General features: G+C 53.2%; 54 protein-coding genes, 1 other RNA gene and 2 riboswitches (1 of these 57 cut by a window edge). Of the genes, 8 read left to right on the top strand and 47 right to left on the bottom strand.

From position 1 onward, the window contains the following. Positions 1-34: 34 nt before the first annotated feature. The 13 genes from KNP71_RS16010 to KNP71_RS07860 all read right to left on the bottom strand — a co-directional run bounded on the left by KNP71_RS16010 (position 35) and on the right by KNP71_RS07860 (position 12,275). Entirely contained in the window at positions 35-412 is a 378-nt protein-coding gene (locus tag KNP71_RS16010) for an LVIVD repeat-containing protein (protein ID WP_353049141.1), read from the bottom strand. 10 nt (positions 413-422) lie between these two features. Continuing rightward, positions 423-1,418 (bottom strand): LVIVD repeat-containing protein, encoded by a 996-nt coding sequence (locus KNP71_RS07915; protein ID WP_353049140.1) that lies wholly within the window; start codon positions 1,416-1,418, stop codon positions 423-425. Positions 1,419-1,529: 111 nt separating this feature from the next. Beyond that, a riboswitch (SAM riboswitch) is annotated at positions 1,530-1,644 on the bottom strand. Positions 1,645-1,734: 90 nt separating this feature from the next. Beyond that, positions 1,735-2,109 carry a YciI family protein gene (locus KNP71_RS07910; RefSeq protein WP_058764076.1) on the bottom strand — a complete coding sequence of 125 codons (375 nt, stop codon included), beginning with the start codon at positions 2,107-2,109 and terminating at the stop codon, positions 1,735-1,737. 134 nt (positions 2,110-2,243) lie between these two features. Then, positions 2,244-3,641, bottom strand: coding sequence for a Fe-S cluster assembly protein SufB (gene sufB / locus KNP71_RS07905; protein ID WP_029595099.1), 1,398 nt, complete (start codon positions 3,639-3,641; stop codon positions 2,244-2,246). Between the two features lie 19 nt (positions 3,642-3,660). Continuing rightward, positions 3,661-4,095 carry a Fe-S cluster assembly sulfur transfer protein SufU gene (gene sufU, locus KNP71_RS07900; protein ID WP_024372279.1) on the bottom strand — a complete coding sequence of 145 codons (435 nt, stop codon included), beginning with the start codon at positions 4,093-4,095 and terminating at the stop codon, positions 3,661-3,663. Then, complete coding sequence (locus KNP71_RS07895; protein WP_029595097.1) at positions 4,085-5,305, bottom strand: cysteine desulfurase; 1,221 nt, start codon at positions 5,303-5,305, stop codon at positions 4,085-4,087. The genes sufU and KNP71_RS07895 overlap by 11 nt, the downstream gene beginning before the upstream one ends. A gap of 1 nt (position 5,306) precedes the next feature. Further along, entirely contained in the window at positions 5,307-6,575 is a 1,269-nt protein-coding gene (sufD, locus tag KNP71_RS07890) for a Fe-S cluster assembly protein SufD (protein WP_021065496.1), read from the bottom strand. A 12-nt stretch (positions 6,576-6,587) separates the two neighbouring features. Further along, positions 6,588-7,349, bottom strand: coding sequence for a Fe-S cluster assembly ATPase SufC (sufC, locus tag KNP71_RS07885; protein ID WP_087576453.1), 762 nt, complete (start codon positions 7,347-7,349; stop codon positions 6,588-6,590). Positions 7,350-7,521: 172 nt separating this feature from the next. Further along, complete coding sequence (locus KNP71_RS07880) at positions 7,522-8,736, bottom strand: MDR family MFS transporter (RefSeq protein ID WP_021065494.1); 1,215 nt, start codon at positions 8,734-8,736, stop codon at positions 7,522-7,524. Between the two features lie 101 nt (positions 8,737-8,837). After that, a complete protein-coding gene (locus KNP71_RS07875; RefSeq protein ID WP_029595094.1) occupies positions 8,838-9,671 on the bottom strand; it encodes a MetQ/NlpA family ABC transporter substrate-binding protein in 834 nt (277 codons plus the stop codon). Positions 9,672-9,701: 30 nt separating this feature from the next. Further along, the gene (locus tag KNP71_RS07870; RefSeq protein WP_021065492.1) at positions 9,702-10,364 is read right to left on the bottom strand and encodes a methionine ABC transporter permease; all 663 of its coding nucleotides are present in this window, start codon (positions 10,362-10,364) and stop codon (positions 9,702-9,704) included. After that, positions 10,354-11,382, bottom strand: a complete 1,029-nt coding sequence (locus KNP71_RS07865) for a methionine ABC transporter ATP-binding protein (protein ID WP_021065491.1) — start codon at positions 11,380-11,382, stop codon at positions 10,354-10,356. Before KNP71_RS07865 ends, KNP71_RS07870 begins: the two co-directional genes overlap by 11 nt. A gap of 77 nt (positions 11,383-11,459) precedes the next feature. Beyond that, positions 11,460-11,565, bottom strand: a riboswitch (SAM riboswitch). A gap of 452 nt (positions 11,566-12,017) precedes the next feature. Then, the gene (locus KNP71_RS07860) at positions 12,018-12,275 is read right to left on the bottom strand and encodes a thioredoxin family protein (RefSeq protein ID WP_021065490.1); all 258 of its coding nucleotides are present in this window, start codon (positions 12,273-12,275) and stop codon (positions 12,018-12,020) included. A 187-nt stretch (positions 12,276-12,462) separates the two neighbouring features. Here KNP71_RS07860 and KNP71_RS07855 point away from each other — a divergent pair, with 187 nt between their 5' ends. Continuing rightward, complete coding sequence (locus KNP71_RS07855; protein WP_029595091.1) at positions 12,463-13,515, top strand: PTS sugar transporter subunit IIC; 1,053 nt, start codon at positions 12,463-12,465, stop codon at positions 13,513-13,515. Between the two features lie 42 nt (positions 13,516-13,557). Here the strand turns inward: KNP71_RS07855 and gcvH are convergent, their stop codons facing one another. From gcvH to KNP71_RS07825, 6 genes are all read right to left on the bottom strand, one after another. After that, positions 13,558-13,941, bottom strand: a complete 384-nt coding sequence (gene gcvH, locus KNP71_RS07850; RefSeq protein WP_021065488.1) for a glycine cleavage system protein GcvH — start codon at positions 13,939-13,941, stop codon at positions 13,558-13,560. A 39-nt stretch (positions 13,942-13,980) separates the two neighbouring features. Then, positions 13,981-14,343 (bottom strand): arsenate reductase family protein, encoded by a 363-nt coding sequence (locus KNP71_RS07845; protein ID WP_058764079.1) that lies wholly within the window; start codon positions 14,341-14,343, stop codon positions 13,981-13,983. A gap of 45 nt (positions 14,344-14,388) precedes the next feature. Beyond that, positions 14,389-15,117 carry a hypothetical protein gene (locus KNP71_RS07840; protein ID WP_021065486.1) on the bottom strand — a complete coding sequence of 243 codons (729 nt, stop codon included), beginning with the start codon at positions 15,115-15,117 and terminating at the stop codon, positions 14,389-14,391. An 87-nt stretch (positions 15,118-15,204) separates the two neighbouring features. After that, positions 15,205-16,989 (bottom strand): acyl-CoA dehydrogenase family protein, encoded by a 1,785-nt coding sequence (locus KNP71_RS07835; RefSeq protein ID WP_029595088.1) that lies wholly within the window; start codon positions 16,987-16,989, stop codon positions 15,205-15,207. Positions 16,990-17,002: 13 nt separating this feature from the next. Further along, complete coding sequence (locus KNP71_RS07830; protein WP_021065484.1) at positions 17,003-18,175, bottom strand: acetyl-CoA C-acetyltransferase; 1,173 nt, start codon at positions 18,173-18,175, stop codon at positions 17,003-17,005. Positions 18,176-18,194: 19 nt separating this feature from the next. Continuing rightward, positions 18,195-20,606, bottom strand: a complete 2,412-nt coding sequence (locus KNP71_RS07825) for a 3-hydroxyacyl-CoA dehydrogenase/enoyl-CoA hydratase family protein (RefSeq protein WP_131472377.1) — start codon at positions 20,604-20,606, stop codon at positions 18,195-18,197. A gap of 215 nt (positions 20,607-20,821) precedes the next feature. On the opposite strand from KNP71_RS07825, the gene KNP71_RS07820 reads away from it, so the two are divergent. The 4 genes from KNP71_RS07820 (at position 20,822) to KNP71_RS07805 (ending at position 23,031) form a co-directional block, all read left to right on the top strand. Beyond that, on the top strand, positions 20,822-21,724 hold the full coding sequence (locus tag KNP71_RS07820; RefSeq protein WP_131472375.1) for an SDR family oxidoreductase: 903 nt from the start codon (positions 20,822-20,824) through the stop codon (positions 21,722-21,724). Between the two features lie 122 nt (positions 21,725-21,846). Continuing rightward, positions 21,847-22,401, top strand: a complete 555-nt coding sequence (locus tag KNP71_RS07815) for a YcxB family protein (protein ID WP_131472373.1) — start codon at positions 21,847-21,849, stop codon at positions 22,399-22,401. Between the two features lie 57 nt (positions 22,402-22,458). Next, complete coding sequence (locus KNP71_RS07810) at positions 22,459-22,731, top strand: hypothetical protein (protein ID WP_131472371.1); 273 nt, start codon at positions 22,459-22,461, stop codon at positions 22,729-22,731. Between the two features lie 78 nt (positions 22,732-22,809). After that, the gene (locus KNP71_RS07805) at positions 22,810-23,031 is read left to right on the top strand and encodes a YcxB family protein (protein WP_131472369.1); all 222 of its coding nucleotides are present in this window, start codon (positions 22,810-22,812) and stop codon (positions 23,029-23,031) included. A 15-nt stretch (positions 23,032-23,046) separates the two neighbouring features. Here the strand turns inward: KNP71_RS07805 and KNP71_RS07800 are convergent, their stop codons facing one another. From KNP71_RS07800 to secA2, 6 genes are all read right to left on the bottom strand, one after another. Continuing rightward, positions 23,047-23,964, bottom strand: coding sequence for a proline dehydrogenase family protein (locus KNP71_RS07800; RefSeq protein WP_021065479.1), 918 nt, complete (start codon positions 23,962-23,964; stop codon positions 23,047-23,049). 157 nt (positions 23,965-24,121) lie between these two features. Further along, positions 24,122-24,793, bottom strand: coding sequence for a PAQR family membrane homeostasis protein TrhA (gene trhA / locus KNP71_RS07795; RefSeq protein ID WP_131472366.1), 672 nt, complete (start codon positions 24,791-24,793; stop codon positions 24,122-24,124). Positions 24,794-24,888: 95 nt separating this feature from the next. Beyond that, on the bottom strand, positions 24,889-26,331 hold the full coding sequence (locus KNP71_RS07790; protein ID WP_021065477.1) for a carbon starvation CstA family protein: 1,443 nt from the start codon (positions 26,329-26,331) through the stop codon (positions 24,889-24,891). Positions 26,332-26,539: 208 nt separating this feature from the next. Then, positions 26,540-29,278 (bottom strand): bifunctional 2',3'-cyclic-nucleotide 2'-phosphodiesterase/3'-nucleotidase, encoded by a 2,739-nt coding sequence (locus tag KNP71_RS07785; RefSeq protein ID WP_131472364.1) that lies wholly within the window; start codon positions 29,276-29,278, stop codon positions 26,540-26,542. Between the two features lie 292 nt (positions 29,279-29,570). Continuing rightward, positions 29,571-30,392, bottom strand: a complete 822-nt coding sequence (locus KNP71_RS07780; RefSeq protein ID WP_021065475.1) for an SLAP domain-containing protein — start codon at positions 30,390-30,392, stop codon at positions 29,571-29,573. A 1-nt stretch (position 30,393) separates the two neighbouring features. After that, positions 30,394-32,763, bottom strand: coding sequence for an accessory Sec system translocase SecA2 (gene secA2, locus KNP71_RS07775; RefSeq protein ID WP_214830428.1), 2,370 nt, complete (start codon positions 32,761-32,763; stop codon positions 30,394-30,396). 237 nt (positions 32,764-33,000) lie between these two features. On the opposite strand from secA2, the gene KNP71_RS07770 reads away from it, so the two are divergent. Both KNP71_RS07770 and KNP71_RS07765 read left to right on the top strand, forming a co-directional pair. Then, complete coding sequence (locus tag KNP71_RS07770; protein WP_131472360.1) at positions 33,001-34,296, top strand: Y-family DNA polymerase; 1,296 nt, start codon at positions 33,001-33,003, stop codon at positions 34,294-34,296. Beyond that, on the top strand, positions 34,293-34,622 hold the full coding sequence (locus KNP71_RS07765) for a YolD-like family protein (protein ID WP_021065472.1): 330 nt from the start codon (positions 34,293-34,295) through the stop codon (positions 34,620-34,622). Before KNP71_RS07770 ends, KNP71_RS07765 begins: the two co-directional genes overlap by 4 nt. Here KNP71_RS07765 and KNP71_RS07760 read toward each other — a convergent pair. Both KNP71_RS07760 and KNP71_RS07755 read right to left on the bottom strand, forming a co-directional pair. Further along, a complete protein-coding gene (locus KNP71_RS07760) occupies positions 34,619-36,175 on the bottom strand; it encodes a SulP family inorganic anion transporter (RefSeq protein ID WP_029595074.1) in 1,557 nt (518 codons plus the stop codon). The two genes, KNP71_RS07765 and KNP71_RS07760, sit on opposite strands and share 4 nt — an antisense overlap. Before the next feature lie 132 nt (positions 36,176-36,307). Further along, complete coding sequence (locus KNP71_RS07755; protein WP_214756732.1) at positions 36,308-37,720, bottom strand: NAD-dependent epimerase/dehydratase family protein; 1,413 nt, start codon at positions 37,718-37,720, stop codon at positions 36,308-36,310. Positions 37,721-37,859: 139 nt separating this feature from the next. Here KNP71_RS07755 and KNP71_RS07750 point away from each other — a divergent pair, with 139 nt between their 5' ends. Then, positions 37,860-38,051: a hypothetical protein gene (locus tag KNP71_RS07750; protein ID WP_214712810.1), complete on the top strand. Its 192-nt coding sequence runs from the start codon at positions 37,860-37,862 to the stop codon at positions 38,049-38,051. Positions 38,052-38,099: 48 nt separating this feature from the next. On the opposite strand, the gene KNP71_RS07745 is transcribed toward KNP71_RS07750, so the two are convergent. From KNP71_RS07745 to KNP71_RS07650, 20 genes are all read right to left on the bottom strand, one after another. Next, positions 38,100-38,747, bottom strand: coding sequence for a hypothetical protein (locus tag KNP71_RS07745; protein WP_214756733.1), 648 nt, complete (start codon positions 38,745-38,747; stop codon positions 38,100-38,102). Positions 38,748-38,923: 176 nt separating this feature from the next. After that, a complete protein-coding gene (locus KNP71_RS07740) occupies positions 38,924-39,883 on the bottom strand; it encodes an HNH endonuclease signature motif containing protein (protein ID WP_029595069.1) in 960 nt (319 codons plus the stop codon). 71 nt (positions 39,884-39,954) lie between these two features. Continuing rightward, positions 39,955-40,563: a hypothetical protein gene (locus KNP71_RS07735; protein WP_214756734.1), complete on the bottom strand. Its 609-nt coding sequence runs from the start codon at positions 40,561-40,563 to the stop codon at positions 39,955-39,957. A gap of 189 nt (positions 40,564-40,752) precedes the next feature. Continuing rightward, positions 40,753-40,908 (bottom strand): hypothetical protein, encoded by a 156-nt coding sequence (locus KNP71_RS07730; protein ID WP_029595067.1) that lies wholly within the window; start codon positions 40,906-40,908, stop codon positions 40,753-40,755. Positions 40,909-41,035: 127 nt separating this feature from the next. Then, positions 41,036-41,391: a transfer-messenger RNA gene (ssrA, locus tag KNP71_RS07725) on the bottom strand. A gap of 49 nt (positions 41,392-41,440) precedes the next feature. Further along, a complete protein-coding gene (gene smpB, locus KNP71_RS07720) occupies positions 41,441-41,911 on the bottom strand; it encodes an SsrA-binding protein SmpB (RefSeq protein WP_029595066.1) in 471 nt (156 codons plus the stop codon). Positions 41,912-41,960: 49 nt separating this feature from the next. Next, positions 41,961-44,363 carry a ribonuclease R gene (gene rnr, locus KNP71_RS07715; RefSeq protein ID WP_214756736.1) on the bottom strand — a complete coding sequence of 801 codons (2,403 nt, stop codon included), beginning with the start codon at positions 44,361-44,363 and terminating at the stop codon, positions 41,961-41,963. A 16-nt stretch (positions 44,364-44,379) separates the two neighbouring features. Beyond that, entirely contained in the window at positions 44,380-45,120 is a 741-nt protein-coding gene (locus KNP71_RS07710; RefSeq protein WP_138859079.1) for an alpha/beta hydrolase, read from the bottom strand. A gap of 102 nt (positions 45,121-45,222) precedes the next feature. After that, the gene (secG, locus tag KNP71_RS07705) at positions 45,223-45,447 is read right to left on the bottom strand and encodes a preprotein translocase subunit SecG (protein WP_012726902.1); all 225 of its coding nucleotides are present in this window, start codon (positions 45,445-45,447) and stop codon (positions 45,223-45,225) included. 73 nt (positions 45,448-45,520) lie between these two features. Then, entirely contained in the window at positions 45,521-46,408 is an 888-nt protein-coding gene (locus tag KNP71_RS07700) for a YitT family protein (RefSeq protein ID WP_251132777.1), read from the bottom strand. Between the two features lie 55 nt (positions 46,409-46,463). After that, complete coding sequence (locus KNP71_RS07695; RefSeq protein ID WP_214830424.1) at positions 46,464-47,804, bottom strand: glycosyltransferase; 1,341 nt, start codon at positions 47,802-47,804, stop codon at positions 46,464-46,466. Beyond that, entirely contained in the window at positions 47,801-49,009 is a 1,209-nt protein-coding gene (locus KNP71_RS07690; protein ID WP_251132781.1) for a glycosyltransferase family 4 protein, read from the bottom strand. The genes KNP71_RS07695 and KNP71_RS07690 overlap by 4 nt, the downstream gene beginning before the upstream one ends. Before the next feature lie 21 nt (positions 49,010-49,030). Further along, positions 49,031-49,912, bottom strand: coding sequence for a UTP--glucose-1-phosphate uridylyltransferase GalU (gene galU / locus KNP71_RS07685; RefSeq protein WP_021065453.1), 882 nt, complete (start codon positions 49,910-49,912; stop codon positions 49,031-49,033). Between the two features lie 255 nt (positions 49,913-50,167). Continuing rightward, complete coding sequence (locus KNP71_RS07680) at positions 50,168-50,965, bottom strand: phosphotransferase enzyme family protein (protein ID WP_214830419.1); 798 nt, start codon at positions 50,963-50,965, stop codon at positions 50,168-50,170. Positions 50,966-51,347: 382 nt separating this feature from the next. Beyond that, on the bottom strand, positions 51,348-52,640 hold the full coding sequence (eno, locus tag KNP71_RS07675) for a phosphopyruvate hydratase (RefSeq protein WP_021065450.1): 1,293 nt from the start codon (positions 52,638-52,640) through the stop codon (positions 51,348-51,350). Between the two features lie 37 nt (positions 52,641-52,677). Beyond that, positions 52,678-54,216: a 2,3-bisphosphoglycerate-independent phosphoglycerate mutase gene (gene gpmI, locus KNP71_RS07670; protein ID WP_131472333.1), complete on the bottom strand. Its 1,539-nt coding sequence runs from the start codon at positions 54,214-54,216 to the stop codon at positions 52,678-52,680. After that, positions 54,217-54,969 (bottom strand): triose-phosphate isomerase, encoded by a 753-nt coding sequence (gene tpiA, locus KNP71_RS07665; RefSeq protein WP_021065448.1) that lies wholly within the window; start codon positions 54,967-54,969, stop codon positions 54,217-54,219. 18 nt (positions 54,970-54,987) lie between these two features. Next, entirely contained in the window at positions 54,988-56,172 is a 1,185-nt protein-coding gene (locus tag KNP71_RS07660) for a phosphoglycerate kinase (protein ID WP_131472331.1), read from the bottom strand. Between the two features lie 98 nt (positions 56,173-56,270). Further along, entirely contained in the window at positions 56,271-57,278 is a 1,008-nt protein-coding gene (gene gap, locus KNP71_RS07655) for a type I glyceraldehyde-3-phosphate dehydrogenase (RefSeq protein WP_021065446.1), read from the bottom strand. A gap of 59 nt (positions 57,279-57,337) precedes the next feature. Then, on the bottom strand, positions 57,338-57,671 hold the final stretch of the coding sequence (locus KNP71_RS07650; protein WP_021065445.1) for a sugar-binding transcriptional regulator. It continues 695 nt past the right edge of the window; the window shows 334 of its 1,029 coding nt (coding positions 696-1,029); its start codon lies beyond the right edge, outside the window; it ends in the stop codon at positions 57,338-57,340.

The raw sequence follows: 57,671 nt of genomic DNA, 5'->3' as shown, positions 1-57,671 counted from the left end.
GCGAAGTCGAGCTTCGCTGGTTGTCGAGATGGCATTACTTGTTGGTTTTTTGGAGCACTTTCAACCCTGTACCCATGTCAGACGCGAGCACATAGTTTTGATCGACGTACACGCCCCAGATATTCGCATCGGCCGGCACGTATTTTCCGATTTGTACCGGGTGACTTGGATTCGAAATATCAACAGTTCGAACCCCGCCCGCATAGTGAGACAAGTACAACGTGTTCCCATGTACTTTTGGATCGTGTACCGTTTTACCGAACGTCACTTGTTCAGCCGGATTCTCAGAGATGTCTTCTGTCAAATCCGTCTTGAATTCGCTCAATAGTTTTGGATTCGTTTTGTTTTTAATGTCGAAGATCCGTGTGTATCCGTAAGCTTGTTCGTAGCCTGATTTAACCGGTGCATACACTTCTCTTGTTTCAACGAGTACCGTGCCCGCCTTTTGCAAGTGCCGCCGAGTGCGCCGAGCCTTGTTGATCCGATGCGAACGCTGTGCGTCCTTCGTATGTCACGTTATCTGGGTCTGAAATATCCAAGATGATCGTTCCAAGATCCCAGAACGAGAGAAACGCTGTTTTCCCGTTCTCATCCGCATAGGCGCTATGATTGAAGACCGGTCTCTTCTTGCCATCTGGTGCGTTCCAGTTGTATCCGTCAAAGCTTTCATCGACTTCTGCTAATGAGCGTGGATCGAACTCATATAGCTTCTTCGGTTCCGCCGGGTTGGTGACATCGACGAGTTGGAAGTCCTTCTCTTTACCGTGTGAATAGTAGTCCGCGTAAGGGTTCGAGGCAAGGACCAATACCCGGTCCCCTTGTGTCGTCAAGTAAAGCTCATGTGTGCCTCTCGTTTTCTTCGTCACTTCATAGAAACCCAACTTCTTCGGCTCATACGGGTTCGTCACATCATAAATCAGGAATCCACCTTTAGAATTCGGATTTTTAGAGTCGAGTTGTTGTGCCGATACAACCGCCAAATCTCCTTTGAACGATTTTGTGTTCACCGTCTTCACGATTACTTTTTCCTGCCAAGTCCCAGGAATGTCTTGGTCGGCGAATACAGCGACTTCTTTCGGGTTGGATGGATCTTTCAAGTCAAACACGCGAACCCCGCCGTTTCCTCCACCGGCAGTATTTGTTCCTGTGTATGCGAACCCTTTATGGGCGTACACGTCGGCCGTACTATTTTTTACGCCTTCTCGGATTTCCTTTAATGATACTGCTGCCGTCTCATGTAGATACTTGACGTTCTTGCTTCCTTCCGTCACGGGAACCGAACTGATTTCATCCGAATTGCGCTCCCCTTTCTCAATGATGATGTCCCCAAGCTCGTCATGCGCATATGTAACCGGTAAAGCTGACGAGACCGTTAACCCTGTGACGAGCGCTGCACTTAATAAGAATTTTCCTTTCAAAATAAATTCCCCCTTATATTTTTTTGATAGAAACTCTGTTAGAGGCAGAATACAAAAAAATCCTTCTGAACTCATAAACGAGACAGAAGGATTCCTAAAAATTCCGATTTCCTCTCATCTCTCAGCGTTCGCTGTTAGATTTAGCACCGTTTCCGTACTGGCGATTCAGTACGGATGGTTGCCGGGCTTCATAGGGCTAATTCCCTCCACCTGCTCTTAATAAGAGTATTCATATCAAATTACTTTGTATTATGACGACGTTTCCATGGAATGTCAATATATTTTTCTGCATAATCTTTACAGGTGAAGTTTTCATTCACTCTCGCTCCCGATAATAGTGAACCGGCCGAATCTCGAGCCTCCACCCTAACGCTTCCGCTTCGGGCACTTGGGTCGTCGGATGGATGGAAGCGATTCTGACCGCGTCCTCCATATCCACCGCTTCAATCACGAACGCACTTCCCATGACTTCCTTCGATGCCGTAACAGGCCCATCCGTAATCGAAATCTCCTGTGACTCCCGCTTGAGTTGCTTCATGCTCGCTTCAAGCCCCATGTCCAACAACACTTGTTCACTTGCATATAGCTCCTGTAAGTATGGTTCACACGTCGCCATGATTTGATCGATTTCTAGGTCGGTCTTTTCGTTCATTTTGTCAGCGTTGAAATATCCCGTTACCAAGAACATCATGTGATCTTCTCCTCTCGAATCTACAGTCATGCATCATCTTATCCCATTCCCTATTCCCTGTTTACAGGCATTGCCTACACAAAAAGACGGTCGACATGAAATCATGTCAACCGTCTTTCCTCATCTATTCAGGATTATCCAATCGATCCTTCCATCTCAAACTTGATGAGACGGTTCATTTCGACGGCATATTCCATTGGCAATTCTTTCGTGAACGGCTCGATGAAGCCCATGACGATCATCTCAGTCGCTTCTTCTTCCGAGATTCCACGGCTCATGAGGTAGAAGAGTTGCTCTTCTGACACTTTAGAGACTTTCGCTTCGTGCTCGAGTGAGACTTGGTCGTTCAAGATCTCGTTGTACGGGATCGTGTCCGACGTCGACTCGTTATCCATGATGAGTGTGTCACATTCGATGTTCGAACGTGCACCTTTCGCTTTACGACCGAAGTGGACGATTCCGCGATACGAGACTTTTCCGCCTTGTTTCGAAATCGACTTCGAGACGATTGACGACGACGTGTTCGGTGCGAGGTGAATCATTTTCGCGCCCGCGTCTTGGTGCTGCCCTTTACCGCCGAGAGCGATTGAGAGCGTCATACCGCGTGAGCCTTCACCTTTCAAGATGACGGCCGGGTATTTCATCGTGAGTTTCGAACCGATGTTGCCATCGATCCATTCCATCGATCCACCCGCTTCACAGACAGCACGCTTCGTGACCAAGTTGTAGACGTTGTTCGCCCAGTTCTGGATCGTCGTATAGCGGCAATATGCGTCTTTGTTGACGAAAATCTCAACGACCGCTGAGTGGAGTGAGTTCGTCGTGTAGACCGGTGCTGTACATCCTTCGACGTAATGGACAGAAGCGCCCTCGTCGACGATGATGAGCGTCCGCTCGAACTGACCCATATTCTCCGAGTTGATGCGGAAGTAAGCTTGGAGCGGTTGCTCGAGCTTCACGCCTTTTGGTACGTAGATGAACGAGCCACCTGACCATACAGCCGAGTTGAGCGCCGAGAACTTGTTGTCCGTCGGCGGAATCAATTTTCCGAAGTACTCACGGAAGAGGTCTTCGTTTTCTTTGAGCGCCGTGTCTGTATCTTTGAAGATGACACCTTTCGCTTCAAAGTCTTCTTGCATGCTGTGATAGACAACCTCAGACTCATACTGAGCCGAGACGCCTGCCAAGTATTTTTGCTCCGCTTCTGGGATTCCGAGCTTGTCAAACGTACGTTTGATTTCTTCAGGAACCTCGTCCCACGAGTGCTCTGTCTTTTCAGACGGTTTGACATAATACGTGATCTCATCGAAATCGAGTGCCGTGAGATCGCCGCCCCATGTCGGCATCGGCATTTTGCGGAACTGTTCGAGTGATTTCAAGCGGAACTCGAGCATCCATGCCGGTTCTTCTTTCATGCGCGAGATCGTCTCTACGATTTCATTCGTCAAGCCGCGGCCTGAACGGAAAATCGAGATGTCTCGGTCATGGAAGCCATATTTATAATCGCCAATGTCAGGCATGTTTTTCGCCATATCGGTCTCCTCCTTCTACTTACGCTTCCTCGTCGACTCCCTTTTCAAGCGCTTTCCACGCGAGCGTGGCACACTTGATGCGAGCCGGAAACTTTGAGACGCCAGACAACGCTTCGATGTCGCCTAGGTCGAACGTGTCTGTATCATAGTCTTTTCCTTGGACCATCTCCGAGAAGATGGTGGCCAATTGGAGTGCCTCGTCAACAGACTTGCCCTTCACGATTTGAGTCATCATCGATGCCGACGCGAGACTGATTGAACAGCCTTCACCTTCGAACTTGGCATCTTTCACGATTCCGTCCTCGACTTGGAGTTGGAGTCGGAGTGAATCCCCGCATGTCGGGTTGTTCAAGTCGACCGTCACGCCATCTTCGATGACGCCACGGTTTCTTGGGTTTTTATAATGATCCATGATGACCTGTCGGTACAACATGTCGAGATTGTTAAAACTCATAATTGAAATACTCCTTCGTTTGACGTAGCCCTTCGATGAAGCGGTCGACCTCTTCTTTCGTATTGTACAAGTAGAAGCTCGCTCGGGCTGTCGATGATTGCTTCAGGAGACGCATGAGCGGCTGGGCACAGTGGTGGCCGGCCCGGACCGCGATGCCTTGCATATCCAAGACGGTCGCTAAGTCGTGGGCGTGCACGTCACCTAAATTGAACGTGACGAGTCCGACCCGTTCCTCTGGTCCGTAAATTTCAATGCCTTCAATCGTACGCATCTGTTCGATGGCGTACGTCGCGAGCGCCCGTTCGTGGGCTTCGACGTTCTCGAGACCGAGGTCTTCTAAAAAGTCGATGGCCGCTGCCAAACCGACGGCGCCGGCGATAATCGGCGTCCCTGCTTCGAACCGGTACGGGATGTCTTTCCATGTCGACTCATACAAGTCGACGTAATCGATCATCTCGCCACCGAATTCGACCGGTTCCATGTTTTTGAGCAACTGCTTCTTCCCGTATAAGACACCGATCCCGGTCGGACCGAGCATCTTATGGCCTGAGAAGGCGAGGAAGTCGCAATCGAGTGCTTGCACGTCAAGTTTCCGGTGCGGTGCGCTTTGCGCCGCATCGACGACCATGACCGCGCCTTTTTCATGGGCGAGCTTCGCCACATCGGCGATCGGGTTGATCGTGCCGAGCACGTTCGAGACGTGACTCATGGCGACGATTTTCGTCCGGTCCGACAAGACGGCACGGACCGCGTCGAGCGTGACCCGACCGTCCGGCGTCAATTCGACGTAACGGAGCGTGGCCCCTTTACGCTTGGCGAGCTGTTGCCATGGAATCAAGTTGGCGTGGTGCTCCATCGGTGTGAGGACGATCTCGTCCCCCGCGCCGACATTGGCGTCCCCGTAGCTTGACGCGACGAGGTTAATCGCCGTCGTCGTCCCGCGTGTGAAGATGATTTCTTCTGGGACGGCGGCGTTGATGAATGAACGGACGCGCTCCCGCGCCCCTTCATACGCATCCGTCGCGTGCGTCCCGAGCGTATGGACGCCCCGGTGCACGTTCGAGTGGATGCGGCGATAGTAATCCTCGATCGCCTCGATGACAGCAAGCGGTTTTTGGGAGCTCGCCGCGCTGTCGAGATAGACGAGCGGATGACCGTTGATTTCCTGATCTAAAATCGGGAACTGTTTACGAATCGAGGCATCAATCATCTTAACGTACTTTCCCTTCGATGACTTCACGGAGACGGTCTTTGACCGACTCGATCGCGAGTTGCTCGACGACCGGGTTCAAGAATCCGTGAATGATCAACCGTTCGGCTTCTTTACGTGACAGACCGCGGCTCATCAAGTAGTAGAGCTGTACGTCGTCGACGCGTCCGACCGAAGCGGCGTGACCTGCCATGACGTCGTCCTCATCGATGAGGAGAATCGGGTTCGCATCCCCACGTGCCTTTTCAGACAACATGAGCACACGTTCCGTTTGAACGCCGTTCGATTTCGAAGCGCCATGGTGAATCATCGATGTCCCGCTGAAGATGGCCGTGGCCGAATCTTTTTGGACACCGTGAATCAAAATGAACCCTTCTGAAGACTTCCCGAAATGGTCCGTCCGGATGTTGAAGTTTTGTTTCTGTGCGCCACGACCGATCGTGACCGCTTTCGTGTCTGAGAACGTGTTGTCTCCGACGAGGTGCGTTTTCGTCTCGACGACCGAGTTGCCGTCATTCATGTGACCGAGCGCCCATTCGAGGCGTGCGTTCTCATAGACGACACCGCGGCGGTTCATGAACGATAGAGCCGACTCAGCAAGCTGGTCGACGCCACCGAAGACGACTTTCGCGTTCGCGCCAGCGAACACTTCCGTCACGGCGTTGACCGTGTGCGGCTCGTTCGTGTTCGAGAGGAAGCTCTCGACGTACGTCAATTCACTGCCTTCGTCTGCGACGATGATCGTGTGGTGATAGAGCGCGCCGTTCGCTTGTTCCATCGTGAAGATGGCTTGGAGCGGGTCTTTCAACTGAACGTTCTTCGGTACGTATAAGAACGCACCGCCGTTCATGAGGGCAGCGTTCAACGCAGACAAACGTTCTTCGTCCACGCGGACACCTTCCGTCATGAAGTATTTCTCGACGAGGTCCGGATGTTGTTCCATCGCTTCGTTGATGCCCATGAAGAGGACACCTTCTGGCGTCGCAAGTTCGTTGTAGACGACATGACCGTTGCGTTCAACGAGCACGTTTGTACGGTGGTCTCCAAGAAGTGCTTCGATTTCAGGCGTCAAGCCGTCATGCTTCGTGAGCTCGACGTCTCCAGAGACGAAGTCCCATTTATCAATCTTGATCTTTTCAACTTTTGGCAAGGCGAGAGTCGGCGCAAGTTCTGCTGCTTCTTTGCGACGGTTGACCATCCATGAAGGTCCACCGAGCGCCTCTGCACGTGCCGCTACTGCTTGTGCATCCAATTCAAATTGTACGGTCATCGTACAGCCTCCTTACGCTTCTGTGTCTACTGTCATTCCAAGATCTTGCTTCACCCAGTCGTAACCTTCTGCTTCGAGTCGTTGTGCAAGCTCTTTGCCACCTGACATGACGATTTTTCCGTCCATCATGATGTGAACAAAGTCTGGCTCGATATAGTTGAGGAGACGTTGATAGTGCGTGATGATCAAGCAGCCGAACTCTTCGTTGCGCATTTCGTTGACGCCTTTCGCGACGACTTTGAGCGCATCGATGTCAAGACCTGAGTCAATCTCATCGAGGATGGCGATGTTCGGTTTGATCATCATCATCTGAAGAATCTCGTTACGTTTTTTCTCTCCGCCTGAGAAACCTTCGTTTAAATAGCGGTGTGCCATTGCTGAAGGGATTTCAAGGACGTCCATCTTCGCATCGAGTTCACGGATGAACTTCATGAGCGAGATTTCTTGGCCTTCTTCACGGCGCGAGTTGATTGCTGAACGCAAGAAATCGGCATTCGTGACACCACTGATTTCAGCAGGATACTGCATCGCGAGGAACATTCCGGCTTGCGCGCGCTCGTCGACTTCCATCTCGAGTACGTCTTCACCGTTCAAATCGACGCTTCCGCCTGTTACTTCATACAATGGATGACCCATAAGTGCCGATGCGAGTGTTGATTTACCCGTTCCGTTAGGACCCATGATGGCGTGAATTTCGCCACCTTTAATTTCAAGATTAAGACCTTTGACGATCTCTTTTCCTTCGATTGAGACGCGGAGGTCATCAATTTTCATGTGTGGTACGTTAGACATTCGGATACCCCTTCCGTTTTCTCGCCATTTTTGGCGTAGATTAGATATATTCTAATCTTAATCTAGGCAATTTTTTATTTCAAGCGACTCACCTTATTATTCATTCTCAATAAAACATAAATGTTGAGAATGAGAATATCGGGAAATCAAGACATTATCCAACTTTTTCCTCGGTTAACGCCAAACTTGCTTTCCGTTCTTTCAAGGCGCCGGTGAAGAAGAAGGCGCCACACGCCGTCAATACGGCCAAGCTTCCAAACACTGGCAACGCTGCATTGTCGAATCCATCAAGCAACACTCCTCCGATGACGGGGCCAATCGTCTGACCGAGCGCCGTCAACCCCATCGCCCCGAAATACGTCCCGCGCAGATGGGCCGGTGCCAATTCGTCCGTCAACACGTCCGTCATCGTGAACATGAGCACCTCGCCGACCGTGAAGATGACCATCGCGACGAATAAAATCCACGTCTCGGTCGCGAAGCCGATCAGGAGGAGTCCCGACGACAGCGTGGCGACACCGAAGAAGAGTGACTTGATCGGTGAGACCCGCATCCCGAATCGCATAATCGGATATTGGACGACAAGGACGGTGATCGCATTGACCGTCAATAGATAGGCGAACAAACGCGAGCCGTCACTGAATCCGTCATGGAAAGCGATGAACTGTGGCAACGTCGCATTGAACTGACTATAGCCGATGATGGCAAAAATCATCCCGATGATGACGAAGCGGAACGTCTTATCTTGTTGTAACACACGGAACGTCTCCGTCAAGCGCGGCCGGACTTTGACGCCGTCCCCTTCCTCGAACGGATACTTTCGGAACAGTGTCGAAATGACGAGTCCGTACATCACGTAAACGCCCGTCACGACGAAGAAGGCGCTCTTTGCGCCGGTGAGCGACAAAACGACCGCGAGCAATGGCCCAATCGCCGCCGCGATATTGATTAAAAAGTAGCGGACGTTATAGACGATGACGCGCTGGTCCGGCTGCGTCGTATCGCTGATGAGCGCGCGAGACGCCGGTTCGAGGAACGACCGCGACACACCCATGAGTACCGAAAATATGTAAAACCAAAATAATTCTGTCACGAGCGCGAAGCCGCTGAACGTCAAGGCGTTCAAGACGATGCCGATCAGCATCAACTGTTTGCGCCCGTACCGGTCAGACAGCGTTCCCCCGAAAAAGCTCATGAACAGACCCGATAGCGCCGAGATGGCGAACACCGTCCCGATGACACTCGCCGAGAAACCGAGCGTCGCGAGATAAATCGCAAAAAACGGCATAACAAAAAATGTCGACAGCCGGGCAAAAAATGTGCCAAACAAGACACCCAGCGTCAGCGGATGAATGTGTCGTATGTTCATCCGGATCCCCCCTTTTCCTACATATATGTAGTGTACTTCTATTGGTGAACCAAAACTACTCCAAATAAAAAAGGCCCGGGATAGCCCGGGCCTTGACGAAATTATTGTTTGACCGGTACGACCGCACCTTTGTACTCATCCAAGATCCACTGTTGTGTCTCTTCTGACGTGAGGACTTCAAGGAGTGCTTTGACGCGCTCATCATCTTCGTCGCCTTCACGTGTGACGATCAAGTTGACGTAAGGTGAATCTTCGCCTTCGAGAGCGATTGCGTCTTCGAGTGGGTTGAGGCCGGCATCAATCGCGTAGTTCGTGTTGATCAGGACCGCGTCCCCTTCACCGTTGTTGAACGCTTGCGGGAGAAGTGCCGCTTCGACGTCCGTCTTGAACTCCAAGTTTTTCGGGTTGTCGACGATGTCTGAAACCGTCGCGTCCGTTGTCTTGCCTTCCGCGAGTGTAAGCAAGCCTTCAGATTGAAGCATCGTGAGGATACGTCCGTGGTCAGCGACCGACGAGCTCATGATGATTTCCGCGCCTTCTGGAAGCTCATCGAGTGACGCGTAGTCTTTCGAGTACACACCGATCGGCTCGATGTGAACGCCGCCGGCTGAAGCGAATTTGTAGTCTTTGTTTTCAGCCATTTGCGACTCGAGGTACGGCTCGTGTTGGAAGTAGTTCGCGTCCAACTCCCCGTCTGCGAGCGTCTTGTTCGGGAGGACGTAGTCTTGGAACTTCTTGATTTCGAGCGTATAGCCCTTCTCTTCGTATTCGTCTTGGACGTGCTCTAAAATCTCAGCGTGCGGGACGTTTGATGCGCCGACGACGAGTGTCTTGTCATCGCCTGAACCTGATTCTGAATCCCCACCGCCGCAAGCCGCGAGAATCGTAAGTGCTGAAGCTGCCGTTAAACCGAGTACTGTTTTCCATGATTTCATTATAAAACCCCTCCAAATTTTCTATTTAGATTAAGCAGAACGCTTATCAATTACAGATACGAGTCGATCGCCGATGAACTGAATGACGAAGACGATGACCAAGATTAAGACGGTCGCGACGAACGTGACGTCACTTTGTGAACGCTGGAATCCTTCGAGGAACGCCAAGTTCCCGAGTCCTCCACCGCCGACGACCCCTGCCATCGCCGTGTAACCGACGATCGCGACGATCGTGACCGTGATGCCTGACACGATGGCCGGCAATGCTTCTGGGAACAACACTTTATAGACGATCTGCCATTTTGTCGCACCCATCGACTCAGCCGCCTCGATGACGCCGCGGTCGACTTCGCGAAGCGCGAGCTCGACCATCCGCGCATAGAACGGGGCCGCACCGATGATCAGTGCCGGCAGTGCTGCCGTTGACCCGAGCATCGTCCCGACGACGAGTAACGTGAACGGGATGAGCAAGATAATCAAAATGATGAACGGGATCGACCGGAAGATGTTGACGACCGCGCTGATGACCGTGTAAATCGGACGGTTCTTCATCATGAGCGGCTCGTTTGTGACATATAGGAGCATCCCGAGGGCGAGACCGATGACGAACGTCGCGGCTCCGGCGACGAGCGTCATATAGAGCGTCTCCCACGTCTGTTCTAACATGACTTGCCAATCTACATTAGGAAACATCGCTTTCTACCTCCACTTCCACTGCCTGTGATCGGATTGAGGCGATGGCCCGCTCGACTTCAGCCGGCTCTCCGATCAATTGGATGAATAATGTCCCGAGGGCACCGACTTGTGACTGCGTCACGTTTCCGCCGATGATGTTGAAGCCGATGTCATGCTGCTTCAACACTTCCGACAGAATCGGTTGTTCGGCCGTCTCGTTCAAGAATTTGAGCTTGACGATTTGACCGCTCGGATAACGAGCTTTCAAATGTTCGAACGTGAGCGACATGTCTTCGACCGCGCCGATCTGTTTGACGAACTCTTTCGTGATTGGCTGTTCCGGGTGTTGGAACACGTCGGCGACTTGCCCGGTCTCGACGACCTTTCCGGCCTCCATGACGGCGACACGGTGACAAATCTTTTGGATGACGTGCATCTCATGGGTGATGAGGACGATCGTCAACCCGAGTTTCTTGTTGATGCTGACGAGCAGTTCGAGAATCGAATCCGTCGTCTTCGGGTCGAGTGCGCTCGTCGCTTCATCGCAGAGGAGCACTTCTGGATTCGTAGCGAGCGCACGGGCTATCCCGACTCGCTGCTTTTGGCCGCCCGATAGTTGTGACGGATAGCTGTCTTCTCGTCCGGCGAGGCCGACGAGCTCGACGAGTTCTTGGACGCGGCGTTTGCGCTCGCTCGCCGGTACCCCGATGAGTTCGAGCGGGAAGCTGATATTCTCAGCGACTGTGCGCGACCATAACAAGTTGAAGTGTTGGAACACCATCGAGACGTTTTTACGTACCCCGCGTAGTTCCTTTGGTGTGAGCTTCGTCAGCTCGCTGCCGGCGACCACGATTTCACCGCTTGACGGTGCCTCGAGTCGGTTGAGCAAGCGGATGAGCGTCGACTTCCCCGCACCTGAATATCCGATTATTCCAAAAATTTCGCCGCTTTCGATTGTAAGCGACACATCATCGACCGCCTGGACCCGACCGTTTTTCGTGTCGAACCATTTGGCCACATTGCGTAATTGAATCAATCCATTTCCCTCCTGACAACAAAAAAAGTACGCACGTTTGAGCAAACGTGCGTACTTTATCGTACGGACAACGATTGCTCTCATCTTCCAAGGTTCTCACCTTGCTGGAATTAGCACCATTTCGGATTGCTCCGCGGTTGCTGGGCGTCATAGGGCCAGTCCCTCAGCCTCTCTTGATAAGAGTGGTTGCGTATTCGATTAGCCTTATCATAGCGACATATTATTTTCATGTCAAACTATTTTATGCGAAAAAATAAAAAAGGTGCCATCCGAGGATGACACAGAACGTAGCACCTTGAGTCACTGAAGGACAACCCATAGATGAACCTCTTTTGCCCGATCAGAGCATTCATCCTTATATGGGGGATTTTTACCCAACCATCACTCGGTCTTCGAACGGACCATGCAATTACGCGACCGGTGCCCCGACGCTTGATTTTTTTGGGGGACAATCGAAGGGAAGGTCCACCTGAAATCGCGTAAGCTCATGCAGCGGTTGTTCGAAAACGTCTTGATGACGGGAAAATCTCGTCCTATGTTGTGTTCAAGTAAGATGTTGTAATGAATATATCATTCGTGAACTTTCTGTGTCAACTGATTATTTAAAATTTTCAGATTATTCTAATCATCCTATCTCATTTAACGAAAGATAGGACGTGCTGGACGTTTTGAAACGCGTACAAACGATCGCGAACTTGGCCATTCTCCAGCTTCAATAGCGCCGGGACACTCATAACCTGATATGCCTCGAGCTCGTTCGGGATAAAGTTGGCATCGCGTTTTTCAATCTTCAATTCTGGGTCGACCGCCTCGACGACCGAGAGCATCCGCTCGGCCACGGCGCATGTACCGCACATTGGGGCGTATATATATAAGAATCCGTCTGTCATCATTTTGCTCACCTCTCTTCTAAGTATATGAATCCGGCCCAGTCGGTTCAAAAGTTGTGCTCAAATGGAAAATTCTGAACATTTCAACATTTCTTGTTGACGCTCAGCAGAAAGAGGCATAGTATGGTCATTAACTTTATCACTTTTGTACATAACAGCAAACCAGTAGAAAAGGACAGGTGAATCCCCAATGACGGAAGAGAAGCTTACCGGAAAACAATTTTTAATGAACGTCTTGAACGGCCTCAGTCTTGCCATTCTCATTGCCCTCATCCCGAGCGCTTTGCTCGGTGAATTAACGAAAGCCATCTTGCCGTATTTTCCGTCCTTGCAGTTCATCTTAGATGCGACGACGATTGCGATGCGCCTCTTACCGGTCATCATCGGTGTCGCCGTCGCCATGCAGTTCGGACGCTCGGCGCTCGAGGCCGGGACGATCGGCATCGCGACCCAGGTCGGAAGTGGCGCCATCCGCATCGAGGAAGGAGCGTTCCTCATGGCCGGAATCGGTGACGTCATCACGGCCGGTGTGACGGCCGCTCTCGCGACGTTCCTCGTCATGCAGTTGTCGCCACGCTTGAAGACATACACGGTGCTCGTCTTGCCGATGACGGTCATCGTCGTCGCTGGAGGTATCGGGGCGTTCCTGCTCACATACATCTCACAAATCACGACGTACGTCGGAACGATCATCATGACGATGACGGAACTGCAGCCAATCGTGATGGGCATGTTGATCGCGATGGCGTTCTCGCTCATCATCGTCTCACCAATCTCCACGGTCGGGATTGCCACAGCGATCAGCCTGTCTGGTGTCGCTGCAGGGGCCGCCAACCTTGGCGTCGTCGCTGCCGGCTTCGGTCTCGCCATCGCTGGCTGGCAGATGAACGCGACCGGAACGTCGATCGCCCACTTCCTCGGCTCACCGAAGATTCAAATGGCGAACTTCGTCCGTCGTCCGATCATGATGTTGCCGGTACTCGCCAATGCGGCCATCCTTGGAGCGCTCGCAGGTATCCTTCGGATTGAAGGCACGCCAATCAGTGCCGGATTCGGCGTCTCGGGTCTAATCGGTCCGGTCAACGCCTTGCATTTGATGCCGGGAGGATTCGCGCTCTGGAACGTCATGCTTGTCGTCGTCTTGTTCGGGCTCATCCCAATCGCACTCGGGATTCTGTTCTATCGTTTGTTCAACCGGACGTCGCTCATCGAGCCTGATCATTACCGTCTCGACTTCGATTAATCAAAAAGACCCGGCTTCTCGTAAAGAGAAACCGGGTTTTGTTTAGCCTTGAATCATCGCTTCGTATTCTTCGGCTGACATGAGCTTGTCGACGTCTGACGCGTCGTTCAACTCGACTTCGATCATCCAAGCGCCTTCGAACGGTGCTTCGTTGACGAGTTCTGGTGAATCGGCAAGTGATTCGTTCACTGCTGTGATTTTCCCAGAGATCGGTGCGTAAAGCTCTGATACGGTCTTGACCGATTCAACCGAACCGAATGGCTCATCGAGTAAGATCGTGCCACCGACTTCAGGAAGTTCGACAAAGACGATATCCCCTAGTTCGCTTTGTGCGAAATCCGTGATCCCGATGCGGGCGACGCTTCCGTTCACTTCCACCCATTCGTGCTCTTTTGAATAACGTAGATTGGCAGGTACTTTGCTCATCTTAACTTCCCCCTCAAATGAATTAGACTCACACGAGTATTATAGCACTTCGCCCCAAACGTCTGTAAACGACTTTTCTGAAAATCCGACAGTTGATTTTTGACCATCTGTCACGAGTGGGCGCTTTAAAAGCATACCATTGCTCGCAAGAAGCTCGAGTTGTTCGTCTTCTGATAGATTTGGTAGCTTGTCTTTAATGCCTTCGTTCCGATACACTTGTCCGCTCGTATTGAAGAATTTTTTAAGCGGGAGACCCGACTGTTTCCATAGTTCAGCCAACTCGTCTTTCGACGGCGTCGCCTCGACGATATGGATATATGTATAGTCGATGCCGTTCTCTTTCAACCACTTCTCTGCTTTTTTACACGTACTGCATGGCGGATAGCCATATAGTGTCACCATGTTCATCACCTCTCCTGTTACTGTAGCATATTCCGATTCGTCGGTTCATGTTTCAAGCAAGCGCACAATCTCTTGCTTGAGCGCCGGATTGACCGAGTGGTGCGCCTCGATGTGGCGGAGGATGGCTGCGGCCGCCTCGACCGATTTTCCGTAACCGGGTAACCACTCCTGTAGACGTGCGACGAGCTCCGGATGTGTCCCTTCGACCCGTCGCGTCGGGTTGAAGGGGTCGCTCGTCTCCCCGTACGCGATTAACACGTTGTTGACAGCCGCGACTTGAATGAGTTCGAAGCCAGCGAGCTGTTCACCGCGCCGTTCCCGGAGCAGTCCGACGTATAGGTTCGTCAGTGCCTCCTCGTAGCGATGTGCGGCGTCTGAAGGGCGTGTGACAAGCTTCGGCGTCGCAAACGTGTCGAGCGCCTCGTCACGTTGCCAGACGACACGCCCCGGTGTATAAGCGATTCCAGGCATCTCTACGATCTCGAACACGGCGAACTCGGCGTAAATGCCGTCCTCATACATGACCTTGTGCCCGTCTTTCGTGTTTTGGAACTGGTACGCCAACGGCTCGACCGCGAGCCAGTCCAAATTGTCGATGAAGCGGGCCTTATGCCCGTCCTCGACGATCAAAAAGAAATCGAGGTCCGAATAGTCGTCGAGCCGATCCATCTCAAGTCCAATTGAACCGAGCGCGAGGAGCATGAGCGTGCCCTCATGCTTGGCGACCGAGCGGCCGATTGCATCCATCCGTTCTAATAAGTCATCTCGTTTCATGCGTATCCCCTCCTTCGTCCATTGTATCGTCCGCAGACAGGAAAAAGAAAGGGCCGACCGCGTCCGGCCACCCTTTCTCTCGCTTGCTTATACGATGAACTTGTTCGCTTTGATGAGGCTCGCTGCGACTTCGCGCTTCGTGCCGATGACGTTGATCGGCTGATAGCGGCTGAACTTCTTCATCGCCGACAAGAGCATGCGCTGCTCGTCGCCCGATGCGGCCGCATACAAGACTTCTTTCGCCATGAGTTCGACTTGCTTGAACACTTGCTCGGCGAAGATTTCTGTATAGCGGACTTTCTGCTGGTTCTTCTCAGCGCCTGTACGGGCGATGGCTTTCTCCGTCCGCGCGATGGCCGCTTCAAGCGCATAGATGGCGCTGATGATGTCGGCAATCTTCGCGAGAATCTCTTGTTCGTTCTGGAGGGCCTGCTGATATTTCTGGACGGCCGTTCCGGCGATCATCAAGTTGATTTTCTTCATGTTCGACAGAAGCATCTTCTCACGTGCGAGCGGCGACCCGTCAAGCTCTTGTGGCATGTAGCTCATGAGCTCTTTCTGGAGCTTCTGTGCTTCGGCGAGAAGCGGCAAGTCGCCTTTCATCGCTTTCTTAAGGAGCGTGCTCGGTACGATCAAGCGGTTGATTTCGTTCGTTCCTTCGAAGATGCGGTTGATGCGTGAGTCACGGTACAAGTTCTCGACTTCATATTCAGTCATGAAGCCGTAGCCGCCGTGGATTTGAACCGCTTCGTCGACGACGTAGTCAAACGTCTCCGAGGCGAACACTTTGTTGAGTGAACATTCAATCGCGTATTCGGCGATGGCTTGGGCAACTTTCGAACCGTCGCGCATGTTGTCGTCGCCTAGCGCGTCGAGGCTGTCTTGGAACAGACCGCCCGTCCGGTAGACCGAGCTCTCCATCGCATAAATGTTCGCAGCCATCGTCGCAAGTTTCTCTTGGATGAGCGGGAACTGACTGATCGGTGTCTTGAACTGTTTGCGCTCGTTCGCGTACTGGACCGAAAGATCGAACGCACGTTTCGACGAACCGACCGCACCGACCGCAAGTTTGTAACGACCGACGTTCAAGATGTTGAAGGCGATGACGTGGCCTTTGCCGATTTCTCCGAGGAGGTTGTCGACTGGGACTTCGACGTCTTCTAAGATGAGCGTCCGTGTCGATGAGCCTTTGATGCCCATCTTCTGTTCTTCGGCGCCTGTCGAGACACCTTTGAATTCACGCTCGACGATGAAGGCGCTGAACTTGTCGCCGTCGATTTTCGCGTAGACGACGAACACGTTCGCGAAACCAGCGTTCGTGATCCATTGTTTCTCCCCGTTCAAGACGTAGTGTGTGCCGGCTTCGTTCAAGACGGCCGTCGCTTTCGCACCGAGCGCGTCCGAGCCTGAGCCTGGCTCTGTGAGCGCGTAGGCGGCAATCCATTCGCCAGTTGCGAGTTTCGGCAAGTACTTATGCTTTTGCTCTTCTGTCCCGAAGAAGACAATCGGGAGCGTCCCGATGCCGACGTGGGCGCCGTAGCTGAGGGCGAATGAACGCGCTTTGGCGAATCGCTCTGTGATGATCGATGACGAGATTTTATCGAGCTGATAACCGCCATACTCTTCTGGCACGTCCGCGCCGAGGAGGCCGAGCTCGCCCGCTTCTTTCAACAGTTCGACCGAGAGATCGAACTCGTGTTTCTCGATGCGTCCAAGGACAGGCATGACACGGTCGTCGACGAAGCTCGCCGTCGTGTCGCCAATCATTTTGTGCTCATCTGAGAAGTCTTCCGGTGTGAACAAACGATCCGCGTCGAGTGCGTCGATGACGAAGCTACCGCCTTTAATCAATTCGTGTTCTGTACGTTCCATTGTCAATTCCCCCTTATAGTAATTCGAAGACGCCAGCAGCACCCATACCGCCACCGATGCACATCGTCACAACCCCATACTTTTCATTGCGTCGTTTCATCTCATGCAAGATCGAGACCGCGAGTTTCGCGCCCGTGCAACCGAGCGGATGCCCAAGGGCGATCGCGCCGCCGTTGACGTTCACTTTCGACGGGTCGATCCCGAGTTCACGGATGACACCGAGCGATTGGCTCGCAAATGCCTCGTTCAATTCGAACAATCCGACTTCTTCGAGCTTCACGCCGGCCATCTCGAGCGCTTTCGGAATGGCGACGACCGGGCCGATTCCCATCACTTCAGGACGGACACCGCCGACCGCGAACGAGAGGAATTTCGCCATCGGTTTCAAGCCTTGACGTTCGGCTTCTTCGCGCTCCATGACGAGCACGGCCGCTGCGCCGTCTGACACTTGTGACGCGTTCCCCGCCGTCACTGAGCCCTTGATTTTAAACGCCGGGCGCAGTTTACCGAGCGCCTCGAGCGTCGAGTCAGCACGGACGCCTTCGTCATGTTTGACGACGAATTCACGTTCCGCGACTTTCCCGTCTTCGCCGAGCACTTGCTCGACGACCGTGACCGGGACGATCTCTTCTTCGAACTTGCCGCCCGCAATCGCCGCCGCCGCTTTTTGGTGGCTGTCGATCGCGAACAGATCTTGGTCTTCGCGCGAGATGTTATATTCGGCCGCGACACGTTCTGCCGTGTGGCCCATGCTCATATAGTATTCCGGAGCCGTCTCCATGATTGTCGGGTTCGGACGGATGACGTGTCCGCCCATTGGGACGAGACTCATCGATTCCATACCGCCGGCGATGACCGCCGTCGCTTGGCCGATCATGATTTTCGCTGCCGCGTCGGCGATGGCTTGCAGACCTGACGAGCAATAACGGTTGATCGTGATGGCTGGTACTTCGTGCGACAAGCCGCCCCGGACGGCCGCGTAGCGGGCGATGTTCATCCCTTGTTCCGCTTCCGGCATGGCGCATCCCATGATGACGTCGTCGATTGGTCCCGTGTAGCCAGACCGCTCGAGCGTCGCTTTAATCGCATGACCCGCGAGTTCGTCCGAGCGAACATTTCGGAACGAACCGCGTTTTGCTTTTCCGACCGGCGTTCGTGCGCCGGCCACGATGACTGCTTCTCTCATCTGTTAAGTCCCCCTTTTGTCAGTTCCGAAGTGGCTTGCCTTTGACGAGCATATGTTGCATCCGTTGCTGCGATTTTGGTTCCCCGATGAGGCTTAGGAACGCCTCGCGCTCGATGTCGAGGAAGTACTGCTCGTCGACCATCGTGCCGTATGCCAAATCGCCGCCGCTGATGACGTGGGCAAGTTTTTTCGCAATCTTCAAATCGTGTTCAGAGATATAGCCACCGTAGAACATCTCGTACGCCGCGAGTTCGAGCGTCGCTTTCCCCGTTTGACCGACGACCGGCAACTTCTCACGAACCGGTGCCGTATAGCCGTCAGCGAGACCGAGTACCGTCTGTTTCGCATCGAACGTCAAGTGGTCGCGGTTCATCGAGATGCCGTCGACCGGACGGTGATAGCCGAGCGCTTTCGCGTCATAGGCCGACTTCGATACTTTCGCCATGGCAATGTTTTCAAACGTCTGTTGCGCCGCTTTCTCGATGTTTTGCATCGACTTCGGCGTCTGCTCGAGGAGTCGACGGTACGTGTTGACGTTTCCGCCCCCACCTGGGATGAGGCCGACACCGACTTCGACGAGACCCATATATGTCTCGAGCGCCGCCTGCATGCGTGCGGCCGGCAAGCTGATTTCTGTCCCACCGCCGAGCGTCATGCCGTAAGGCGCGACGACGACCGGGCGACCCGCATAGCGAATCTTCTGGACGACTTGTTGGAACTTGTTGATGATCCAGTCGAGTTCGTACCAGTTCTCGTCTTCCGCTTCCATGAGCATCATCGCGAGGTTGGCGCCGACACAGAAGTTCTTGCCGTCGTTGGCGAGGACGAGTCCTTTGAAGTCTGTCTCGACGAGGTCAATTGACTGTTCAATCATCTGCATGATATCGACACCGATCGCGTTGTTCGGTGACGTGAACTCGAGGGCGACGACGTCGTCTCCGATATCGATGAGGCGGGCCCCACCGTTCTCGAGCACGATGCCGTTCGATTTGGCGAGCGGCGCGAGTTTCACTTCTTTCGGGTTGACGGTCTTCTCAACGTACGTCTGTGACGCTTGGTCGTAATACTGGTCTCCCTTATAGAAAGATGTGTGTCCGGCAGCGAGCATCTCGTCGATCCACGCCGGGACGTCATAACCTTCCGCTTTCATGCGGGCGACCGATTTCTCGACACCGAGTGCGTCCCACGTCTCGAACGGTCCGAACTTCCAGCCGAAGCCCCACTTCATCGCGTCATCGATAGCGACGATCGAATCACTGATTTCGCCTGTGAGACGAGCCGAGTAGACGAGCGTCTTCGCCGTGACCGGCCAGAGCAGTTGTCCGATGCGTCCTTTGTTCAAGATGGCACCTTTCAACTTCGCTTTCGAGCCCGGGAGCGATTTGATTTGATCGAGCTCTGGGCCTGTAATCGCTTTCAATTGCTCATACTCGAATGTGTGAAGGTTGAGTTCTTGGATGACTCTGCCGTCTTTCTTATAGAAGCCTTGTCCGGCCTTTTGACCGATCCAGCCCTTCTCGACGAGCGTCTTCATTTCAGTTGGGACGTCGAACGTGTCCTTCTCTTCACCTGCGTCGAGTGTCTCATAGACGTTACCAGCGACGTGGACGAACGTATCGATGCCGACGACGTCGAGCGTACGGAATGTCGCCGATTTCGGCCGGCCGATGAGCGGTCCGGTGATCGAGTCCATCTCGCCAATCGAGGCGTTCTGCTTGAGCATCTCTTCGAACGTGACGAGGAGTCCGTACGTACCGATGCGGTTGCCGATGAAGTTCGGTGTGTCTTTCGCCTCGACGACACCTTTCCCGAGACGGTCCTCCGCGAAGCGGGCCATGAAGTCGATGACCGGGCGTGCCGTCTGCTCCGTCGGGATGAGTTCGAGCAGTTTCAAATAACGTGGCGGGTTGAAGAAGTGTGTTCCGAGGAAACGTGTCTTCAAGCCTTCCGGCAATACGCTCGCCATCGCCTCGATCGAGATACCAGACGTGTTCGAGCTGAGAATCGCGTCTTCACGGATGTAAGGAACGATTTTCTCGAACAGCTGTTGTTTCACGTCGAGCCGTTCGACGACGACCTCGATGACCCAGTCCGCTTCCTTCAAGCGCTCGAGATCATCTTCTAAGTTCCCCACGTCGATGAAGTTCAAGTGCTCCGCTGTCGCGAGTGGTGCCGGGTTTTGTTTCAATAGCTTCTGACGGTTCTCGGAAGCGATGCGGTTCCGCACTTCTGGTGATTCGAGCGTGAGCCCTTTCGCTTCTTCTTTCGCCGTCAATTCACGTGGTACGATGTCGAGCATGAGCGAACGAATCCCCGCGTTCGCCAAGTGAGCCGCAATCCCCGCCCCCATTACTCCTGAACCGATGACGACCGCAAAACGGATATTGCTCGTCAAACGGAGGTCGGCTGATTGTTCGATGTGACTCGTCATATTGTTCCCCCCTCAATGAGAATGAATAGTGATTCATTTCAAGCGTAAAAAAAAATCGCAATCACCATCGTGTTTACTCTTCTATCATAAATGAATGACAATTCATTCGCAAGCGTTCATTTTTCAAATTCGTTCCAATTTCACTGAGGACGATTTATTTCTCGGTCACTGTGGTATAGACACAAAGAGTCAATTTTAGAAAGGGGAATGTATACATGAGTGATAATCGTTTAAACACAGTGGGGAACCGACATGATTTTGAATCGTTCAAGAAGGACGGCCAAGAACAAGCCCATCAACCGGGGATCGACTCGAAGATGGAGCCGTTCCCGATCTATGAGCGTGAAGGCTATAAAGGAAGCGATAAACTAAAAGATAAAGTGGCCATCATCACAGGCGGCGACTCGGGAATCGGGAAATCGGTCGCCATCTTCTTCGCCCACGAAGGCGCGAACACGGTCATCGTCTATAAAGATCAAAACGAGCTCGAGGACGCCGAGGCGACGAAAGAGCGCATCGAGGAACTCGGCCAAGCCTGTCTGTTGCTACAAGGGGACATCGGCGACTCGGCCTTCTGCCAAGACGTCGTCAAACAGACGCTTGAGACGTTCGGACATTTGGACATCCTCGTCAACAATGCCGCCGAGCAACATCCACAAGAGTCGCTCCTCGACATCTCGGACGACCAACTCGAGCGTACGTTCCGGACGAACATCTTCAGCATGTTCTATTTGACGAAAGCCGCCCTTCCATACTTGAACGAAGGCGCGAGCATCATCAATACGACGTCGATCACAGCGTACGAAGGTAACGACAAATTGATCGACTATGCGTCGACGAAAGGTGCAATCACGGCATTCACGCGTTCGCTCGCCAAGAACTTGGCCGAGAAGAAAATTCGCGTCAACGGCGTCGCACCAGGTCCGATTTGGACGCCGCTCATCCCAGCGACGTTCCCGGCAGAAAAAGTCGCCTCGTTCGGTGACTCGGCCGAGATGAAACGTCCGGGCCAACCGGCAGAACTCGCCCCGGCTTACGTCTATCTCGCGAGCGACGACTCGACGTACGTCAGCGGGCAAGTCATGCATGTCAACGGTGGGACGGTCATCAACGGATAATATTGTCGCAGGCCCAGTGTTCAGTCACTGGGCCTTTTGTATGGAAAATTCATCCATCCTATGTTAGCGTAATTTGCAGGCGTTAGCTTGTCATTTAGACGACAGAAAGGAGCCAATGATGGATGATTCATTATCGATTGACACAAGATGATTTTTTCACGTTACAAAAGAACTTCATCGAAAACTCGGTTCCCAATAAACGAAAATCTATACTTGTCACGCTTGTACTCATGTTACTGACCGCCTTTTACGGATTTGCCCTCGCGATTGTCTTTTTACCGCAAACGCTTTCCGCCCCTGTCATCATCGCACTCGCCGTCAGTGCCGCTGTGGTGCCGGCGCTACTCTTATTCCCGCTCTTCAAGAAAGTGTATTCCACGATGAGGTTGAGACAGTTGCGATCCATACTTCGACAGGACTCGAAATGGCCACGTGATGTCACGTTGTCGATCCATGAGGACGGGATTGAAGTCAATTCGCTCCACAATGCCGTCAACAAACGGGTTCAAGTCGCGTGGGAAGCGATTGAACGAGTGAACGAGGACGAGACCCATCACTATATATTTATTGAAGCGGCGGAAGCGATTATCGTCCCGAAGCAAAATCGGATGCTCGACGAGACGGAGCGAATTCGAATGAATGATCTGCTACAAAAACACTTAGGCATCACACTCTAAGCGACAAAGGTATTCAATCAGTACGTAATTATGACGAATCACAAAGGAGTGGATGCAATGGTCACCACGTATAAACTGACGCTTGACGATTTTTTAGCTTTCCAAAACGACATGATTCACCATTCCGATCAATATAAACGAATTCGCAGCGCATGGTTGAGATATATGAACATCCCGCTTTTCGCTCTCGGTTATGCAGCCGCATTCTTCCTCGTACCGCGCCCCGAGTCGACGATTGCCTTTTTATTGATTACGGTCGGAATCGGGCTGCTGTTCGCGCTATTACTCAGACCGTTGCTAAAAGATTTGCATGCCCCGCTCGCCCTCTAGCAAACCCGTCGTGTCCTCAACAAACAGGACACTTGGCCAAAAGACGTCACGCTTCAACTTTCTGATACGCACATCGAAATGCAGGCCATTCGTGGCAACATCCATCGAACGACGCAAGTCCCATGGACATCCATTCTCAAAGTGAACGAGAACGAGACGCATCGCTTCCTCTATTACGAAGAAGATGAGGCGTTGATTATCCCGAAAATGAAAAATGGAGTCACTGAAGTCGAACAGAGTGAAGTCGAGCGGATCCTCGACAAACATATGAACACAGAAAAGCACACGAGTTCAAGTTGAACTCGTGTGCTTGTTTCATTTCTTCACCATTCCTTTTAACACGAATGCGACGTTCGCTGGACGTTCTGCGAGGCGGCGCATGAAGTAGCCATACCAGTCACGGCCGTATGGCACGTAGACGCGGACTTTATAACCTTGGCGGACGAGCTCGAGTTGACGCTCGACCCGGATGCCGTACAGCATTTGGAACTCGAACTGGTCGAGTGGGATATTGTTCAGTTTCACATGTTCGATGACCGCATCGATCATGTGGTCGTCATGTGTCGCGATAGAGGCGTAGTTCCCGTTCGCAAGATGGAGTTTGACGAGCTTCAAGTAGTTGTGGTCGACGTCTTCCTTTTCGGGGAATGCGACCGTCGCCGGCTCTTTGTATGCCCCTTTAACGATCCGGAGGTTCGGCTTGAGCGGTGCGAGATGATTGATGTCGTCTTCCGAGCGGTACAAGTACGACTGGATGACCGTCCCGAGCCCGTCGAAGTCAGCTTTCAACTTCTTGAACAAGTCGAGCGTCTTCTCGCAGCGTGTCTCGTCTTCCATGTCGATAGCAACGAACACACCGACCGCTTGAGCCGTCGTCAAGATTTGACGCATGTTGTCTTCAATCAACTCGTCCGAGATGTCGAATCCGAGTGACGTCAGTTTGAGTGACATGTAGGCGTCGAGTTTCTCTTCTGCCATAATTTCAATCGCCCGGATAATTTCATCGCGGTTCTCGTTCGCTTCCGCGACCGTCGTGATGAACTCCCCTAAATGGTCGACCGTGACCGATAATCCTTTCGCGTTCAACTCGCGAATCGTCGGTACCGACGTCTTAAAATCTTCCCCCGCCACAAAGCGCGAAGCCCCGAACCGAAGCCCGTATTTTTTAGCCAAACTGTTGAGTGTTTTGTTTTGAGACATGTAGATAAATCCATCGCGCAACACTTTTTCCATCTGATTTTCCCCCTTACGTTTACACCCATCTATCTCTATGACGATGTCTGAAATTATTATGACATACAAACGTCAATTCGTCTGTAATTTTGTAATCGTTTTCAGGATTTCATTTCCCTCTATTCAGAAAAAACAGACGCCCCGCAGGACGTCCGTTTCACAGGCCCGTATTCGGTGCCACATAGAGCAAGATACTAAGGAAAACGAACACGCTTCCGGCTAGGACGAACAAGTGCCAAATCGCATGGTTGAACGGCAACTTCTGCCATACGTAGAAGATGATTCCGACCGAATAGGCGATCCCTCCGGCGAGGAGCAACATGAAGCCGGTATGACCGAGCGACTCGTACAGTGGACGGATGGCGATGAGACAAATCCAGCCGAGGCCGAGATAGGTCACGTTCGACACCCACATGTATTTCCCCGTCGAGAACAGTTTCCAGACAATCCCGAGCACGGCGACGCCCCAGACGATGCCGAACAACGTCCACCCGAGCGTCCCTTTGAGCGACACGAGCGCGAACGGCGTATAACTCCCCGCAATGAGTAAGTAAATCCCGGCATGGTCGAACACTTGGAGCACGCGCTTCGCCCGTGGATGTGGAATCGCATGCATGAGTGTCGAGAACAGATACAGTAAAATCATCGATGCCCCGAACACGCTCACCGCGATGACGTTACCTGTGCTTCCCGTCTCGGTTGCCGTCATGACAAGCAGAACGAATGCGACGATGCTGAAGATGACGCCAAGCCCGTGGGTGATGGCGCTCGCAATCTCTTCTCCAAGCGTATCGGCATGGAGCATGTCTTTTAGCTTCTCTTGATCCATTCAGGTCCCACCTTTCAAATCTATTCCTCTAGTATGGTCATTTCCCGATTTCAACGCAAATAAAAACATGGGCCGAAGCGACCCATGTCTGTGAATTATGCGACTTCCTTCACCGGAACGTCACATTCCATATTTTGTGCTCGCATCGCTTTCGCGCGCATGTGGAACAAGACGAGCAACGTGATTGTCCCGATGGTGGCGATGACGTACGGGATGACCCCATCCATCTTGAAGCCGATCGGTGCCGTCAAAATGTAGAACCAGACGGCATACAACATGAACGTCCCTGGGATGAGCGCGATATAGTGGTTGCGCCCTTTGATGTACAAGTACATCGCCCCGACGAACAAGGCGATGACCGCCGTCGTCTGGTTGGCCCAGTTGAAGTATTGCCAGAGCATCTGGAAGTCCATGTTCGTGAGCGCGTATGAGATCACGAAGAGTGGAAGTGCGATCCAAAGGCGTGACGAGAATTTCTTCTGCGCGATGCTCATGTAGTCGGCGATAATCATCCGCGCGCTACGGAATGCCGTGTCACCTGACGTGATTGGCAAGACGATGACACCGAGGATGGCGAGTGTGCCGCCGATGCTGCCGAGCATGAGTGTCGCCACTTCTTGAACGACGAGTGCCGGTGTACCCGTTTGAATCAACCCGAGCAATTCGCCTGGCTCAAAGATGGCCATGGCTGCCGCGGCCCAAATCATGGCGATGACCGCTTCGACGATCATCATGCCGTAGAAGATTTCACGGCCATTGCTTTCTTTCATCGTCGTCCGCGAGATGATCGGTGACTGCGTGGCGTGGAAACCAGACAACGCCCCACATGAGATGGTGAAGAAGAGGAGCGGCCAAATCGGCAAGCCATCCGGATGCATGTTCGTGAGTGTCATCTCTGGAATCTGGTAGCCTTGTGCGAACAGGCTGACAGCGATCCCGACGGCGCTGATCATGAGGAGCGCCCCGAAGAACGGATAGATGCGTCCGATGATTTTATCGACCGGAAGGAGCGTCGCCAAGATGTAGTAGGCGAACACGGCGAAGATGACGATCGTGAGCGTCGTCGCATTGCCGTCGAACAAGTTGTTGATCATATTACTCGGTGACGTGACGAATACTGTCCCGACCAAGAGTAAAAGCAAGAGTGCGAACCCGTTGACGACGTGGCGGAGCGAGCGGCCGAGGAACTTCTCAGCGAGTTGCGGCAAGTGCGCTCCGTTGTTACGAAGCGAGATCATGCCCGTCAAATAGTCGTGTACCGCTCCCGCGAAAATCGACCCGAAGACGATCCAGAGGAAAGCGACCGGTCCGTATAGCGCCCCCATGATCGGTCCGAAAATCGGTCCGACGCCGGCGATGTTCAACAACTGAATCATCGAGTTCCGTTTTTTCCCCATCGGCACGTAGTCGATGCCGTCCTGTGACGCATAGGCAGGCGTCGTGCGTTCTTCTTTGATGCCGAACGTCTTCTCGACATAGCTGCCGTACACTTTGTACCCGACGAATAAAATCGCCAAGGCAATAAAGAATGTAATCATGTGTGCTGTCCCCTTTTGTGCATATGTAGCCGATCCCCGTCGGCCCCGAAAAATGAATCCCGTTGTTTTACACGTATAATGTAAACGCTTACGTGACTGATTATACAGCAGTTATCACTTTTTTGTAAGGGGTTTCGTTCATTTTTTTGACACTTTTTCGAACACGAAAAAAACGGCGCCCCGCAGGACGCCGTCTCGGTTGAATCGCTTATTTCAAGGCGAACTTCGCTTGCTTCGCCCCTGCGCCCGTATAGTCGCTCGCGATGACCGCGTAGCTTCCTTTGGCGAGACCTTTTTTGAATGTGAATGTATACGTTCCGGCCCAGCTCGCTTTCACTTTGGCGACTTGTTTGCCTTTCGCGTCTTTCAAGACGACGACGGCTCCCGGTGTCGTTTTCCCGATGATTGCTTTCGTGCCGGCTTTGACACCTTTCGTGTTCTTCGGTGTCGCGATGGCCGCTTTCTTGAGCGTAAACGCCTTCGCTTTGACGACCGTTCCCGTCACATCTTTGGCGACGACTTCATAGTCGCCATAGATGAAGCCGGCCCGTTTCGTGAATTCGAACAATCCGTTCTTGTCAGCCGTCGCATACGCGATCGTTTTGCCGTCACGCTTGAGCGTCAACTTCGTCTCCGGTGTCGCTTTTCCGGTAATGACGTTCGTGTTGGCGTACGTCAACTTCGACGCAAGCGCCGGTGTGCCGACGAAGCCAGCACCGACGACTTTCGTTTCCGTGACCGAAGCGCCATCGAGTTCAGAGACGATGGTGAGCGATTGACGGAGCTTGAGCGGTTTCGTCACGAGCGTATACGCACCGTCTTGATCCGCTTTCGCTGTCGCGAGCACTTTGTCGCCATCTTTCAACGTGACGTTCGCGTTCGGTGTCGTCGTCCCTGTCACCGCTTTTGCGCCCGGCTTGATCGTGTTCACCGTGAGGGCGAGTTCGACTGCCGCTTGATCGAGTTCGATCGTGTATGTGCGGAACAAGCGATTCGCCGCATCCGGACGTGTCGTCTCGGTCGCTTCGATGCCTTCATACAGGTCGACGTACTGTTTGCCGGCATCGGCCGTCTCGAACTTGGCTGTCCGCTTCGCGTCGGCAACGATTTTCCAGTTGTCGTCCGCTTTGTATTCGAGCTTGCCTGAGACGATATAGTCCGAAATCACGTTCCGTGTCTCATACGCTGAACGGTAAACGATGTTCTTCCCGCCACCGAGACCCGGGAACGATGTCGAGCCAGCGCGATAGTTGTTCGTCGCGACGAGGAACTCTTGGTCGAGTGTGATCGGCTTGCCGTTATACTTCACGTTCTTGACGCGGTTCGCATCTTTGTTTTTCAGTGTTCCACCGATATCGAACTTGGCAGGACCAGTCACATCAATCTCATACGTGAGGCCGTCGAGGATATCGAAGTTGTAGCTGCGGAACTCCAAGTTAAGCAACTCATCGTTCGTATCCGAGACTTGTTTGTACGCCCCGGCTGACATCTCGAGCCAGTCCATCACGTCCGCACCCGTCACTTTGACGACTTCGAGCGTGTTCGGGAAGACGTACAGGTCGGCCACGTTCTTTAACGCGATCGAGCCTTTCGGGATGTTCGTGTAATAGCTCGCGTCCGTCAACTGACGGTTACCGGCTTTGAACGGAGCCCCCGCCGAGAGGATTGGAAGCTCTTTATATGCCGCGAGTTCTGGGTTCGTCGCGAGTTCTCTCTCGACGTACCATTTCTGCGCGTTCGTCACGAACTGGACCGATGCGTCGTCACGGACGAGCGCGAAGTAGCTTTGGATATCGTCTTGAATCTCACCGACTGGGCGGTTGATGTATTCGATTGTCGCCTTATGGTCCGCATCGATGAGCGAGGCGATCGTCGGGTCTACCGGTGTGTCCGCCTTGACCGTGTCGAGTTTCGCGTTCGCGTCGAGCACGCTCCACTTGCCGTCGACGAGCTCGAGGTCGAGGTCGATGACCCCGAGATCTTTCCCTTGGTTGTTCGCCATGACGACCGGCTTGCCGTTGATTGTGCCTTTGTCCATGTTCACGTGCGGGAAATCTTTGAACATGCCGTTCGCGTCCGGGAAACGGCCGTGCTGGTGACCGGTCATGACCATGTCGAGCCCTTCGATTTTCGTGAGCGTGTAGCCGACGTTCTCTTCCCCGTCTAATTGCTCATCCGCAAGTGCCGCACTTTCCCCGATCCCTGAGTGCGCGAGCGCGACGACAACGTCTGCGCCTTGTGCTTTCAATTTGGCGACGGCCGCTTTTGCTGCCGGTACCATATCATCTGCCGTCACCTTGCCTTGGAGGTTCCCTGAATCCCACGACATGATTTTTGGCGGGACGACCCCGAAGACACCGACTTTGATCGTATGTGTCTCACCGTCCCCATCGACGACTTGGCGTTCGATGATTTGGACTTCTTGTCCATCTTCGTTATATTTCGATACGATCGGTTCGCCTGACAAGTCCTTCACGTTCGAGTTGACGAAGCGAAGCTTGCCCTTCGACCCTTGCATCGCGTCATACAAGAACTGGAGCCCAAAGTTGAACTCGTGGTTCCCGAGTGTGACGGCGTCGAACTCGAGCGCCGACATCGCTTCATACATCGGATGTTCGAACGGGCCTGGAGTCTTCTGATGCTGCTCGCGGACGTAATCCCCGAACGGCGTCCCTTGAAGCGTATCCCCGTTATCGAATAGGAACGTGTTCGGCTTGCCGGCGTCCGTGCGATGTTGCTGAATCAACGTCGCGACTTTCGTCAACCCGATCGTGTTGTCGATTTTGTCTTGGAAGTAATCGTAGTTCGTAATGTTCGTATGTAGGTCGGTCGTCTCCAAGAAGCGCAGTTTGACGACGTCCTCGTCTTCCGCTGCCGCGTGTTGGAGCGGGATGAGTGTTGGGACGATGAGCGACGTAGCAATGGCCATCTTCGTAAATTTAGACATGATTTTTCTCCCCATTCATGTGGTGTGCATTGCGGACTAAATATACCATAGCCGGACTCTCAATTTAATGAATCTAACGCCCTATTTCCTTTAAAATTTGGTAAAGAAAGGTCTAGTCTCAGACGACTTTCCGAGAACATGGAAAAGGTCCGAATCCGTATGATGGAACCGAACAGACGACTTCGCTTCACGAGATTTTTTTGGTCGAACTTGTACAGAGGCTAGACTTCGCACAAGCAGTTCGTTAGACCTAAAAAACCATCCCCGACGCGTATCGGGGATGGTCATATCGTCACGAACGGATGCGAATCGAGATCGGTCCGTCGTTGTCGCCTTCCGGCCGCGGGAAGCGGACGTGGAGCGGATAGTCGTGTTTCGGCAAGATTGGCTCGGCGAGCACGGCATCGGCCCGGCCGACGACCTCGTCTCGCTGCATCAACTCGAGTGGGAGGCGCGGGATTTGGAGCGCCTGCTCGGAATAGCCGTTCCGGACGAGGAGTGAGGCGCCGATTTCCGTGTCGGTCACGTCGAGATGGACGAGCAACAAATCGAACTGGCCTTCGGCGACCGGACGGCTGAGGACGTTCATCCGCTTCAGGCGGTGCCACGCCACGTCTGGGAACGCGTCCCGTTCGGCGTCGGTCACATCTTGGAGCGGTGCCGTCGGGTTCATTTGGAAGGCGAGCTGAATCGACTCGGTGTCGAGTTCGTCGACATCGGTGAACAGTTCCTCTTCGAAAAAGTCGAGATAGACGGGCTTACTCGTCATCGCCTCAAACGACGGCAAGTCCATCCGGCTGAGCATCTTCTGGCCGAGCGGTTCGCGGCGTTCGTTCAACAAGAGCACCGGGATCTCGTCGAGCGAGAACTCGGTCGCGACCGTGTTGCGGAATAAGGCGACCACGGACAGGCCTCCCGGGTTCTTCGTCGCACTGAGCAGTTCAATCGACAACTGGTTGTCCGCGAGCGGCGGCAGCGTCGTCGCATGATAACGGAACACGTACTCATCTTCTTTCGAGATATCCATCCCTTCATCGAACACGAGGCGGAGCGCCCGCTCGTCGTCTTGGCGGATGATCGTCTCGACTTTCTTTCGTTTCAACAGTCCGAACATGTCACAGCCCCTCCTCTTCCCGTTGCGCAAAGTATAGATCAAGCTGGCACAGTTGAATCGTCACGTCGCGGGCGATATCGAGATACGTCTCTTGGAAAATCTCGAGCCCTTCCTTGCCGAACTGACGACTCGGGTCTTCCTGGCCGTAGCTGCGGAGTCCGATGCCCTCTTTCAAGGCGTTCATCGTCGTCAAATGGTTCGTCCAGCGGATATCAAGGTGGCTGAGCAGTTGTTGCCGCGCGAAGGCGATGACTTCCGGATAACCCTCGATACGCTCTTGCGCCATCGCGACGATGCCGTCGATCCATGGTGCGAGTGCTCGTTTCAACTCGTCTTTGTCTCCGACCGTGTCGTCCCATGTCGGCGCCTGTTGCGTCAAATACATATAGTCCTCGATAAGCGCGTCAGTCGCCCACTCTTCCGGGACGAGTTCGGCGTCGATATGACGGTCGAGCGTCTCGTTGAGCGCGAGGCGCATCATGGCGAGCACGTTGTTCAAGATGGCCGTCGCATTGGCGTCGACCGCCTCATCGCGAATCGAGTAGATGATGCGGCGCTGTTCGTTCAAGACGTCGTCGAGTTTGAACATGTAGTCACGGACCGATACGCCGACGCCTTCAATCGTCGTCTGGGCGTATTCGATGATCACGCCTGCTTCCTTATGGCGAATCTCCCCGTGCTCGTCCGGCTTCAGTTTGTGCTCGACACGTTTCAACCGCTCGGCGGCATATCGTTTGACGAGGTCGTCCTCGAGCGAGACGAAGAAACGTGACATGCCTGGGTCGCCTTGGCGTCCCGACCGTCCACGGAGCTGATTGTCGACGCGGAGCGACTCGTGTCGTTCCGTCCCGATGACATACAAGCCGCCGCGTTCGCGCGCCGTCTCGTCTAAGACGATATCGGTCCCGCGTCCGGCCATGTTCGTCGCAATCGTCACGTGTCCGAGCCGTCCCGCCTCGGCGATAATCTCTGCTTCTTGGGCGACCGTCTTCGCGTTCAACAGCTCATGCGTGATGCCTTGTCGCTCGAGCTGTTCGCTGACGGCCTCCGACTGGGCAATCGAGGTCGTCCCGATCAAAATCGGTTGTCCCGTCGCGTGGATGGCCGCCACTTCTTGTCCGACCGCCGCATATTTATGGGCGATCGTGTCAAAGACGCGGTCCGGCAAGTCTTCACGCAGACGTGGCCGGTTCGTCGGCACTTGGACGACGTCCATTTGATACGTCTTCATGAACTCTTCGCGTGACGTCTGGGCTGTCCCGGTCATGCCACCGAGGAGCGGATACATCCGGAAGTAGTGTTGAATCGTGATTTCAGCCGTCGTCTTGTTCTCTTCGGTGATGTCGAGCTGTTCTTTCGCCTCGAGCGCCTGATGGAGGCCTTCCGACAGGCTGCGTCCTTCCATGACCCGCCCCGTGAACAAATCGATCAACTCGATTTTGCCTTCTTGGACGATATAGTCGACGTCCCGCTCGAACAATACGTTCGCCCGGAGCGCCTGCATCATGTAGTGATAGAGGACGTGGTGCTCGGCGGAAAACAAGTTGTCGACCGAGAACAACGCTTCAATCTTCTCGATGCCCTTATCCGAGAACATGACGGCGCGCGCCTCGAGGTCGACCGTATAGTCGTCTTCCGTCAATTGACCGAACACGGTTTGGGCGAGACGTTTCAAACGGACGTGTGACTCGTCCTTCTGGGCGATGATGAGCGGCGTCTTCGCCTCGTCGATCAAGACGCTGTCGACTTCATCGAGCAACGCGAAATGGAACGGACGCTGGACCCGTTCTTCCGGCGAGCCGACCAAGTGGTCCCGAAGATAGTCGAAGCCGAACTCGGTCCCGACCCCGTATGTAATATCGGCCGTATACGCCGCTTGTTTGTCAGCGAGCTCCATCTCCGGCACGTTCAACCCGACCGTGAGTCCGAGGAACGTGTGAATCTTGCCAATTTGCTCGGCGTCACGTTGCGCCAAATAGTCGTTCACCGTGATGACGTGGACGCCTTTTCCTTCGAGTGCTTTGACGAACGCCGGCAATGCCGCGACGAGCGTCTTCCCTTCCCCGGTCGGCATCTCGGCGATATTTCCTTCGAGCAGGGCGAGACCGCCGATAAGCTGGACGTCATAATGACGGAGCCCAATCGTCCGGACGGATGCCTCACGAACGAGGGCGAACCCTTCCTCCGTGATGGCGCGGACGTCCGCACCGTCCGTGAGCCGCTGTTTCAGTTCGAGCGCGTACTGGCGAAGCGCTGCATCGTCCAAAGCTTGCATCGTCTCCTCATACGCGTTGATGCGTTCGACTTGTTTCTTATAGGTTTTCAATCGTCGTGCCTGATCATTGGTCAATTGCTTCACAAAATCAATCACAGGATAGCCTCCATCGTCCGAAACCATATTTGTCTAGCTACCCTCTCATTATAACGGATTTTGTTTCCGCCTCGCTTTATTATTTCGGTAAATTCCAAAAAGATGGAATTTTATTCACCATCCATCCTTTTTTTGACTCTTTTCAAAATTTGTTTTCATTTTTCTATTTGAGACGGCGTGAGACCGTGATACGATGAGAAAAACAGAACGCTTGTTCGTAAAAAAGGAGAGGTGGCTATGCGACGTCGGATTTTTTGTATCGATAGCGTCTCATTCTATGCCAGTTGCGAGTGCGCCGCCCGCAAGTTGAACCCGTACAAGACGAAGCTCGTCGTCTTATCAAACCTCCAAGATCACGGCGCCCTCGTCCTCGCCGCGACACCTCCGATGAAGCAGCTCGGCATCAAGACCGGCTCCCGGCGCTTCCACATCGACCGGTTGCCGTGGCACGAGCGGCGGCACATCATCTACGCCGAGGCCCGGATGAGCCACTATTTGAACGTGTCCGTGCAAATCGTCCACATCTTGCATCAGTTCGCACCCCCCGAGGCAATCCGCGTCTACTCAGTCGATGAGACGCTCGTCGACTTGACCGGGACGGAGCGGCTGTTCGGGAACGATGCGCACGTCGCCCGCCTCATCCGCTCGACCGTGTTCCGCTATACCGGCATCCCGGTCACGATCGGCATCGGTCCGAACAACGTCCTCGCCAAGCTCGTCCTCGACCTTCATGGGAAGAAGACGGGTGTCGCCAGCTGTTTCCTCCACGACGTCGAACGATTGATCCACCCGGCCCCAATCGGCAAGATGTGGGGCGTCGGTGCGAAGATGGAAGTCCATCTTCGGCGGCTCGGCATCGACACGATCGGCGACCTCGCCCGCTATCCGCTCGAGACGCTCCATGAGAAGTTCGGCGTCATCGGCGCCGAGCTGTGGCATCACGCCTGGGGCATCGACGAATCGCCGACAATCCTTCCGCCGAGCTCGTTGTTCGGGGCGAAACGGCAGCGGCCCCGGACGATCGGCCACGGCATCACGCTCATGAAAGACTATACGACGTACGCGGCCATCCGGCTCGTCTTACAGGCCATCGCCGTGGAGGTCGGGATGCGGACGCGACAGGCCGGTCTCGTCGGCGGCAGCGTCCATCTCGGCGTTCGCTACACCCGGACGAGCGAGCGGCGCGGCTTCAGCAAACAAAAAAAGCTCGCCCGCTTCACAGCGGACGAGCGCGAGTTCTTGCCGGTATTGTTGACGCTCTTCCTCGACGCGTGGGACGAGACGGAGGCGGTCCGGTATGTCTCGGTCGCCCTCGGCAAGCTCGAGCCAAGGAGCGACCACGTCCAGTTGTCGTTCTTCGAGGACGAGTGGGCCCGGGCGCGCCGGTTCGACTTCCTCGATCTCGTCGATAGCTTGAACGTCCGCTTCGGGCGCGGCACGATCCGCCCGGCGTCGAGTTTACTGAAAGACAGTCCGCTCCGTACCCGCCAGCGGTTAATCGGCGGACATAAACAAGGAGGTGAATCGTCATGAGTCAGACCCGCTACAAAGACCGCGGTGAATTGAAATGGATTCCGTTCCTCATGCCCGAGCACGTGGCGCTCCTGAAGAAATATTACGCCCACGTCCAAAAGATCGAGCTACCCGACTTGGATGAGCAGTTGCTCTATTTATGGCAGACCGAGCTCGAACGCGCCATCCGTGAAGGCGACGCCGTCGAGCTGACGCTGTTCGACAACGGCATGACCCATACGGTGCGCGGCTACGTCCACGCCATCTATTACGCCGAGCGTGAAGTCGAGCTGTTCGACACCGAGGTGCTTCGCATCCCGTTCGGTCAGATTCTGTCCGTCCGTTAAGACGCGTCAATTGCTTCCTGCGTCGTATCGAACGTATCGACGTGATCGAGGACGCCGTAATGCGCGAGTGTCTGCCGCACCGGTGCCGACAAGTGCGCGAAAACGACACGACGATCGGCCGCTTTCAGCTCCCGGACGACACGGCGAATCTCTTCGACGGCCGTCACATCGATGACCGGACAGCGATGGAAGTTGAAGATGAACACGTCGGGCTCGTCATGGATATGATGCAGGACGTGCTCAAACATCTCGATCGCGCCGAAAAAGAGCGGCCCCTCGACGCTGAAGACGACCTGGCCGTCCCGCGTCACATACCGTTCCGTCTGTTCGCGGACGTCGATCGTGTCGGCCATCCGTTTCGCGAACAAGGCGAGCGCACAGATGACCCCGACCTCGACGGCGACGACGAGATCGACAAAGACGGTCAGTCCGAGCGTGATGAGCAAGACGAGCGACTCGGCCGAACGATGCCGGAGCATCTCGAAGACGTGATGCCGCTCCGACATGTTCCAGGCCACACGCATCAAAATCGGTGCAAGTGCGGCCAGTGGGACGTAGCTCGCGAGCGGTGCCAACACGAGTACGGCGAGTAGTACCGTCAACCCGTGGATGACGCCGGCACGACGACTGACGGCCCCGGCTTGGATGTTCGTCGCCGTCCGGGCGATGGCACCGGTCGCCGGGATCCCGCCGAAGAACGGGACGACGACGTTGGCGAGCCCTTGCCCGAACAGTTCCTTGTCCGGGTTCATCTTCGTGCCGGCCATGCCGTCCGCGACCGCACCAGACAATAGCGACTCGAGCGCCCCGAGGAAGGCGATCGCGAACGCCGACGGAAGTAGCGTCGCAATCAAATCGAGGTCGATGGCGAGCCAGTTGAAGTCAGGCAGTCCGCTCGGGATACCGCCATAGGCACTGCCGATTGTCGCGACTTCTCCTGGGACGACGAGACTGACGAACGTCGGCACGAGCATCGCCATCAATAACAGCGGCAATTTCACGGGCAGTTTCGGTACGAGCCAGAGCGTCAAGAAACCGATGGCGGCAATGAAGACAGGCCATAAACTCGCTTCATGTAACGACGTCACGAGCTTCAGTAAATTCTCGTGGAAGTGCGGCGCCTTCTGAAACGAGATGCCGAACAGTTCATCGAGCTGGTCGACGAAGATGACGACGGCAATCCCGGCCGTGAAGCCGATGGTGACGGCCCGCGGCATGAAGCGGATCAGTCGTCCGACGCGGAGCACGCTCATAAGGAACAACAGGATCCCGGCGAAAAACGTCGTCACGAGCAACCCTTCGTAACCGTGCGCGAGCATGACGCCCGAGACGATCGGGATGAAGGCGCCGGTCGGTCCGGCGATTTGGAACGTCGAGCCCCCGAACAGGCTGACGAGGATGCCGGCGATGATGGCCGTGTACAGGCCGTACACCGGTCCGACGCCAGAGGCGATTGCGAACGCCATCGCGAGCGGCACGGCGACGACCCCGACGGTGATTCCGGCCGAGATGTCTTTCTGCCAGCCTTGGCGTGATGTCATGAAGTTGTCCATTCTTGCATTCCTTCTTTCCATTCAGTCGAAAACGAGTTCAGTGTACGCCTGTCCCTTCCCTTTGTAAACGACTCCGGCAAAACGTTAACATAATCGACAAAACAAAGACGCATCGCGATGGATGCGTCTTCGTTAATTCGTCGGTGCTTCGACGACTTGGTCACCCTCGTCCGCATCTTCCCCAAGCAGACGGACGTGACGGCCGAACAGCCACATGACGACGAGGTGGGCTTTCGCCTGCGTCTTCGTATAGAACCACCACGGCAGCGCCGGCACGAACTCGTGGATGGCGACGAGCCCTTCTTCTGACTCCGGGAGCCGTCTGAACTCGAGCCGGCCGGTCTTGTCATCCTCACTCAACTTCGCGAACAAGCCGCCGTCGATTGAATAGGACGCCATGTCGTCCGTCGCCTCGTCTTCGAGCGACAGGTGGAGCGCGACGAGTGATGGACGAAGCAACGAAATCTCCCAGTCATCGTCTTCTTTTGTCGTCTGGATGAGCGGATACGCGAGCCGGCCGAGCCACTCAAAATACGTGTCGGCCATCCAAAGCGCCGACTTGTTCTCGGGCAGGCCGAACCGTTGAATCGAGCGGACGGTGTACTGTTGCGGTGCTTTTTTCTTCTTGCCGCCGCCAGATTTCTGTTTCTCTTCTTCCTCGAGTGCGTGCTCCACCGCTTCCTTGAACGGGATCTCTCCTTGTTTGACGCCGGTCGTGTCTTTCGCGACCATGGCGTGGCCCATGCTCTCGACGAGCGGATAGACAGTATCTTTCGGTTCACCCGTCACGGCCATGACCCAAAGGCGGGACAATTTGATCGTCGGGAATGGGAAGTCGATCATGACGCGGCGTTTGCCCATGACGTCAGCCGTGTCTTCAATCATCTTGCGATACGTCATCACTTCCGGTCCACCGATATCGATATGATGGTCGTACAGCGCCTCGGCGCCGACGACTGAGATGAGCGCCTGGACGGCTTCACGCAAATCGATCGGGTGCGTCTCCGTCTTCGTCCAGTTCGGGAGAATCATGACCGGTAACCGTTTGACGAGCTTCGCGAGAATCGGGAACGACGAGCCTTCTGGACCGATGATGAGCCCGGCCCGAATCGTCGTCACCGGCACGCCTTGGCCGCCAAGAATCCGTTCGACTTCGAGCCGGCTCTTCAAGTGACGTGACAACGTCTTCGATTCTTTCGGAATGATGCCGCTCAAGTAGACGATTTGTTCGATGTCATTCGCTTTCGTCGCCCGGGCGAAGTTATCGGCGATGAGCGCGTCCATGTCTTCGAACGTCGCCTGCGTCAATCCGCCGTCCGGAATCATCGAGTGGACGAGGAACATGGCGTAGTCCGCTCCCTCGCACGCCTCGCGTGTCTGTTCATACGAGAACAAATCGCACGACCGCCACGTGATGTGGTCCTCGTCTTCTTTGTTCTTCGTCGAGCGGGATAAGGCGATGATGTCGTATTCTTCTTTTAAATGGTCCATCACGTTCGAGCCGATATAACCGCTCGCGCCCGCGATGACGATGGTTTTCCGCATAGTGGTCACTCTCCCCTTTATTTACACATAAAGGTACTGTACCCGTCTTAGGCTGAGATTAAATCAGTCCCGCGCCCTACAGTATGTACTGGAAAATATATGTAAACTAAAGCCAACTACAAGCGGAGGAGGAATGACTATGGGGTTTTGGTATTTCTTGATGCTATTGATCGGTGGAGGGCTCGTGATTCGCGGCCTATTCAAAAAGAACACAAGCGGGCTGATACGCTTCGGAAGCCTCGTCATCGGCGGTCTGTTAATCGCACTCGGTTTGTTCATGTTCCAAGACGGAAGTGATGCGATTGTAGCGGATTTGTTTAACTTGTGGTGACGATAAACTGAACAAAAACACTTCCTGCTCGCAGAAAGTGTTTTTTCATTAGAACGATAGAATTAACGGGGTCCCGTCATTGAGAATTTCTCCGTTTTTAGCGATATAGTCGACATGAACTTCCGCACGGCGTAACATGTCGCTCTCTTTTAGCGCCGCCATCCAAGTCCGGACGAGTACCTCGTCTCCTAACGCTGGCTCCCGATGAATCGTCACCAGGATTGTCGGTACGACGTCGGCTGTTTTATAGGCGAGCGGGTTCGCCGCCGAAGCGTCGAGTTCTCGTACGGCTACTTCGTCGTAAAAAACATCGTACGTGACATCGCGGCCAAACGCCGTCATGACCGAATCCTCGATGACATCCGTCACGTCATCTTCCCATTTCGATGCCAGGAACGTGTCGACGACTTCCCCTGTCGTCTCGTCCGCATAAACGAAAAACTCGGTCCCTGTCACGGAATCAACTGCGGTTGCCGCATATTCGAACGGGAAATTTCCCATGTTGTCGAACGTGACCTCTGTCGTCAATTCGGCATTGTCGAAACGCTCCGCTACATACGGCTCAGCGAGTTGGATTGCTTTTGCTTCTTCATTGGGGTCGGACTTCATCGACTGATTGAACACAAAAACGAGGCCTCCCATCCCGACGACAAGCACCCCAATCGCAATTAATGCCCATTTCCAAAAGCGCTCCACACCAATACCTCCTCTAAACCGTCTATGTACCACCAAAAAAGTATCTCAGCTTCTTTCTATCAGTGTATCAGACAATTTATGGAAGGGTTTATTTTATTCAAAGGTATAGTTTTAAGGGTAATGAGTTTCTAGTTTTCTAAGGTCCCGAATTTTTGAACATCACCTATCCCACAAACCTATGCCCTCGGTGCCCAATTGGCTTCAAACCCATTCTGCACCGCATAGTCATACAGGTGAATCAATTTCGTTTCTTTGTATGTCTCCATCTGTTCTGCCACGCGCAACTCATGATTTCGTTCCAGAAGAGCGTAAAGATAATCAATCTTCGCCATCCGATTGTTCTTGCTCGTATTACAAGTCGGACAAGCGAGGACAAAATTCCATAGAACATCATTCTGTATGTAAGACCACGGGATAAAATGGTCGACATGGATCTGTTTGAGCGGCTTCATACAATAAAAACAGACGGAATGACCATGGCTCAGCAAAATTTGTTTGAACTCGTCGAGCGATTGACGAGCCGAGACGAATTCGATTTTGTTCAAGATTCGCTCCATCGCTTCGCGTGTATTGTATTTTTCCAGAAAGACGGCGAGTTGATAATTCGTAACATTCATCAAGACCCGTTTATATTTCTCAAAAAAGATGACGTAGCTCGGCACAAGTTTGACCCACTCTTCTTTCCGATTGAATGAATAGACGGTTCCCTCGAACGAGGTATAGAACGATCCGTACACGTACTTCTTATAGAACTGATTCACGTTTCGAATCAATTGTTGTTGCTGCTGAACCGGCAGACGATCAAAGTTCCAAGTGGACGGAATTTCATGTGTCGCTTGAAACGTGAGCATCGTTTTTTCGACCGAGCTCAATTTCTCAAGTTGATTCACTTGTCGCAATCCGTGTTTCACAATCAAATTCCAATACATCTTCGTCACGTGTCTTGAAATTTGCTGGAACGTCACTACACCGGAATCACTTAGTTCGGTCGTGCATTCGAGCAACGCCTTCATAAGCATATGCTTGTACGTCGTCGTATGTGTCGCATTCATTAAAAATTGTTGTGTATAGCGCCATAAGTCAGTTTCTGTTAAGTAGACGTTTTTTGCCTCAGCAACACTTAAATCCCACCCCAATGACCTCACCCCCACTCATTCGTTACATCATCGATTATAACGAATGAGGAACAAGAACGGATCAAGGTGAATCAAACAGGAGCCGAAAACTCTTTTTTGATTTGTTCTATATCGATATTTGTTTTTTCATGGATATAATGGACTAACGTATCATACTGTTCGACAGTATTTAGCTTTTTAAATTTCTCAACATCTCCTTCAAAGTCTTTAAAGTACTCACTTTGATAATCAGGATTGTTAAAGAGCTTTAGATACTCCATATAATCTTTTACAGTCATCTGGCTCACAATTTGAAAGAGAATTGCAGACCACTCTTTTACACGACTCTCATGAATATGTTTTTTGATGATGCTGTCTTGTTCTTGCTTATGCTTAATTTGTTGAATATATTGTTCAACTTCCAACTTATATTGGAACAGCTCAGCTCGGTTTCGAGTGTCCAACGCAGGGATAACATCAGTTAACAAATACTGATATCGTTTCTTTCTAGGATGCATGATTTTGTCTTTCGGTTCTTTAGGACTCGATTTTTTATCCGTACGCTTTTTGAGTCGTTCCGTTACACCTAGTGCACCAATTGCTCCAACAATTTCTTTTTTATGTTCAAGAACTAGTTTTCCGACTGTTGGACCATACTTCTTGACTCCATTGATAATTAATTCCGTAGATTTTTTTGACATGAGGATTCCTCCTATGATGGTTATATATTCTCGTGACGTTTTTTCAAAAACAGCTCATAGTATATATTCAACAAAGCAATATTCAATCCTTTGATTCCGTTTAAAAGTCCAAATAATGGTGTTGTCCATTCACAAAGAAAGGATTATTGAGCAAACACTCAATAATCCTTTTGCTATAATGTTTCCTGATCATTCCCCAGCTTCTTTCTTCTCTTGTTGCTTCTGCAAATATGCTTCTCGAATCTGATTGATTTTATCTTTTTTATTCGAAATAGCTGGTTTTTTGCCATCTTGATACTTGGCAGCAGCCACTTTACTTTTCGTATCTAATTGATATTTTCCCATTTGATTCACCTGCTTTCATTTCATTGTGATTGAGTTGTTCCATAAAAATCAAAAGACCTTCTAATCTCAATGAAATTAGAAGGTCTTCATTAAAAATCATTGATTGCAGTCGTTGCAGACTGCTTAAAAATGGAGACGGCGGGAGTCGAACCCGCGTCCGAAGGCATCGTAACGCATGCTTCTACGTGTGTAGTTTATCTATTGAATCTCAATGTGACACTGCCGATAAACAGGCGTTGTCGCATCCAGTCTGGTTCATCTCTTCTTCGCGCCCTCAGACGGCGAGGTTGAAGCGTAGCTTGCTTAGTTTGAGACCCTGATAATCATCCACACAAGCGATGGATGTCAGGATCCGCAGGGCACTTAGGCTGCTGCGAGTTGTGTGTTAGTTTTGCCAGTTATAGGCGTTTGCGTTTTAACGAGGCCGACCCCTCGACACGCCACATACGACCGACCTACCCCCGTCGAATCCATAACGTCCCCGAGGTGGTAATTGGTACTACAACAACTATACCACAATCAGGTCTCGCTGTCAGTATTTTTGCCGGTCCCGGAGTGCCCGGTCGACATCGCGCTTCGCATCTTTCTTCTTCAAGTCGTCGCGCTTGTCATACTTCTTCTTCCCGCGCCCGATGCCGAGGAGACATTTGGCGAAGCCGTTCTTCAGATACACTTTGAGCGGGATGATCGTATACCCGTCACGGCCTTGCGCGCCGATGAGCTGATTGATTTGCTTCTTATGCAACAATAGCTTTCGGACACGAAGCGGCTCATGGTTGAACCGGTTCCCTTGCTCGAACGGGCTGATATGACAGTTATGAAGTGTCGCCTCGCCACCGTCAAAGCGGACATACGCGTCGGCGATATTGATTTTTGACTGCCGCACCGATTTAATCTCGGTCCCCGTCAACACCATGCCGGCTTCAATCGTATCTTCAATCGCATAATCGAAGGACGCTTTTCGGTTTTGCGCGAGCGCGTTCGAATCTTTCTTCTTGGCCATAGACATTCAGTCCTTTACTTCAATATGGAGGAGGGGTCGCCCCCTCCCATCAACGACGCTTCTTCGCTCCGCGTTTGGCGTCGCCTGTTCGTTTTTGACCGTCTTTCTTCTTCAAGTCGAGTGCCGAGCGTCCTTGCGACGTCTTCGGCTTCTCGCCTGGTTTGGACGGTTTGCCGGCTTGACCTGGTTTCCCTGGTTTACCCGGCTTGCCGCGCTTCGGACGTTTGTCGTCACGGCCGCGGCCTTTTTTGTCGTCTTTCTTTGGACGACCTTCCGTCGCTTTAATCGTCGTCGGTTGGCGACGGCGCGACTGTTCCCGTTTCGGCATGCCGACGACGGTGAAGTCGATCGTGCGCTCGTCCAAGTTGACGGCGTCGACCTTGACGCGCACCGCGTCACCAATGCGGAACTGACGTTTCGTCCGCTCGCCGAGCAACATGAGCTGCGACTCGTCGAAGTGGTAGTAGTCATCCATCGACTGGAGACGAACGAGTCCTTCAATCGTGTTCGGGAGCTCGATGAACATTCCGAAGTTCGTGACACCGCTGACGACGCCGTCGAACTCTTCACCGAGACGTGATTCCATGTACTCGGCTTTCTTCAAGGATTGCGTCTCGCGTTCGGCATCGACCGAACGACGCTCGCGTTTCGAAGCCTGTTCGGCGATCGAGTCGAGACGGTCCTCATACTTGGCGATCGTCTTCTCAGACACATCACCGTTGAAAACGTACGTGCGCATGAGACGGTGGACGATCAAGTCCGGGTATCGACGGATCGGCGAGGTGAAGTGCGTATAGAAGTCGGTCGCGAGGCCGAAGTGACCGAGCGAGACGTCATCGTACTTCGCCTGTTGCATTGAACGGAGCATGATCGTGCTGATGACCGGCTCTTCCGGTTCGCCCGAGATCGCCTTCAAAATCTTCTGAAGGGTCTTCGGTTCGACCTTCTGGCCTTTGAACCGTTCGATATGCACGCCGAAGTTCGCGACGAAATCGAAGAAGAAATCGAGCTTGTCCGGTTTCGGGTTATCGTGGACACGATAGATGAACGGCACGTCCATCTTGTGGAAGTGTTCGGCGACCGTCTCGTTGGCCGCGAGCATGAACTCCTCAATCAACTTCTCGGCGACCGAGCGTGGACGCAAGACGATGTCGGCTGGTTTGCCTTCCTCATCGACGACGACTTTCGCTTCGGCGAAATCGAAGTTGATGGCACCACGCGAGTTACGGCGCGTGCGGAGCACTTCCGCGAGTTCGGCCATCAGGTCGAACAACGGGATGTACGGCTCGTACCGTTCGAGCGTCGCTTCGTCATCGCGTTCGATGATTTCACGGACGTTCGTATACGTCATCCGCTCCGTCGTCTTGATGACACTCGGGAACAGCTCATGGTTGACGACCTTCCCGTTTTGCGGGGAAATCTCCATGACACAGCTGAGCGTCAAACGGTTGACGTGCGGGTTGAGCGAACAGATTCCGTTCGAGAGACGGTGCGGCAACATCGGGATGACGCGGTCGACGAGATACACACTCGTCCCCCGTTCGAACGCTTCGACGTCGAGCGGTGACCCTTCCGTCACGTAGTGTGACACGTCGGCGATATGGACGCCGAGCTCATAGTTGCCGTTGTCGAGTTTCTTGACGTGGACGGCATCGTCCAAGTCTTTCGCGTCTTCGCCGTCAATCGTGAAGATCGTCTCGTTACGAAGGTCGACACGGCCCATGAAGTCTTTCTCGTCGGCCTCGTCCGGCACGGCGTTCGCCTGGTCGATGACATCTTCCGGGAACTCCGTCGGGATGCCGTGCTTATAGACGATCGACAAGATGTCGACGCCTGGGTCGTTCTTGTGTCCGATGATGCGGACGACGTCACACGCTCCGGCGAAACGTCCGTCCGGATATTTCGTGATGCGAACGACGACTTTATGGCCATCGACGGCACCGAGCGATTTGTCCGGGTTGACGACCGGCCAGAAGTTGATGCGCTTGTCATCCGGCTCGATGAAGGCGAACTGGTCGAGGCGTCCGCTCGGGAGCGTATACGTCCCGACGAACTCTGACAAGCCGCGCTTCAAGACTTTGAGGAGCACGCCCTCGGTCTTGCCGCGGTTGTCCTCGCGTTTTTTGACGAGGATCGTGTCCCCGTGGTAGACGTCTTTCAATTGGTCGGGCGGAAGGAACACGTCCTCCGTCTCGCCTTCGACCGATAAGAAGCCGAAGCCGCGTTGGTGAATCGAGATGATTCCCGCTGCTTGGCCGAGCACGGCGAGCGTCCCGTAACGGTTCGTCCGTGTGCGGCCGATTAAGCCCTCTTCTTCGAGGGTGTTCAAGGTGCGGATGAGTTCTTTAAAGGCATCCGTCGACTCGAGCGCAAGACGCTCAGTCAACTGGTCCACTGTCAGTGCTTTATCACTGGCTTGGATAATTTCTAGTAGTTGGTCACGTAAATTCAACGTGACACCTCCTTTTTCAAACTGACCAGTCTAACGTTTCGAGAAAATCGAGCACGTCCTGGTGCAGTTTCTCTTTTTCTTTATCGAGCGTGATCACGTGTCCCGACTCCTCATACATGAGCAGTTCTTTTTGGAACGCGTTAATCGCCTCGTAAATTTCGTGTGCAGATTCAGGATCGACCATTTGATCTTTCGCCCCTTGGACGACGAGCGCCGGGACAAAAATATCTTCGAGTTTTGTCGTCGTGTCACGGACGAAGGCACGGAGATCTTTGAGCGTCGGCATCGGTTTGAAGTCCGCCATCTCCTGTTCGATCTGTTCAGGTGATTTGTCTTCTCGAGATTTATATTCTCGAGCGTAGGCTTTGACTCCTTTGTATAACCGATCCTCGGCATCGATTCCAGTCGGGGCGCACATCGGGATGACGCCTTTGACGTTCTCCTGTGAAGCGAGGCGAAGCGACATGACGCCGCCGAGCGAGAGGCCACAGACGGCAATCTCCTCATAGCCTTTCTCTTTCAACGACTGATAGGCGTTCAAGACGTCCTCCCACCAGTCCGCCGGTCCGTACTGAAGCAATTCTTCCGGCGGGACGGCATGGCCCCGGTACTGGGGACCCATACACGTATAGCCTTCTTTTTGCAGGAAACGACCGAGCATGCGGACATCCGCGCTCGATCCGGTAAAGCCATGTAACATCAACACGGCACGTGGTCCGCCTTCAAAGAAGAACGGTTTCGGTGCTGTAATCTTCATTGCTAACGTCATCTCCTCATACAATCCATTATTCCCAAAAAATAATTGAAAAAAACAAAAGCCGACCGCCTCACGTGAAAATCGAGAACGATCAGCCTTTCATCATAGTGATGCGACTAGTAATCCTAAAATGAAAAACAATGTGCCTAGTACAGCTGCAGTTCGGTTCAAAACAGCGTCGAAGCCGCGCGCTTTCTGGCGGCCGAACAACTGCTCCGCGCCACCTGCAATCGCCCCAAGACCTTGCGACCGACCTGACATGAGCAGTACGACGACAATCAATAAAACAGCCACGACGAGTAGGCTGATTGTAGCGATCGTTTGCATAGTAGTCAGTTCCTCCTTCTTTTTACACGCTTCTTATTATATAGAAGTTGGCGTCAAAACACCAGCTTTCAAATTATCGGGACGGGTAGCTGAACCCTTCCCCGATGACCTCTTTCACTTGGTGAATGACGACGAAGGCACGTGGGTCTGTCACTTCGACGATTTTCTTGAGTGGACCTACTTGGCGCTTGTCGACGATCATATAGAGCATGTTCTTATCTTGCTTCGTATAGTAGCCGTGACCGTGAATAATCGTCGCCGAGCGGCCGAGCGTCTCCGTCAACACGACAGCGAGCTCTTCTTGCTTGTCGCTGATGATCGTGACGGCCTTGCGGATGTTGAGCCCTTCTGCGACGAGGTCGATGACCCACGAGCCGATGATGATGGCGATCAACGTATAGAGCACGACTTGCTCCCCGAGGATGAAGCCTGACGCCCCGACGACGATGGCATCGATGATGAACATCGACACGGCGACGCTCATATGCAAATAGCGCTCCATGAGCCGGGCGATGATGACCCCGCCCCCGGTCGTCCCGCCGACGCGGAGCACCATGCCGATGCCGACCCCGATCATGATTCCGGCGTACACGGCCGCGAGCAGTTTGTCCTCGGCTGGGCTGCCCCAGTCGTGGGTCAAGCTGAGGAAGAACGACGTCGCGATGACAGCGACGACCGAATAGACCATCGTCCGGCGGTCGAGCAGCTTATAACCGACGATGAATAAAATCCCGTTCCCGATAATCGACGTGACCCCGAGGTCCCAGCCGAACATGTAATACAGGATGATGGTGACCCCGAGTAGGCCGCCTTCCGAGAAGTCGTTTGGGACGGTGAAGTAGTTTACCCCGAACGCGAGAATGAATGAGCCGGCGACGATCCAGGCGATATCCTTCAAGGAAATCGATTGGAGTTTCTTCCAGACTTGTTGACGCAATAGATGTTGTTGTTGACGTTTCATTGGTTGTCCCCCTTCCATATAAAAAAGACCGCGGCACAAAGCCGCAGTCTAAGTCTTACTGTTGAACTGGCTTTGGCGCACCGTCTTTCATAATCGGCAACTTGCGGTCCACGACGTTCGTGTAGACGTTCAAGAGTGCCTCTTTTTCCAAATCCCAGTTATATTGCTCACGCGCCGTCTTCGTGTTTTCTTTGACACGGGCGTAGAGTGCTTGGTCGTCGAGCAGGCGGTTGACGCCTTCGGCGATTGATTGTGGGTCGTGCGAATCGACGACGACACCGACGTCGTTGCCGGCGACGACCCGTTCGATTTCCGGGAAGTCACATGACACGACCGGTACTTCGGCCATCAAATATTCGAACAGCTTGTTCGATGACGCCGAGTAGTGGTTGAAGCAGACGTTGTTCAACACTTGGAAACCGAGATACGCGTTCATCGTATAGTACGGTAACGCCTCGACCGGTACTTTGTCAATCATCTTGACGCGGTCTCTGACGCCCTCGTCCTCGATCATCTGTTTGATCACCGGCTTCAGTTTCCCGTCCCCGATCATGACGAGCGTGCCTTCGTTGAAGTCCTTGACGGCGAGGATGAGTTGCTCGAGTCCGCGGCCGGCTTGGATGCCGCCTTGATACAAGAGGATCTTTTCCTCTTTCGGAAGCTCGAGGAGCTCATGCAAGTCTTTGCGGAGCGTGAAGTCGAGCGGACGATAGAACGGATAGTTGTGGAGCACGTACGGATAGAAGCCGTAGAGTTCCTCGTTGTGCGCCGCGCGCGTGTGGTTCTCGACCATCATCGAGTCGACGTACGGCAAGAGCCAGCCTTCGAGGTTACTTTGGATGTAGCCGTAACCGGTCCGGTCCGTCTGGACTTCATGCGAATCGTAGACGATTTTGCCTTTGTTGACGAGTTTCCCGGCAATCAACGCCTGCGGGAGCGTGTTCAAGTCGTTGGCGTGATAGAAATCGTACGACTTCTTCGTCGAAGTGAACACCATCTCGAGCATCGCGCTCGCGTTGACGATGTTTTTACGCACCGGTGGGAACAAAATCGCACCCGCTGCCGCACCGAGTCCGATCATCGTCAGTGGTGCGAGGACGAGCAGTCCCGCGCCGACGAGTCCGGCCCCGAGTTGACGCGTCTTCTTCGCGCTGACCCATGTGCGGGCCGTTTTGAGCGCCTTCATCCCGTTGGCGAGAATCGACGGCTGCCGTTTGACGCGGATGACGCGGAAGCCTTCCGGACGCATCTCTTCTTTCGGGAGCGACGGATTTTTCGGGTCTTGGAGCGCGATCAAATCGACTTCATAGCCCGCCTCGGCGAGTGCCGAGCATTCGCGCAAGACGCGCGCATCATTCGTAAAATGGTTCCATACAAACATACATACTGACTTCATCGTGTTTCCTCCATCGTTACTTTTTCTACCACGCCTTCGAGGACGTGTATATTGTTTTCCCAACACAGATTGTCTTTCACATAACGGATTCCGTTCACGCCGTACTTCTCGCGCAAGTCGGGACGTTCGAGCAGTTTCCGGAGCATGAGCTCGATCTCGTTGATGTCGCGCTTCCGTGACACGTAACCGACCTCGGCCGCTTCGATGACATTCGCCGCATGGCCTGACACCGCCGCGACGATCGGTTTACCGACCGCCATATAATCAATCAATTTGCCCGGGATGACCGTATCGAACACTTCTTGCTCAATCAAGCTGACGAACGCGACGTCCGCGTTCTTGATGGCTTGGAACGCCTCCGTCCGAGGCATCGCCTCGAGGAAGAGGAAGTTCTTGAAACCGCGGGCTTTAATCATGTCTTTCAACTCGTTCTTCCGGTATCCGTAGCCAATCAATTTGAAATGGACGCGCGGCTCGTCACGGAACCGCTCCGCAAGCTCGAGCAAGAGCGATACATCTTGGGCGAGGCCCATGTTCCCGGCGTACAGAATCTCCATCCGGTCGTCCTCAGGGACGGTCCGCTCGAGGTTGCGCTCGCTCTCACGAATCGAGTTCGGCATGTAATGAATCATCTCGTTGTCGACACCACGTTGACGCAAATAGCTACGGAACCCTTCCGAGTTGATGATGATTTCATCGGCCGCCTTATACAGCCGCTTCTCAAACCAAAACGCCGGGGCGAGCATCCAGTCATGTTTGAACACGCCGACGCCTTTCACCGACTCCGGCCAGAGGTCACGGACGTCCAAGATGAACGGCACGCCATACTTCCGTTTCGCATACACACCGACGAACGCCATAAAAAAAGACGGGGTCGTCGCAAAGACGACATCCGGTTTCGAGTCGAGCTTTTGGACGGCAGCGACGCCTTTAATCATCTGTTCCAAAAACAAAGCGAGCCGGCTCACCATGTTCGACGTATGCTTGCGTTTCTTCGTGATGAGACGCTTGATGAACGGCTGGTTGTTGAGCGCCTTATCGTTCCAGAAGCGGTCGTCTTTATACAAGTTGAAGTTCGGATACGACGGGGCGGCCGTGATGACCTCCACCTCGTAACCGCGTTCTTTCATGAGATGCGTAATATTTTGCATCCGGTTACCGGCACTGCCGATTTCCGGATAATAGTTTTGACAGACCATTAACATTGTTTTCAAAAATAACACACCTTACTGTTGTTCGAGTTCGTCCACGAAGCGCTTCAAGAGCGTGTGGACGTTGGCTTTTAAATCTGGGTCGCAGAGCGCATGGGCAATCGTCGCTTCGATGAAGCCGATCGGTTCCCCAACGTCATAGCGACGCCCGTCAAATTCATAGGCGAAGACGGTCTCCACCTCGTTCAAGCGGGCGATGGCGTCCGTCAGTTGGATCTCGCCGCCCGTCCCGATTTCTTGCGCCGACAACGCCTCGAAGACGTCCGGCGTCAAAATGTAGCGGCCGAGGATGGCGAGGTTCGATGGGGCTTCTCCGACGGCCGGTTTCTCAACGAACGTCCGGACCGGGATCAGCTTCCCTTCGACGGCAAGCGGGTCAATTATACCATATCGATTCGTCATTTCATACGGGACGCGCTGTACCCCGATAATCGAACGCTCATACTGCTCGTACTGGTCAATCAATTGCTTCGTCGCCGGCACGTCCGCCTCGATGATATCGTCCCCGAGCAGGACGGCGAACGGTTCGTCGCCGATGAACTTGCGGGCACACCAAATCGCGTGACCGAGCCCTTTCGGCTCTTGTTGCCGTATGTAGTGGATATTGGCGAGGTTCGATGAGTGGCGCACCGACTCGAGGAGTTCGGTCTTGCCTTTTGACTCGAGGTTCTGTTCGAGTTCGATGGCCCGGTCGAAATGGTCCTCGATGGCGCGCTTGTTCTTCCCGGTCACGATGATGATGTCCTCGATGCCGGAAGCGACGGCTTCTTCCACGATAAATTGGATCGTCGGTTTGTTGACGATCGGGAGCATCTCTTTCGGCATCGCTTTCGTCGCCGGCAAGAAGCGGGTGCCGAGCCCGGCGGCCGGGATGATGGCTTTCCGTACGCGTGTCATGGACGTCTCTCCTTTTTTATGCTGTATCTGATGATTATACCCAATTTCCTAGCGTTCACGCACACAAAAAAACGGCCGTGACATACGTCACGACCATTTCCGGTCGTCCATATACTTGTACAGGAACCAACCGCCGACACCGAGCGCGATGAGAAGAAGGAGAAAACCGCTGATCATCATGACGAACGCCTCCTTTTACCTACACTAGTCTATTCCCGGAATGAGCACTCGACAAGCGTTCGTCTCAAACCTTTCTTAGAACCACTTCCGTCCGTGCACCTCGATGAACCGGTACTCTTCTTGATAATGGTCATAGTGCCCTTCATCGATCATGTGTTGGAACGCCGCATCCCCTTCCGAAGCTCTCCGTTTCATCAATCGACAGAGCGCATCGATTCGTAACAGCAACATCGTCAGTAACTCTGTTGTCGACCCTTCCCAGCCGTATGCTTTCAAGAAGAGCGCGACTCGTCGTTTGTACGTCCCATCATCGCGCTCCGCCTCATAGTGAACGACCTCACCCGACTCGGCTTGATGACGCCGGCTGAGCGGAACGAACGTATAAAGGGCATAAACGATATCCCAGGCTCGTGGTCCGGGCGCCGCCAAATCAAAGTCGATGACCCCTGCCACTTTCCCGTCATGGAAAATCGTATTGTAGACGGCGAAGTCGTTGTGGCAAATCACTTCAAACGGTGCTGGCGTATGGTCGAGCGGTTGCCAGTCAGACGGCCACTCGACATCCAAGGTCGCGTCATGCAGCCGGCGCATCAGCCGAGCGGCATCCTGAATCGCCTCATCGGACCACATATAGGCTTTCAACGGATAATCGGCCGTCTCCCCTTCGAGATACGTCAAAATCTCCCGGCCCTGACCATCCACCCCGACAAATCGCGGAACGCCCGATATCCCCTTCGCCTCTAAGTGCGTTAACAATCGATGGACGTGTTCACTGCCGTCTTTCAACGTACGATAGACATGATTCCCCTTTTTATAGACGGTCGACACGTTCCCGCCACTCAACCTTTTTTCTTGTTCATGTGATTGGTCCATCCAATCCCCCCATTCTTCATCAGTCACGTTCAGTATACAGCAACACGGGGTGTCGATGACGAGGAAGCTCGACACAGAGCGTTCGCGCCCCGTCCAAGCGGCACTGTAGATTCCCTGCAGAAAGCATCGCTGCCGCGCGGACAGGCGAATCTCGGAATATACATACACCCATTGTCGAATCCTGCAAGACGATAGATTGGCGCGCGACTGAATCAGACGGTGGGCGACTCCTTGGGGAGAGTGATGCAAGGATGACCCCGTAAAGCGCGCATGCGCTGCGGAGGCATCCGCATCACCCCAGGAAAGCGTCCCACCGTCTGATGAACGTCTGATCCACCAACAAAAAAAAACAGGCCCGCACGAGCGGACCTGAAACAATCAATTATTTTTTGAGGTTGTAGAACGACTTGATACCGTCGTATTTCGCTACATCGCCGAGCATGTCTTCGATGCGGAGAAGTTGGTTGTACTTCGCGATACGGTCTGTACGCGAGAGCGAACCAGTTTTGATTTGACCAGCGTTTGTCGCAACAGCGATGTCCGCGATCGTCGCATCTTCTGTTTCACCAGAACGGTGTGAGATAACAGCTGTGTAACCAGCTTTTTTAGCCATTTCGATCGCGTCGAATGTTTCTGTGAGCGTACCGATTTGGTTAACTTTGATGAGGATCGAGTTCGAGATTCCTTTTTCGATACCTTCAGCCAATTTCTCAGTGTTCGTTACGAAGAGGTCATCCCCAACGAGCTGAACTTTGTCACCGATTTTGTCAGTGAGCAATTTGAAGCCGTCCCAGTCGTTTTCGTCGCAACCGTCTTCGATTGAGATGATTGGGTACTTGCTTACGAGCTCAGCGTAGAAGTCTACGAGCTCAGCAGTTGTCATTGACTTGCCTTCGCCAGCGAGTTCGTACTTGCCAGTTGACTTGTCGTAGAACTCAGAAGACGCAACGTCCATTGCGAGGTAGATGTCTTCGCCAGCTTTGTAACCAGCTTTTTCGATCGCTTCAAGGATAACTGTGATCGCTTCTTCGTTAGACTTAAGGTTTGGTGCGAAACCACCTTCGTCACCGACAGCTGTGTTAAGACCCATACCAGAAAGAACTGATTTGAGGGCGTGGAATACTTCTGCACCCATGCGGAGTGCTTCGCGGAACGTTGGCGCGCCAACAGGCATGATCATGAACTCTTGGAAGTCAACGTTGTTGTCAGCGTGCGAACCACCGTTGATGATGTTCATCATTGGAGTTGGAAGCGTCTTCGCGTTGAATCCACCGAGGTACGTGTAAAGTGGAAGGCCGAGCTCGTCTGCTGCTGCGTGTGCTGCTGCCATAGAGACACCAAGGATTGCGTTTGCGCCGAGTTTACCTTTGTTTTTCGTACCGTCGAGCTCGATCATTTTCTTATCGAGTGCGTTTTGGTCGAATACATCGTAGCCGATGAGTTCTGGTGCGATTGTGTCGTTTACGTTAGCAACGGCTTTGAGTACGCCTTTACCAAGGTAACGTGACTTGTCGCCATCACGGAGTTCAACTGCTTCGTGCTCACCAGTTGATGCGCCTGATGGGACGAGGGCACGGCCGAAACCGCCGTCTTCTGTGAAGACTTCTACTTCGATTGTTGGGTTACCGCGTGAATCCAAAATCTCGCGTGCGTAAATTTCTGTAATCATTGACATGAAAATTCGCTCCTTTTTGTTTGGAAAGTTATTTGAGTTACTTCGTGACGATTGATGTGCCGGTCATTTCTGCCGGTTGCTCTCCACCGAGAAGGTGAAGGAGCGTCGGGGCGAGGTCGCACAAAGCGCCTTCTAGAACTGGTTTCAGTTCCACCCCTTCTTTCGTGACGATACATGGTACTGGTTCCGTCGTGTGGGCTGTCATCGGTGAGCCGTCCGGGTTCGTGACAAGGTCAGCGTTCCCGTGGTCCGCCGTGATGATCGCCGCGCCGCCTTTGGCAATGAGTGCGTCCACTACTTTACCGAGGCATTCGTCGACAACTTCGACAGCTTTCTTCGTCGGTTCGAGCATACCGGAATGGCCGACCATGTCCGGGTTCGCGTAGTTGATGATATACGCGTCATACGTGTCCGATTCGATGCGTTCGAGAAGACCTTCCGTGAGCTCGTATGCGCTCATTTCCGGCTTCAAGTCGTACGTCGCCACTTTTGGTGACGGTACGAGGAAACGATCTTCACCTTCGAACGGTGTTTCTTGTTGTCCGTTCAAGAAGAACGTGACGTGCGGGTATTTCTCAGTTTCCGCAGCGCGGAGCTGTTTGTACCCTTGCGCGGCGAGAGTCTCACCGAGCGTGTTTTTCAAATCTTCTGGTGGGAAGACGATATCCGTGTCGATTTCATCCGAGAATTTCGTCATCGAGACGAGCAAGATGTTCTCTGGATGTGCGCTCGAAAGTTCGAAGCCTTTGAAGCCGGTCTTCTCTTTGAACACTTTCGCAAGTTCGATCGCCCGGTCCGGACGGAAGTTGAAGAACATGATTGCGTCGTTGTCTTTAATCGTCGCAATCGGCTGACCGTCTTTTTCGATGACCGTCGGTAAGACGAATTCATCCGTCAAGCCGTCTGCATACGACTGTTTAAGAACGTCGACTGCATTCGTGCCGACTTCGCCTTTCGCGTTGACGAGCACGTCGTATACTTTCTCGACGCGTTCCCAACGGTTGTCGCGGTCCATGGCATAGTAACGTCCAGACACGCTAGCGACTTGACCGAGTCCGAGTTCAGCGAGCTTCGCTTCCGTCTGTTCGAGGAAGCCAGCGCCTGATTTCGGATCACAGTCACGGCCGTCCGTGAAAGCGTGAATGTAAACTTTTTCAATGCCGTGGAGTTTTGCGAACTCGACGATGGCGTACATGTGGTTGATGTGAGAGTGAATCCCACCGTCTGAGACGAGGCCCATGATGTGGAGGCTCGAATCATACTTTTTCACATGTCCGGCCAAGTGATTCATCGCTTGGCGGTCGAAGAGTGAACGGTCTTTGATGGCGTTGTTGACGCGTGAAAGTGACTGATAGACGACCCGGCCGGCACCGATGTTCAAGTGACCGACTTCCGAGTTCCCCATCTGACCTTCCGGAAGGCCGACGTACTCGCCTTTCGCGTTCAAGAGCGTATGTGGATACTGCTCCCAGAAGCGGTCGAAGTTCGGTTTGTTCGCCGCAGCGACCGCATTACCGAACGTCTCGTTCCGCATTCCAAAACCATCCAAGATGATGAGGGCGACTGGTCTTGCCATTTAAATCGCCTCCAACAACTTGAGGAACGAAGCAGCTTCAAGTGAAGCACCGCCGACGAGTGCGCCGTCGATGTCTTCTTGTGCCATATACTCCTTGATGTTCTCAGGTTTTACAGAACCGCCGTATTGGATGCGAACCGCAGCCGCCACGTCTTCACCGTAAAGACCTTTTACCACGTCACGAACATATTTGCATGAGCTTTGCGCATCTGCTTCGTCCGCTGATTTACCAGTGCCGATTGCCCAAACTGGCTCATACGCGATGACGAGTTGTTTGACTTGGTCAGCTGAGAGGTCCGCGAGGCCACCTTCGACTTGCGTCTTGATGACTTCTTCGAACTTGCCGCCTTCGCGCTCTTCCAATGTCTCACCGACACAAACGATTGGCGTAAGACCGTGTTCGAACGCTTTTTTCGTTTTGCTGTTGATGAATGCATCTGATTCGCCGAAGTATTCGCGACGCTCTGAGTGTCCAAGGATGACATATGTCACGCCGAGGTCAGCGACCATGGCCGGGCTGATTTCGCCTGTGTATGCCCCGCTGTCTTTGTCGTACATGTTTTGTGCACTGAGTTTCAAGTTCGATCCTTTAGCCGCTTCTACCATTGGGGCCAAGAATACTGCTGGTGCACCAATCGCCGCGTCAACTTTGTCCGTTGACGGGATATTGTTTTTAACTTCCTCTACGAAAGCGACGGCTTCCGAGAGTGTTTTGTTCATTTTCCAGTTACCTGCAATAATCGGTTTACGCATCGATAACCCTCCTCTGTTTTACTTGTCGTTCAACGCTTCGACGCCTGGAAGTTTCTTGCCTTCCATGAATTCGAGTGAAGCGCCGCCACCAGTCGAGATGTGGCTCATTTGGTCAGCAAGGCCGAACTTGGCTGCTGCCGCGGCTGAGTCACCACCACCGATGATTGAGTATGCGTCGCTGTCTGCGAGTGCTTGAGCGACACCTTTCGTTCCGTTAGCGTACTTATCGAGTTCGAATACGCCCATCGGTCCGTTCCAAACGACAAGTTTCGATTCGCGAATCGCTTCCGCGTAAATTTCGACTGTCTTCGGTCCGATATCAAGACCCATGTGATCCGCAGGGATCGAGTCGATATCGACTGGTCCGACGTATGTCTCTTCGCCGAATTCTTTCGCAATGACACAGTCGACCGGCATCAAGAACTTCACGCCTTTGTCTTCTGCTTTTTTCATGAATTGACGAGCGAGGTCGAGCTTGTCTTCTTCAAGGAGTGACGTTCCGACTTCGTGCCCGAGTGCTTTCGAGAACGTGTACGAGAGACCGCCACCGATGATGAGTGTGTCAACGATGTCAAGAAGGTGGTCGATGACCCCAATCTTGTCAGCAACTTTCGATCCGCCGATAATCGCCGTGAACGGACGGTCTGGATTCGAGAGTGCCTTGCCGAGGACTTCAAGTTCTTTCTCCATCAAGAAACCAGCAACCGCGTGGTCGACGTGGTGCGCGATGCCTTCTGTCGAAGCGTGGGCACGGTGAGCCGCACCGAACGCGTCGTTGACGAAGATATCAGCGAGTGCCGCGAAACCTTTCGCGAGTTCTGGATCGTTTTTCGTTTCACCAGGGTAGAAACGGACGTTCTCGAGAACGACGACGTCACCTTCACCAAGTTTTGAAACGGCTTCTTCTGCGACTGGACCGTACGCCTCTTCGACGAGGGGTACTTCTTTGCCGAGAAGTTCAGCGAGACGTGTAGCGACCGGTGCGAGTGAGAACTCGAGGTTCTTCTCGCCTTTTGGACGGCCGAGGTGGCTCGCCAAAATGACTTTCGCGCCGCCGTCGATCAAGTGCTTGATCGTTGGAAGTGCCGCTTGAATCCGCGTTTCATCTTGAATGACGCCATCTTTGAGTGGAACGTTGAAGTCAACGCGGCAAAAGACGCGTTTCCCTTTTACATCGATGTCACGAATAGACTGTTTGTTCATAACCTTCGCCTCCATATGTCGTGCGTGTCAATTTCATAAATAGAGCGGAGAACAATCTCTTGTTTCCGCTCCTATTTGATTCTATTTAGTTCACGAACTTACTTCGCGATTTCAGCGAAGTGCTTGAGTGTGCGAACCAATTGTGCAGTGTAAGACATTTCGTTGTCGTACCAAGAAACTGTCTTAACGAGTTGCTTGTCGCCAACTGTCATTACTTTAGTTTGTGTTGCATCGAAGAGTGAACCGTAAGTGATTCCGACGATGTCAGAAGATACGATTTCGTCTTCAGTGTAACCGTAAGACTCGTTCGCTGCTGCTTTCATTGCTGCGTTGATTTCGTCAACAGATACAGTTTTCTCAAGAACTGTTACGAGCTCTGTGAGTGAACCTGTAGCAACTGGTACACGTTGTGCCGCACCGTCAAGTTTACCTTGAAGTTCTGGGATAACGAGGCCGATTGCTTTAGCCGCACCAGTTGTGTTCGGTACGATGTTAGCTGCTGCCGCACGCGCACGACGGAAGTCGCCTTTCGGGTGTGGAGCGTCAAGCGTGTTTTGGTCGCCTGTGTAAGCGTGGATTGTTGTCATAAGACCTTCGATGATTCCGAACTGGTCTTGGAGAACTTTAGCCATTGGCGCCAAGCAGTTTGTCGTACATGAAGCACCAGAGATTACTGTCTCTGTACCATCGAGGATGTCGTGGTTTGTGTTATAAACGACAGTCTTCATATCACCTGTAGCTGGAGCCGAGATGACAACTTTTTTCGCGCCAGCTTTCAAGTGAAGCTCCGCTTTTTCTTTGTCTGTGAAGAATCCAGTACATTCGAGTACGATGTCAACACCGAGCTCGCCCCATGGAAGTTCTTCTGGGTTACGGTTAGCAAGTGTGATGACTTTCTCGCCGTTTACGAGGAAGTGATCGTCGTGTACTTCAACGTCTCCGTCGAAACGACCTTGAGTCGTGTCGTACTTGAGAAGGTGAGCAAGCATCTTCGTGTCAGTCAAGTCGTTGATTGCAACAACTTCGATTCCTTCGTTTTTGATGATCTCGCGGAATGCCAAACGACCAATACGTCCAAATCCGTTAATACCAACTTTTACTGCCATAGTTAATTTCCTCCTTAGGGTAGAAGCTATTTATTGAAGAGCCAACGGGGGTCAACTCTTTAATAACGAGTTAATAATTCTGTCGCCGCACCTTCGTCTGTGACGAGGATGATGTTCGGCGTGTGTTTCGCATATGCGGCGATCGCCTGTGCCTTCGACTTTCCTCCGGCGACAGCGATGACGGTGTCCATGTCGTCGAGCTCCTCCAATTGAATCCCGACCGTCTTGACCCGGTGCACGATTTCACCTTCCGCGTTGAAATAATATCCGAACGCTTCGGCGACGGCATCGTGCCGTTCGATCATCCGCAAATGCTCTGGTGACGCATGACGGCGTTTCGCCATCGTTTCCGCCTCACCAATTCCATGTACCACAATTCGCGCCGCTCTAATC

This window comes from Exiguobacterium sp. s56, assembly GCF_018618255.1.
In the GTDB taxonomy this organism is placed as follows: domain Bacteria; phylum Bacillota; class Bacilli; order Exiguobacteriales; family Exiguobacteriaceae; genus Exiguobacterium; species Exiguobacterium chiriqhucha.
Note: the sequence above shows the minus strand (reverse complement) of the source record. Positions and strands in the feature narration are given on the sequence as shown.

Coding starts and splice junctions, on each gene's coding strand:
- KNP71_RS07910 (WP_058764076.1), bottom strand. CDS start 2,109: ATGATGTTCTTGGTAACGGGATATTTCAACGCTGACAAAATGAACGAA.
- sufB (WP_029595099.1), bottom strand. CDS start 3,641: ATGGCGAAAAACATGCCTGACATTGGCGATTATAAATATGGCTTCCAT.
- sufU (WP_024372279.1), bottom strand. CDS start 4,095: ATGAGTTTTAACAATCTCGACATGTTGTACCGACAGGTCATCATGGAT.
- KNP71_RS07895 (WP_029595097.1), bottom strand. CDS start 5,305: ATGATTGATGCCTCGATTCGTAAACAGTTCCCGATTTTAGATCAGGAA.
- sufD (WP_021065496.1), bottom strand. CDS start 6,575: ATGACCGTACAATTTGAATTGGATGCACAAGCAGTAGCGGCACGTGCA.
- sufC (WP_087576453.1), bottom strand. CDS start 7,349: ATGAAAATTGATGACCTCCGCGTCTCAATCGAAGGAAAAGAGATCGTC.
- KNP71_RS07880 (WP_021065494.1), bottom strand. CDS start 8,736: ATGAACATACGACACATTCATCCGCTGACGCTGGGTGTCTTGTTTGGC.
- KNP71_RS07875 (WP_029595094.1), bottom strand. CDS start 9,671: ATGAAATCATGGAAAACAGTACTCGGTTTAACGGCAGCTTCAGCACTT.
- KNP71_RS07870 (WP_021065492.1), bottom strand. CDS start 10,364: ATGTTTCCTAATGTAGATTGGCAAGTCATGTTAGAACAGACGTGGGAG.
- KNP71_RS07860 (WP_021065490.1), bottom strand. CDS start 12,275: ATGATGACAGACGGATTCTTATATATATACGCCCCAATGTGCGGTACA.
- KNP71_RS07855 (WP_029595091.1), top strand. CDS start 12,463: ATGACGGAAGAGAAGCTTACCGGAAAACAATTTTTAATGAACGTCTTG.
- gcvH (WP_021065488.1), bottom strand. CDS start 13,941: ATGAGCAAAGTACCTGCCAATCTACGTTATTCAAAAGAGCACGAATGG.
- KNP71_RS07845 (WP_058764079.1), bottom strand. CDS start 14,343: ATGGTGACACTATATGGCTATCCGCCATGCAGTACGTGTAAAAAAGCA.
- KNP71_RS07840 (WP_021065486.1), bottom strand. CDS start 15,117: ATGAAACGAGATGACTTATTAGAACGGATGGATGCAATCGGCCGCTCG.
- KNP71_RS07835 (WP_029595088.1), bottom strand. CDS start 16,989: ATGGAACGTACAGAACACGAATTGATTAAAGGCGGTAGCTTCGTCATC.
- KNP71_RS07830 (WP_021065484.1), bottom strand. CDS start 18,175: ATGAGAGAAGCAGTCATCGTGGCCGGCGCACGAACGCCGGTCGGAAAA.
- KNP71_RS07825 (WP_131472377.1), bottom strand. CDS start 20,606: ATGACGAGTCACATCGAACAATCAGCCGACCTCCGTTTGACGAGCAAT.
- KNP71_RS07820 (WP_131472375.1), top strand. CDS start 20,822: ATGAGTGATAATCGTTTAAACACAGTGGGGAACCGACATGATTTTGAA.
- KNP71_RS07815 (WP_131472373.1), top strand. CDS start 21,847: ATGATTCATTATCGATTGACACAAGATGATTTTTTCACGTTACAAAAG.
- KNP71_RS07810 (WP_131472371.1), top strand. CDS start 22,459: ATGGTCACCACGTATAAACTGACGCTTGACGATTTTTTAGCTTTCCAA.
- KNP71_RS07805 (WP_131472369.1), top strand. CDS start 22,810: ATGCAGGCCATTCGTGGCAACATCCATCGAACGACGCAAGTCCCATGG.
- KNP71_RS07800 (WP_021065479.1), bottom strand. CDS start 23,964: ATGGAAAAAGTGTTGCGCGATGGATTTATCTACATGTCTCAAAACAAA.
- trhA (WP_131472366.1), bottom strand. CDS start 24,793: ATGGATCAAGAGAAGCTAAAAGACATGCTCCATGCCGATACGCTTGGA.
- KNP71_RS07790 (WP_021065477.1), bottom strand. CDS start 26,331: ATGATTACATTCTTTATTGCCTTGGCGATTTTATTCGTCGGGTACAAA.
- KNP71_RS07785 (WP_131472364.1), bottom strand. CDS start 29,278: ATGTCTAAATTTACGAAGATGGCCATTGCTACGTCGCTCATCGTCCCA.
- KNP71_RS07780 (WP_021065475.1), bottom strand. CDS start 30,392: ATGTTCGGACTGTTGAAACGAAAGAAAGTCGAGACGATCATCCGCCAA.
- KNP71_RS07770 (WP_131472360.1), top strand. CDS start 33,001: ATGCGACGTCGGATTTTTTGTATCGATAGCGTCTCATTCTATGCCAGT.
- KNP71_RS07765 (WP_021065472.1), top strand. CDS start 34,293: ATGAGTCAGACCCGCTACAAAGACCGCGGTGAATTGAAATGGATTCCG.
- KNP71_RS07760 (WP_029595074.1), bottom strand. CDS start 36,175: ATGGACAACTTCATGACATCACGCCAAGGCTGGCAGAAAGACATCTCG.
- KNP71_RS07755 (WP_214756732.1), bottom strand. CDS start 37,720: ATGCGGAAAACCATCGTCATCGCGGGCGCGAGCGGTTATATCGGCTCG.
- KNP71_RS07750 (WP_214712810.1), top strand. CDS start 37,860: ATGGGGTTTTGGTATTTCTTGATGCTATTGATCGGTGGAGGGCTCGTG.
- KNP71_RS07735 (WP_214756734.1), bottom strand. CDS start 40,563: ATGTCAAAAAAATCTACGGAATTAATTATCAATGGAGTCAAGAAGTAT.
- KNP71_RS07730 (WP_029595067.1), bottom strand. CDS start 40,908: ATGGGAAAATATCAATTAGATACGAAAAGTAAAGTGGCTGCTGCCAAG.
- smpB (WP_029595066.1), bottom strand. CDS start 41,911: ATGGCCAAGAAGAAAGATTCGAACGCGCTCGCGCAAAACCGAAAAGCG.
- KNP71_RS07710 (WP_138859079.1), bottom strand. CDS start 45,120: ATGAAGATTACAGCACCGAAACCGTTCTTCTTTGAAGGCGGACCACGT.
- secG (WP_012726902.1), bottom strand. CDS start 45,447: ATGCAAACGATCGCTACAATCAGCCTACTCGTCGTGGCTGTTTTATTG.
- KNP71_RS07700 (WP_251132777.1), bottom strand. CDS start 46,408: ATGAAACGTCAACAACAACATCTATTGCGTCAACAAGTCTGGAAGAAA.
- KNP71_RS07695 (WP_214830424.1), bottom strand. CDS start 47,804: ATGAAGTCAGTATGTATGTTTGTATGGAACCATTTTACGAATGATGCG.
- KNP71_RS07690 (WP_251132781.1), bottom strand. CDS start 49,009: ATGTTAATGGTCTGTCAAAACTATTATCCGGAAATCGGCAGTGCCGGT.
- galU (WP_021065453.1), bottom strand. CDS start 49,912: ATGACACGCGTACGGAAAGCCATCATCCCGGCCGCCGGGCTCGGCACC.
- KNP71_RS07680 (WP_214830419.1), bottom strand. CDS start 50,965: ATGGACCAATCACATGAACAAGAAAAAAGGTTGAGTGGCGGGAACGTG.
- eno (WP_021065450.1), bottom strand. CDS start 52,640: ATGTCAATGATTACAGAAATTTACGCACGCGAGATTTTGGATTCACGC.
- gpmI (WP_131472333.1), bottom strand. CDS start 54,216: ATGGCAAGACCAGTCGCCCTCATCATCTTGGATGGTTTTGGAATGCGG.
- tpiA (WP_021065448.1), bottom strand. CDS start 54,969: ATGCGTAAACCGATTATTGCAGGTAACTGGAAAATGAACAAAACACTC.
- KNP71_RS07660 (WP_131472331.1), bottom strand. CDS start 56,172: ATGAACAAACAGTCTATTCGTGACATCGATGTAAAAGGGAAACGCGTC.
- gap (WP_021065446.1), bottom strand. CDS start 57,278: ATGGCAGTAAAAGTTGGTATTAACGGATTTGGACGTATTGGTCGTTTG.